Annotated in this window: 59 protein-coding genes and 2 pseudogenes (1 of these 61 only partly in view); 25 read left to right on the top strand and 36 right to left on the bottom strand. The window is 46.9% G+C overall.

Translation table 11 applies throughout. From position 1 onward, the window contains the following. The 6 genes in view from B3157_RS09575 to B3157_RS09550 are tightly spaced (at most 49 nt apart) and all read right to left on the bottom strand, a layout consistent with a single transcriptional unit that may run on beyond the window. Positions 1-277, bottom strand: partial view of an SDR family NAD(P)-dependent oxidoreductase gene (locus B3157_RS09575; protein WP_214061490.1) — the 5' end (the start) only. It extends 485 nt beyond the left edge of the window; the window shows 277 of its 762 coding nt (coding positions 1-277); its start codon is at positions 275-277; the stop codon falls past the left edge of the window. Positions 278-283: 6 nt separating this feature from the next. Beyond that, on the bottom strand, positions 284-1,096 hold the full coding sequence (locus B3157_RS09570; RefSeq protein WP_214061491.1) for a nucleoside phosphorylase: 813 nt from the start codon (positions 1,094-1,096) through the stop codon (positions 284-286). 4 nt (positions 1,097-1,100) lie between these two features. Continuing rightward, positions 1,101-1,943: a carbohydrate ABC transporter permease gene (locus tag B3157_RS09565; protein ID WP_214061492.1), complete on the bottom strand. Its 843-nt coding sequence runs from the start codon at positions 1,941-1,943 to the stop codon at positions 1,101-1,103. Between the two features lie 9 nt (positions 1,944-1,952). Beyond that, the gene (locus tag B3157_RS09560; protein WP_102818970.1) at positions 1,953-2,819 is read right to left on the bottom strand and encodes a carbohydrate ABC transporter permease; all 867 of its coding nucleotides are present in this window, start codon (positions 2,817-2,819) and stop codon (positions 1,953-1,955) included. A 49-nt stretch (positions 2,820-2,868) separates the two neighbouring features. Next, the gene (locus B3157_RS09555) at positions 2,869-4,116 is read right to left on the bottom strand and encodes an ABC transporter substrate-binding protein (RefSeq protein ID WP_103134491.1); all 1,248 of its coding nucleotides are present in this window, start codon (positions 4,114-4,116) and stop codon (positions 2,869-2,871) included. Between the two features lie 29 nt (positions 4,117-4,145). Beyond that, positions 4,146-4,886, bottom strand: a complete 741-nt coding sequence (locus tag B3157_RS09550) for a GntR family transcriptional regulator (protein ID WP_214061493.1) — start codon at positions 4,884-4,886, stop codon at positions 4,146-4,148. A 684-nt stretch (positions 4,887-5,570) separates the two neighbouring features. On the opposite strand from B3157_RS09550, the gene B3157_RS09545 reads away from it, so the two are divergent. The 3 genes from B3157_RS09545 (at position 5,571) to B3157_RS09535 (ending at position 9,223) form a co-directional block, all read left to right on the top strand. Beyond that, positions 5,571-7,199, top strand: a complete 1,629-nt coding sequence (locus B3157_RS09545) for an ABC transporter substrate-binding protein (protein ID WP_214061494.1) — start codon at positions 5,571-5,573, stop codon at positions 7,197-7,199. 472 nt (positions 7,200-7,671) lie between these two features. Next, complete coding sequence (locus B3157_RS09540) at positions 7,672-8,592, top strand: hypothetical protein (RefSeq protein ID WP_102818974.1); 921 nt, start codon at positions 7,672-7,674, stop codon at positions 8,590-8,592. Between the two features lie 22 nt (positions 8,593-8,614). After that, positions 8,615-9,223, top strand: a complete 609-nt coding sequence (locus tag B3157_RS09535; protein WP_102818975.1) for a bifunctional 4-hydroxy-2-oxoglutarate aldolase/2-dehydro-3-deoxy-phosphogluconate aldolase — start codon at positions 8,615-8,617, stop codon at positions 9,221-9,223. Here the strand turns inward: B3157_RS09535 and B3157_RS09530 are convergent. The 14 genes from B3157_RS09530 to B3157_RS09465 form a co-directional block, all read right to left on the bottom strand. Next, positions 9,216-10,637 carry a rhamnulokinase gene (locus B3157_RS09530; RefSeq protein ID WP_292590253.1) on the bottom strand — a complete coding sequence of 474 codons (1,422 nt, stop codon included), beginning with the start codon at positions 10,635-10,637 and terminating at the stop codon, positions 9,216-9,218. The genes B3157_RS09535 and B3157_RS09530 overlap by 8 nt on opposite strands. Continuing rightward, positions 10,634-11,623 carry a carbohydrate kinase family protein gene (locus B3157_RS09525; protein WP_292590251.1) on the bottom strand — a complete coding sequence of 330 codons (990 nt, stop codon included), beginning with the start codon at positions 11,621-11,623 and terminating at the stop codon, positions 10,634-10,636. Before B3157_RS09525 ends, B3157_RS09530 begins: the two co-directional genes overlap by 4 nt. After that, complete coding sequence (locus B3157_RS09520) at positions 11,620-12,267, bottom strand: transaldolase family protein (RefSeq protein ID WP_102818978.1); 648 nt, start codon at positions 12,265-12,267, stop codon at positions 11,620-11,622. The genes B3157_RS09525 and B3157_RS09520 overlap by 4 nt, the downstream gene beginning before the upstream one ends. Positions 12,268-12,311: 44 nt before the next feature. Next, a complete protein-coding gene (locus B3157_RS09515) occupies positions 12,312-13,730 on the bottom strand; it encodes an L-fucose/L-arabinose isomerase family protein (protein WP_292590249.1) in 1,419 nt (472 codons plus the stop codon). Between the two features lie 40 nt (positions 13,731-13,770). Beyond that, positions 13,771-14,799 (bottom strand): LacI family DNA-binding transcriptional regulator, encoded by a 1,029-nt coding sequence (locus B3157_RS09510; protein ID WP_292590247.1) that lies wholly within the window; start codon positions 14,797-14,799, stop codon positions 13,771-13,773. Positions 14,800-14,914: 115 nt separating this feature from the next. After that, positions 14,915-15,814 carry an ROK family protein gene (locus tag B3157_RS09505; protein ID WP_214061498.1) on the bottom strand — a complete coding sequence of 300 codons (900 nt, stop codon included), beginning with the start codon at positions 15,812-15,814 and terminating at the stop codon, positions 14,915-14,917. Continuing rightward, complete coding sequence (locus tag B3157_RS09500; RefSeq protein ID WP_214061499.1) at positions 15,801-16,427, bottom strand: bifunctional 4-hydroxy-2-oxoglutarate aldolase/2-dehydro-3-deoxy-phosphogluconate aldolase; 627 nt, start codon at positions 16,425-16,427, stop codon at positions 15,801-15,803. The genes B3157_RS09505 and B3157_RS09500 overlap by 14 nt, the downstream gene beginning before the upstream one ends. A 186-nt stretch (positions 16,428-16,613) precedes the next feature. Beyond that, the gene (locus B3157_RS09495; RefSeq protein ID WP_214061500.1) at positions 16,614-17,384 is read right to left on the bottom strand and encodes a protease inhibitor I42 family protein; all 771 of its coding nucleotides are present in this window, start codon (positions 17,382-17,384) and stop codon (positions 16,614-16,616) included. Positions 17,385-17,440: 56 nt separating this feature from the next. Further along, the gene (gene msrA / locus B3157_RS09490) at positions 17,441-18,142 is read right to left on the bottom strand and encodes a peptide-methionine (S)-S-oxide reductase MsrA (RefSeq protein ID WP_292590244.1); all 702 of its coding nucleotides are present in this window, start codon (positions 18,140-18,142) and stop codon (positions 17,441-17,443) included. A gap of 311 nt (positions 18,143-18,453) precedes the next feature. Next, a complete protein-coding gene (gene heR, locus B3157_RS09485; protein ID WP_292590242.1) occupies positions 18,454-19,011 on the bottom strand; it encodes a heliorhodopsin HeR in 558 nt (185 codons plus the stop codon). A gap of 25 nt (positions 19,012-19,036) precedes the next feature. Continuing rightward, on the bottom strand, positions 19,037-19,231 hold the full coding sequence (locus B3157_RS09480) for a hypothetical protein (RefSeq protein WP_258394257.1): 195 nt from the start codon (positions 19,229-19,231) through the stop codon (positions 19,037-19,039). A 499-nt stretch (positions 19,232-19,730) separates the two neighbouring features. Further along, positions 19,731-20,339 carry a bifunctional nicotinamidase/pyrazinamidase gene (gene pncA / locus B3157_RS09475; protein ID WP_214061502.1) on the bottom strand — a complete coding sequence of 203 codons (609 nt, stop codon included), beginning with the start codon at positions 20,337-20,339 and terminating at the stop codon, positions 19,731-19,733. A gap of 5 nt (positions 20,340-20,344) precedes the next feature. Next, positions 20,345-21,373 (bottom strand): glycoside hydrolase family 10 protein, encoded by a 1,029-nt coding sequence (locus tag B3157_RS09470; protein WP_214061503.1) that lies wholly within the window; start codon positions 21,371-21,373, stop codon positions 20,345-20,347. Between the two features lie 43 nt (positions 21,374-21,416). Beyond that, positions 21,417-22,268: a DUF4438 domain-containing protein gene (locus B3157_RS09465; protein ID WP_099830855.1), complete on the bottom strand. Its 852-nt coding sequence runs from the start codon at positions 22,266-22,268 to the stop codon at positions 21,417-21,419. 107 nt (positions 22,269-22,375) lie between these two features. On the opposite strand from B3157_RS09465, the gene ylqF reads away from it, so the two are divergent. Then, on the top strand, positions 22,376-23,212 hold the full coding sequence (ylqF, locus tag B3157_RS09460; RefSeq protein WP_214061504.1) for a ribosome biogenesis GTPase YlqF: 837 nt from the start codon (positions 22,376-22,378) through the stop codon (positions 23,210-23,212). Here the strand turns inward: ylqF and B3157_RS09455 are convergent. Beyond that, positions 23,182-24,417 carry a radical SAM protein gene (locus B3157_RS09455; RefSeq protein WP_292590238.1) on the bottom strand — a complete coding sequence of 412 codons (1,236 nt, stop codon included), beginning with the start codon at positions 24,415-24,417 and terminating at the stop codon, positions 23,182-23,184. The two genes, ylqF and B3157_RS09455, sit on opposite strands and share 31 nt — an antisense overlap. 93 nt (positions 24,418-24,510) lie before the next feature. Between B3157_RS09455 and B3157_RS09450 the strand changes: the two genes are divergently transcribed. Next, positions 24,511-25,857 carry an FAD-dependent oxidoreductase gene (locus tag B3157_RS09450; RefSeq protein ID WP_214061506.1) on the top strand — a complete coding sequence of 449 codons (1,347 nt, stop codon included), beginning with the start codon at positions 24,511-24,513 and terminating at the stop codon, positions 25,855-25,857. Between the two features lie 59 nt (positions 25,858-25,916). Here B3157_RS09450 and gpmA read toward each other — a convergent pair whose 3' ends face one another. The 3 genes from gpmA to B3157_RS09435 form a co-directional block, all read right to left on the bottom strand. Continuing rightward, positions 25,917-26,663 carry a 2,3-diphosphoglycerate-dependent phosphoglycerate mutase gene (gene gpmA / locus B3157_RS09445; protein ID WP_099829553.1) on the bottom strand — a complete coding sequence of 249 codons (747 nt, stop codon included), beginning with the start codon at positions 26,661-26,663 and terminating at the stop codon, positions 25,917-25,919. A gap of 88 nt (positions 26,664-26,751) precedes the next feature. Then, the gene (locus tag B3157_RS09440; protein ID WP_214061507.1) at positions 26,752-27,573 is read right to left on the bottom strand and encodes an aminoglycoside N(3)-acetyltransferase; all 822 of its coding nucleotides are present in this window, start codon (positions 27,571-27,573) and stop codon (positions 26,752-26,754) included. Between the two features lie 35 nt (positions 27,574-27,608). Further along, positions 27,609-27,998: a hypothetical protein gene (locus tag B3157_RS09435; protein ID WP_292590237.1), complete on the bottom strand. Its 390-nt coding sequence runs from the start codon at positions 27,996-27,998 to the stop codon at positions 27,609-27,611. A gap of 279 nt (positions 27,999-28,277) precedes the next feature. Here B3157_RS09435 and B3157_RS09430 point away from each other — a divergent pair, with 279 nt between their 5' ends. From B3157_RS09430 to B3157_RS09375, 13 genes and pseudogenes are all read left to right on the top strand, one after another. Next, entirely contained in the window at positions 28,278-28,904 is a 627-nt protein-coding gene (locus B3157_RS09430) for an NAD(P)-dependent oxidoreductase (RefSeq protein ID WP_103134528.1), read from the top strand. A gap of 45 nt (positions 28,905-28,949) precedes the next feature. Next, the gene (locus B3157_RS12905) at positions 28,950-29,063 is read left to right on the top strand and encodes a TMEM175 family protein (protein WP_180977934.1); all 114 of its coding nucleotides are present in this window, start codon (positions 28,950-28,952) and stop codon (positions 29,061-29,063) included. Positions 29,064-29,068: 5 nt separating this feature from the next. Then, positions 29,069-29,461: pseudogene (locus tag B3157_RS09425) on the top strand (TMEM175 family protein); the annotation flags it as partial. Between the two features lie 124 nt (positions 29,462-29,585). Beyond that, on the top strand, positions 29,586-29,933 hold the full coding sequence (locus B3157_RS09420) for a DUF4345 family protein (protein WP_243392279.1): 348 nt from the start codon (positions 29,586-29,588) through the stop codon (positions 29,931-29,933). An 86-nt stretch (positions 29,934-30,019) separates the two neighbouring features. Further along, a complete protein-coding gene (locus B3157_RS09415) occupies positions 30,020-30,736 on the top strand; it encodes an N-acetyltransferase (protein WP_103134529.1) in 717 nt (238 codons plus the stop codon). A 355-nt stretch (positions 30,737-31,091) separates the two neighbouring features. Then, complete coding sequence (aroF, locus tag B3157_RS09410) at positions 31,092-32,108, top strand: 3-deoxy-7-phosphoheptulonate synthase (RefSeq protein ID WP_102819067.1); 1,017 nt, start codon at positions 31,092-31,094, stop codon at positions 32,106-32,108. Positions 32,109-32,125: 17 nt separating this feature from the next. After that, positions 32,126-33,388 carry a 3-phosphoshikimate 1-carboxyvinyltransferase gene (gene aroA, locus B3157_RS09405; protein ID WP_292590236.1) on the top strand — a complete coding sequence of 421 codons (1,263 nt, stop codon included), beginning with the start codon at positions 32,126-32,128 and terminating at the stop codon, positions 33,386-33,388. Beyond that, a complete protein-coding gene (locus B3157_RS09400) occupies positions 33,385-34,167 on the top strand; it encodes a shikimate dehydrogenase family protein (protein WP_214061512.1) in 783 nt (260 codons plus the stop codon). Before aroA ends, B3157_RS09400 begins: the two co-directional genes overlap by 4 nt. Beyond that, positions 34,164-35,291 (top strand): chorismate synthase, encoded by a 1,128-nt coding sequence (aroC, locus tag B3157_RS09395; RefSeq protein ID WP_292590235.1) that lies wholly within the window; start codon positions 34,164-34,166, stop codon positions 35,289-35,291. The genes B3157_RS09400 and aroC overlap by 4 nt, the downstream gene beginning before the upstream one ends. Continuing rightward, a complete protein-coding gene (aroB, locus tag B3157_RS09390) occupies positions 35,239-36,726 on the top strand; it encodes a bifunctional shikimate kinase AroK/3-dehydroquinate synthase AroB (protein ID WP_292590234.1) in 1,488 nt (495 codons plus the stop codon). Before aroC ends, aroB begins: the two co-directional genes overlap by 53 nt. Continuing rightward, positions 36,723-37,175: a type II 3-dehydroquinate dehydratase gene (aroQ, locus tag B3157_RS09385; protein ID WP_214061544.1), complete on the top strand. Its 453-nt coding sequence runs from the start codon at positions 36,723-36,725 to the stop codon at positions 37,173-37,175. The genes aroB and aroQ overlap by 4 nt, the downstream gene beginning before the upstream one ends. Next, positions 37,172-37,531: a chorismate mutase gene (gene aroH / locus B3157_RS09380; RefSeq protein WP_214061543.1), complete on the top strand. Its 360-nt coding sequence runs from the start codon at positions 37,172-37,174 to the stop codon at positions 37,529-37,531. Before aroQ ends, aroH begins: the two co-directional genes overlap by 4 nt. Then, entirely contained in the window at positions 37,528-38,292 is a 765-nt protein-coding gene (locus B3157_RS09375; protein ID WP_214061542.1) for a prephenate dehydrogenase, read from the top strand. Before aroH ends, B3157_RS09375 begins: the two co-directional genes overlap by 4 nt. 99 nt (positions 38,293-38,391) lie before the next feature. On the opposite strand, the gene B3157_RS09370 is transcribed toward B3157_RS09375, so the two are convergent. The 4 genes from B3157_RS09370 to B3157_RS09355 form a co-directional block, all read right to left on the bottom strand. After that, the gene (locus tag B3157_RS09370; protein ID WP_292590233.1) at positions 38,392-38,826 is read right to left on the bottom strand and encodes a hypothetical protein; all 435 of its coding nucleotides are present in this window, start codon (positions 38,824-38,826) and stop codon (positions 38,392-38,394) included. Positions 38,827-39,032: 206 nt separating this feature from the next. Further along, a complete protein-coding gene (locus B3157_RS09365; protein WP_292590232.1) occupies positions 39,033-39,161 on the bottom strand; it encodes a hypothetical protein in 129 nt (42 codons plus the stop codon). Between the two features lie 11 nt (positions 39,162-39,172). Then, positions 39,173-39,802 (bottom strand): hypothetical protein, encoded by a 630-nt coding sequence (locus B3157_RS09360; protein WP_258001892.1) that lies wholly within the window; start codon positions 39,800-39,802, stop codon positions 39,173-39,175. Between the two features lie 62 nt (positions 39,803-39,864). After that, positions 39,865-40,662 carry a hypothetical protein gene (locus tag B3157_RS09355; protein ID WP_292590231.1) on the bottom strand — a complete coding sequence of 266 codons (798 nt, stop codon included), beginning with the start codon at positions 40,660-40,662 and terminating at the stop codon, positions 39,865-39,867. Between the two features lie 117 nt (positions 40,663-40,779). Here B3157_RS09355 and B3157_RS09350 point away from each other — a divergent pair, with 117 nt between their 5' ends. Continuing rightward, on the top strand, positions 40,780-41,433 hold the full coding sequence (locus tag B3157_RS09350; protein ID WP_214060857.1) for a YggS family pyridoxal phosphate-dependent enzyme: 654 nt from the start codon (positions 40,780-40,782) through the stop codon (positions 41,431-41,433). A 114-nt stretch (positions 41,434-41,547) separates the two neighbouring features. On the opposite strand, the gene B3157_RS09345 is transcribed toward B3157_RS09350, so the two are convergent. The 4 genes from B3157_RS09345 to B3157_RS09330 all read right to left on the bottom strand — a co-directional run bounded on the left by B3157_RS09345 (position 41,548) and on the right by B3157_RS09330 (position 46,231). Further along, positions 41,548-43,707 (bottom strand): Tex family protein, encoded by a 2,160-nt coding sequence (locus B3157_RS09345; RefSeq protein ID WP_292590230.1) that lies wholly within the window; start codon positions 43,705-43,707, stop codon positions 41,548-41,550. Continuing rightward, on the bottom strand, positions 43,700-44,644 hold the full coding sequence (locus tag B3157_RS09340) for a pyruvate kinase (RefSeq protein WP_099829571.1): 945 nt from the start codon (positions 44,642-44,644) through the stop codon (positions 43,700-43,702). Before B3157_RS09340 ends, B3157_RS09345 begins: the two co-directional genes overlap by 8 nt. Before the next feature lie 167 nt (positions 44,645-44,811). Beyond that, positions 44,812-45,714, bottom strand: a complete 903-nt coding sequence (locus B3157_RS09335) for an HD-GYP domain-containing protein (protein WP_214060859.1) — start codon at positions 45,712-45,714, stop codon at positions 44,812-44,814. A 139-nt stretch (positions 45,715-45,853) separates the two neighbouring features. Further along, entirely contained in the window at positions 45,854-46,231 is a 378-nt protein-coding gene (locus B3157_RS09330) for a hypothetical protein (RefSeq protein WP_214060860.1), read from the bottom strand. A gap of 176 nt (positions 46,232-46,407) precedes the next feature. Here B3157_RS09330 and B3157_RS09325 point away from each other — a divergent pair, with 176 nt between their 5' ends. Together B3157_RS09325 and B3157_RS09320 are read left to right on the top strand one after the other, a co-directional pair. Continuing rightward, the gene (locus B3157_RS09325) at positions 46,408-47,028 is read left to right on the top strand and encodes a cyclase family protein (RefSeq protein ID WP_214060861.1); all 621 of its coding nucleotides are present in this window, start codon (positions 46,408-46,410) and stop codon (positions 47,026-47,028) included. A gap of 14 nt (positions 47,029-47,042) precedes the next feature. After that, positions 47,043-47,975, top strand: a complete 933-nt coding sequence (locus B3157_RS09320; RefSeq protein WP_214060862.1) for an MBL fold metallo-hydrolase — start codon at positions 47,043-47,045, stop codon at positions 47,973-47,975. A 360-nt stretch (positions 47,976-48,335) separates the two neighbouring features. Here the strand turns inward: B3157_RS09320 and dctP are convergent, their stop codons facing one another. Then, positions 48,336-49,811: a TRAP transporter substrate-binding protein DctP gene (gene dctP, locus B3157_RS09315; RefSeq protein ID WP_214060863.1), complete on the bottom strand. Its 1,476-nt coding sequence runs from the start codon at positions 49,809-49,811 to the stop codon at positions 48,336-48,338. Between the two features lie 266 nt (positions 49,812-50,077). Here dctP and B3157_RS09310 point away from each other — a divergent pair, with 266 nt between their 5' ends. After that, a complete protein-coding gene (locus B3157_RS09310) occupies positions 50,078-51,469 on the top strand; it encodes an MATE family efflux transporter (protein WP_292590229.1) in 1,392 nt (463 codons plus the stop codon). Here B3157_RS09310 and B3157_RS09305 read toward each other — a convergent pair. Both B3157_RS09305 and B3157_RS09300 read right to left on the bottom strand, forming a co-directional pair. Beyond that, the gene (locus B3157_RS09305; RefSeq protein ID WP_214059987.1) at positions 51,466-52,371 is read right to left on the bottom strand and encodes an isoaspartyl peptidase/L-asparaginase family protein; all 906 of its coding nucleotides are present in this window, start codon (positions 52,369-52,371) and stop codon (positions 51,466-51,468) included. The genes B3157_RS09310 and B3157_RS09305 overlap by 4 nt on opposite strands. A gap of 158 nt (positions 52,372-52,529) precedes the next feature. Then, positions 52,530-53,396 carry a MurR/RpiR family transcriptional regulator gene (locus B3157_RS09300; protein ID WP_214059986.1) on the bottom strand — a complete coding sequence of 289 codons (867 nt, stop codon included), beginning with the start codon at positions 53,394-53,396 and terminating at the stop codon, positions 52,530-52,532. A 283-nt stretch (positions 53,397-53,679) separates the two neighbouring features. On the opposite strand from B3157_RS09300, the gene B3157_RS09295 reads away from it, so the two are divergent. The 3 genes from B3157_RS09295 to B3157_RS09285 are packed head-to-tail and all read left to right on the top strand — an operon-like array spanning position 53,680 to position 56,934. Then, positions 53,680-54,660, top strand: a complete 981-nt coding sequence (locus B3157_RS09295) for an ABC transporter substrate-binding protein (RefSeq protein ID WP_214059985.1) — start codon at positions 53,680-53,682, stop codon at positions 54,658-54,660. A gap of 59 nt (positions 54,661-54,719) precedes the next feature. Beyond that, on the top strand, positions 54,720-56,414 hold the full coding sequence (locus B3157_RS09290; protein WP_214078931.1) for an ABC transporter permease: 1,695 nt from the start codon (positions 54,720-54,722) through the stop codon (positions 56,412-56,414). A gap of 4 nt (positions 56,415-56,418) precedes the next feature. Further along, positions 56,419-56,934 (top strand): ABC transporter ATP-binding protein, encoded by a 516-nt coding sequence (locus tag B3157_RS09285; protein WP_292590228.1) that lies wholly within the window; start codon positions 56,419-56,421, stop codon positions 56,932-56,934. Positions 56,935-56,983: 49 nt separating this feature from the next. On the opposite strand, the pseudogene B3157_RS09280 reads toward B3157_RS09285, so the two are convergent. Continuing rightward, positions 56,984-57,261, bottom strand: a pseudogene (locus B3157_RS09280) (IS1634 family transposase); the annotation flags it as partial.

Raw genomic sequence — 57,261 nt, 5'->3', positions numbered from 1 at the left:
CGGGGCAGTTAAGAAGAATGTCTACCTTCCATGTATTCTCTTCAATCAGATTGGAGATCTCGTCCACATCTTTTTGATTGTCTATGTTTGCGCATATCGTCGAGCAGAATCCTCTTTTCGTTTGCTCGAGCTCTTCCTTAAGCGTTTCAAGCTTATCTTCGTCTCTATCCAGTATAATGACCTTCGCGCCCTCGTTTACAAAGGCTCTGGCGGCCGAGCCTCCGACTCTCCCGGCCCCGAAAATCAGTGCCGTTTTTCCTGTCAGTCTCTCACTCACAGTTCTTCACCCCTGATCGGCAATCGGGGGGAGAGTGAAGTCCTTTCCCCGCCTGATTGAGATTTCGTGCCAGTTGTTGTACTTCAAAGCCCCCTCGCATGCTGCCCTAATCGCATTCTCATTTGAAGGATGCGGGTCCGGCCTCTCCCCTTTCGGTATGTTCGATCCGGCAGTGCAGATAGTCACGGCCTTGATCTTCAGGAGAGAAGAAAGAACGTATAAAGTCGCCGCTTCCATATCGAGCTGAAGAGCACCGGCGGCGATCCATTCTTCCAGCTTTCCGTATATCATAGATGGGAAGTTTTCTCTCAGAAGAGCGGGCTTCGTTGCATAGAAGGAATCCAGTGAAAGCCCCATGCCTACGTGGTAGTTTACACCGGAATCATCGCAGGCAGAAACCAGTGCCATGAGCAGTAGATAATCCGCCACAGCCGGGAAATTCTCCGGGATGAAGAGGTTTGAAGTTCCGGAGTATCTTATGCAGCTTGAAATAACCATAAGATCGCCGGGCTTCACATCAGGCGCCAATCCTCCGGAGGTTCCAACGCGAATTATCGTATTCACTCCAAGTTTGTTGAGTTCAACTACGGCGATCTCAGTCGAAGGGCCTCCGATTCCGCTTGAACATACTGTGATCGGCAGTTCCTTGTATTTGCCGGTAATCGTTGTGTAATCCCTGTTGTTTCCAACCTCTTCGACATCGCTCAAGTACTCTCCTATCTCATAGACTCTAGCCGGATCGCCCGGTAGAAGAGCTGTCTCCGGGAGAGAGCTGGCAGAAATCTGCAAGTGATTCTTTGCCTTTTTTGAAGTGTCCATATAATCATCCTTTCAATCCAGTTCCGCTTATCCCCCGAACGAAATACTTCTGGAGGAAGAGGAAGAGAATGACCGGCGGAAGGCTTCCGGCGATGGCCGAGCTGAATAAGTTCGCCCAGCTGGTGTTTTCTGTTGATCTGTGTGCCGCTATGGCTACCTGCACAACTTCGAATCTGCTTGAATGGGTTGCTACAAGAGGCCAGAACAATGAGTTCCACTGGAACATGAATACCATAACAATCACGGTCACTATTGCCGGTACGCTCAATGGAATAGCTATCTTCCAGTAGATCCTGAACCAGGAGGCACCGTCAATCCTTGCCGCTTCCATTATCTCTGAAGGCACTTCGGAGAAGAACTGCCTGAACAGGAAGATGGCGAGGCCGTTGGCGACACCGGGAAGGATCAGGGCCCAGTAAGTGTTGTCTATCCGCAGCTGCTTAATGAGGATATAGAGGGGTATGACAATCGATTCGAAGGGAACCATGAAGGTTATCAGGACTATTGTGAAAAGGGCCGCCTTGCCCCTGAACTCGAATTTAGCGAGCGCGAATCCTGCCATTGAGGCCACAAGAATTGTTAGGAGAATCGTTGAGACTGAGACGAGAAGACTGTTCATAAGGGCCCTGCCAAAGTTCAGGTTTACGAATATGTGAACAAAGTTCTCTAACGTAGGATTAGTAGGAACGAAAGTTCTCCAGGTGAGGGGGTTTGCATATTCATAGAGTGGGCTGGCCGGCCTCAACGCAGATGCGATTACCCATATAAGCGGGATTAGGAAGAAGAGGCTTATTATGCCTAGAATGGCGAATAGAACTAGAGTTTTCCACGGACTTCTTTTCTTCATGATTCCACCTCAATACTCGAATCGAGCCCTGGTGAATCGCAGCTCGAAAAAACTGAATAGAAGGATAATACCAAGCAAGATCGTGGTAATGGCCGAGGCCCTTCCCATGTCGAGATTGACGAAGGCGCTCTTGTAGGATTCGTACATGAGAAGGTTGGTCGAACCCATGGGGCCACCCTTGGTTATTATATATACCGGCGCGAAGCTCAGGAAGTTGAAAGCGGTATTTGCAACGAGAACGAACGATATGGTTCTCGTTAGCAATGGGAGAGTTATCCTGAACGTCTTCCTGAATGTAGAAGCTCCGTCGATGTCAGCCGCTTCGTACAATGTCTCCGGAATGTTCTGCAGTCCAGCAAGAAAGTACATCATCCAGTAACCGGAACTTCTCCATACGTTCAGCAGGACAAGCCCCCAAAGAGCCTGATTCGGAGAGGCGAAGAAGGGCTGGGGTTTGAAGCCAAACATGGTTAAGAAGCTGTTGGCCAGTCCGTTGTAGGGATCAAGCATAACCATCCAGATCACCGAAACGACCGCGAATGAAATCGCCGCAGGCAAGAAGAAAACTGTTCTGAAAAACTTGGTGAAGAAATGGCTTGAGTTAAGAAGCAGCGCCATTAATAACGATGTCAGCACGATCAGCGGGTTGACAACTATCGAGTAGATTAGGGTAACGGAAAACGATTTCCAAAAAACGGGATCGTACTTGAAGAGATATTCGTAGTTTTCGAATCCCACGAATGACTTTACCCCTGTGAAACTAGTCGTGGTGAGGCTCTCAATAACTGAAACGCCAATAGGCCAGATTTTGAAAACGACTAAGAACGCGAGCGCGGGGAGAACGAAAAGCCACGCCACTTTATTGTTTCGAAACATCAGCACACCATCCGAAATACCCTAAGGTCAAGTACGATCCCAAAATCGATTATCTGTATCTTCTAAGCTCTCTATCTATTCTTGCCGCGACTTCCTCAAGCGTGCTTCTCGGATCGGCACCATAATGAATTGAGTTGAATGCCTCTCTGAGCATGAGCTCATACTGAGAATAACCCGGTGTTCGCGGCCTCGGAACTGCCGTTGTCTCCATCTCAGCAATAAACAGCTGCCACATGGGGTTGTCGAATACCTGGGGGAGTGCTTCGTAAACATCGGATCTAGCAGGCGCTATTCCGTTTAGATTGTGCCATGTAATCACGGCGTCTTTACCAGTTATGAACTTCGTGAAAGCAAGGGCGGCATCGAGCTTCTTCGTCTTAGAGTTGATTCCGACATGCCAGCTGCCCGTAGGAGTTACCGCAACTCCGCCATCGAAGTATGGGAAGGGGGAGAGTCCGTAATCTAGATCGGGATATTGGAGCATTCTTCTTATGTTCCACTCATTCCCCAGCATCATTGCTGCTCTTCCGGTTCCGAAATACTCTCGTGAGATAGCCGAGTCACTTAGACCTTGAGGGCTTACCTTCCATTCATTAAACAGCTTCCAGTAGAACGTCGAGCCTTCCACAAAAGCATCTGAAGTGATGTATCCCTGTGAGACAAAACCATCGTCAGAGAGTACTGATGCACCGAGAGACTGAACCATAGGGAAGATAAGATAGGGTCTGTCTATCTGCTCAATTACCAGGCCCCAGATATCTGTTATGCCGTCTCCGTTCGTGTCCTTCGTAAGCTGCTTGGCAATTTCAGCAACCTCTTCCCACGTCAGCCTCTCTTCAAGACTCTCCGGAGGAAAGGGGATACCATATTCTTCAAAGATGGCCTTGTTATAGAAGAGACCTGCGGAAGAAGTTCCGTAAGGTACGGAGTAGAATGTTCCATGATAACTGCCCTCTTCTATGGAGGCATCGAACCAGGCTGCCATCTCTTCTTCGGAAAAGTGCTCGTCGAGAGGGAGAAGATAACCTCTTGCCGCGTAAGAAGCGGTATTGGGTCCGTCTACGATGTAAACGTCGGGAGTACCGTCTCCGGCGGCCAAACGGACTTCAATTGTCTGAAACAGCTGGCCAAAAGGAACGAGCTGAATGTCCACATCGATTCCCGGATTCTCGGCTTTGAACTCGTTGATCACCTGCATAACCTGATCTTGCGGCCATCCCATCCACAGAACTTCGAGCGTAGTAGCCGAAAGAACGACACCCAGTAAGAGAACGATTGCAAGTACGAGCTTCCTCATTTCGCCATACCTCCTGTTGAGCTAATGTATTAACGTCTTCTGATGAGCTTGAAAGTGAACGTTCCTGATGGCAAATAACTCTTCGAGTACAGAACCTTTCTATCTTGAACGTCGTAATGAATTTGCTCAAGCAAGAGCACCGAAGTGCCTACGTCGATCCTCAGCTTTCTTGACAATCCTTCGTCGGACTTGAAAGGAATGAGATCACACTCCGCATATCTTATGTCGATATTATAGTGTTTTCCAAGACCCTCAAAGACGGAACCCTGAATTCTCTCCGGATCTATTTGAGAAACGAATGATCTCGGAATTACGTCAACACAAACAGCAACCGGAATCTCGGAAGCGTACTTCACAGTCTCAAGAAGATATACTATGCTCCCTTCCTCCAGTTCAAGAAGCTCGCCGGCCCTTCCATCGCACACACACTCTTCGAACTGTATGACCTCGCTTCTTGCAGAATGGCCCTGAGATTCAATGAAACTTGCTATGCTTGAAAGCCTTTCTATACCACCCTTGATGATCGGGTATCTGTCTGTAACAAAAGTGCCGATCCCGTGCCTTTTGAGGAGGAGACCATCCTTCTGAAGAAGACCAATCGCCTCCCTTAGAGAGTTTCTGCTCACACCGAGCTTTCTTGCCAGGTCAGGTTCAGAAGGAAGCTTCTCGCCAGCCTTCAACTCTCCGCTCAGTATAAGGTTTCTCATTTCGCTATGGATCTTTCCCGAAAGAGAAGTATGAATATGATGGTTAAGATCGATATCCTTCATCTACACCGCCTCTCTTGTGATGTAGGATGTCCTACAAGTAGAATATACACTATTCATCGTCAAAAGCAAAAACTGCAGAAACCTTCTGGTTTAGGGTAACCGTCAAAGAGCTGCCGTCCGAAGAGCCGATATTCGCTGATCGCTGGGAAGACAAGGACCCGTCGTCCGTCAACGGTCCACCGTCCTCCGGAATCGTCGTCTTAGTCAAAAAACCACGAGACGATGAGAGAGAACGAGACGGATGAGATTAGATCCAGGTTGAGTGCTCAAGCGAGGATTTAAAGAGTGGTTCATCGTTCCGAGCTGCGCCCAGGTTCTTGGTTAAGAACCATGAGATGATTAGAGAGCGCGAGAAAGCGGGAGTTAATAGTGTTGTTCGCAATCGAGAACGAAGAGCAGATCCCATTATGTAATGCTCATTTTAGCTCAAGTTTTTTGACCTTAACCAAGAACGAAGAACAGGTACTCGCTCTGGAACTAAGAATAGATACTTGCTCTGGAGTCTCTCTTTGGCTATTTGTACTCTTACCAACAACGAACAATCCACCACCAACTATTTTTCAAGGTTCTTTCCCCAACGTCAACTGCTGGCACGTTCTTCAGAAGCCCCTGCCTGTTCCGAACAAAACTGAATTCTCTTCATCTAATATAATGGAGGTAATACACAAGTTTCTGGAGGTTGCGGTGAGGAGACTTATTCTGGCTATTCTCATACTCGTGTTAGTTTCAAGTTCTTTCACAGCGGTTCTGAAAGTAAGAGAGACAGGTGATGAGTTCACTTACGCTGAGGTTGCCGGGGGTACGATATACCTCCCTGTGGATACTACTTTCAGCTTCTTGCCTGGGTTTGAGCTTTCAGAAGGGGATTTTTGGGTAACGTTTGCGATTCAGGATCCGCTATTCAGATTGGCAAGCGGTGACGAGTTGAGCCCCTCTCTCGTAGAGAAGTTCGAATGGAGAGACTCGAACACGCGACTGTTTATCGAGTTGAGGAGAGACATTTTCTGGTATGACGGCACTCCTATAACCACTGCAGACATAGAGTATTCGGTTAGAGCGTGGCGCAATACCGATAGTTCTCCGTTATTTCAAACACTTAACGATCCTAGATATGAAGGGCTGACGATAATAGACAGCAAATCGGCGGTTTTCAGTTTCACTTCGGCATATCCTGAATTCATAAACTCCCTGAGGACGGGGATTCTTGCAAAACATGTTTATCAAGACAAGCTAGGAATTGCGCCCGAAAACCTCAAGACAAGTCATGAGATGGACAAGCCTCCTCTAGAAGCATCTTCGGGTCCGTTTCTTCTTGATCAGAAGAGTGTGAAGGGCAACATTGTTCTCAAGAGGAATCCGAACTGGCACGGAGGACATGCCGACAACCTGTTCCCTCTCGTTTTCGATAATTGGCCTGAAAAGAGTCTCCTTGATGAGATCAGGCTAGTTGAAGTGGCGGAACCTTCAGACAGGATCGAGATGTTCGAAAGGGGTGAGCTCCATCTGCTTTTCAACGGACCTGAGGAGAACGAAACACTTATAAGGCTATCTTCATCAGAAACCTTCAATTCGGGAAGCTTTCCGGACGGTACTTATCATGTTGTTTTGATAAACCACAGGAACGAATTGCTTGCGGAGAAGGCGGTAAGACAGGCCATGAAGATGTCTCTAAACTATGAATCACTTCTCGAAGCTATTCCAAATTCCATGAAGACGTTCATTCCTATCGATCCAAGGACAGCACTCTTCAAGACACTGGAGGCTCAGATAGTGGATCTCCCATACGATCCGGAAAGGGCGAAGAGTCTTCTTGCAAATTCTGGCTATCCTAATGGCATTACTTTGAAGATTAAAGTCTATCATGGAGTTGAGACGAGATTGCTTGAGGAACTAAGAAGAAGCTGGGATAGAATAGGGGTGAAGCTTGAAGTCGAAAAGCTTGATTGGGGCACCCTTCTTCGCGACATCAACGGCGCGGATTACGAGCTGGCCTACCTTCGAGTTCAGGCTTTCGAGTACCCTGAAATTGCTCCCTGGACCAATGAATACGAACATGATTTGAGTACGGGATGGGAAGTCGGTTATCTGAACCAGCAGATTTTTAGGATTTTGAGAAGAGCCGCTATAGAACCTGATTGGGCAAGTCGGACTCCTTATTATCTGGGCGCGTACAGGATCTGGACAAATGATGTTCCGGTGTTGATTCTGGCCCACAGTCTTTCTTATGTGTTCTGGAACAGTGAGCTTGAAGGTCCCGTTCCAGGGAGAGGAGAGCTGTACGAGAATCTCGCCGAGTGGTTTTTGAAAAGGTGAACTTGGTTGACTTGATTGATCATAGCCGACTGACAGATTGGTGACCCGCCACTCTTGCGCGAATATGAGAGGGATAATGCAGAGAGAGTTAGGATCCTCCGGCGAATGTATAGAGAGCACGGAGAATGAGTGAGATGAGGACACGGTCAGCAAGAAGTGAGATTGGGTGCGACTACAACCGTGACTTTCTTGTTTTCAAACCGGGCGGCCCATCTAGAGCCTTTAGCTTGGGCAGGTGCAGCGATTGCATCAGACACTCACTTTGGCGGTGATCTGTCATCAAGAGAAGGCATTGAAAGCTCGACGTTTTGGTATTAATCAGTGATTCGGCAATTTGGTCGACCACAAGCAGTCACCATTTCTCTGGAGAAGAAATCTGTTTTGGTCAGCCCTTTGGGAGCAAGCTTCGAGATCGTGAAAGTTTTGGGAGTTCACAGTCGGCAACGATGAAGACATAAAGGGGGTATTCGAGATGCTCTATCTTGAAAAGGAACCTTTGAGAAGAGCCCAGTACTTTATTCTCGAGAGTGGAAGAGAATTGGAAAGAAGGCTCTTTGCTTACCATTTCATGGATGGCCCGGCAAATGATGTTGTCGAGGAAATCGCCGGTTATCAAAATTTGGATGGAGGTTTTGGAAACGGAATAGAACCGGATTTTAGACTACCAGCTTCATCTCCAATGGCGACAAGTATAGCACTTCAATATTTGCGAGATTTCGATGAGGTACCTCTCGCAAAGGGGATTATCTCAAAGTCAATTGAATACCTTGACAACACATATGTTCCCGAACGGAAGGGATGGTTTGCAGTTCCGAAAGCCGTCAACGACCATCCGCACGCTCCGTGGTGGGAGTACGACGAAGAAAAGGGAATGTGCGCGATTGATGCGAATTGGGGAAACCCGACCGCTGAATTAATTGGGTATCTGCACAGATACAGGGAGTACACAAGTCTAGATACAGACATGCTCATCCTAAAGGCGATCGAGTATCTTGAAAGCAAAGACGAGTTCGGTTCCTTTCACGAAGTTTTCTGTTTTGTGAGACTCTATAGACAGCTTGAAGAAGAAACGGCTGCCAAGCTCATGCCAAAGCTGTCTGAAGCCGTATGTTCTCTTGTGAGCAAGGATGAAGAAGAATGGAGGACGGAGTATGTGGCGAAACCTCTTGACTTCGTGTCCTCCCCTGACGAGTTTTTCTGCATCGATCAGAATCTGATTGAAGAAAATATCGAGTACTATATCAGGGAGTTTCAGACGCATGGAAAAGTCAAGCCCGCCTGGTCCAAGAGCTTCTATGACGGAGAAATGGCCAAGTCATGGGATGAATGGGTTGCTATAATTACGTTGAGGGCGCTAACTGTTCTCAAGTCTTTTGGAAGAATCGTTCTTTGAAAACTATGAATGGAGGGTTGGAGTGAAGAATATCATTCTGCAAGAGAAGATAATGGCTGTTATAAGAAGCGATAGTGTCGATAGATGTGTAGAGATAGGAAGGAGCTGCTTTAAAGGTGGCATAAAGATCCTTGAGATTACATTCACGGTTCCAGACGCACCGAAGGCTATATCGATTCTCTCTGAAGAGATAAAGGGGGCTTACGTTGGAGCTGGAACGGTTATCACTGACGAACAGTTTAACATAGCGGTTAAGAGCGGCGCAAAATACGTGGTAAGTCCCCACTTGTCCGAAGAGCTTGCAATACAGTCAAGGGCTCTCGAGACGCTTTACCTTCCGGGGATAATGACGCCTACTGAGTATGTCAAGGCCACAGGGCTCGGCTGTTCTATGGTTAAAGTCTTCCCCGGCGACGTCCTTTCCCCATCTTTCGTTAAGTCTCTGAAAGGACCGTTCCCCGACGCTCTCTGCGTAGTGTCCGGAGGGGTCAGTCTAGACAATATCGACAAATGGTTTAAGGCAGGCACGGCCGCTGTTGGTATAGGATCCGATCTGACTAAGGGGACTCCGGAAGAGATAGAGGAGAAGGCAAGACAGTACGTCGCCAAAGTCAAGAGTTTCTTTAGATGAAGTCTCGCATTTTTGGAGTGTATTCTTGAAAGTTGAATGAGCGTTGAATAAGATCGTGAGCCTGCGATAGGTCACTTAGTTCTCCAAGGCCCAGCATCTGCACTATGATGTTACCTGTGGCAGTCCCTTCTGCCGGTCCTGCAACTACCGGAAGCCCTGTGTAGTCTGACACCAGCTGACAGAGAAGTCTGTTGCGAATGCCGCCGCCCACCATTCTGATATTCCGTATTGACCGGCCGGTTATTGACTGCAATTGTTTTCTCGTCTGCTCCGTCTGGTAAGCAATTCCTTCGATCGCGGCTCTCACGATCTCCCCCTTGTTTTGCAAAGAGATCCCGAGACTCTTGGTTTCGGAGAGTATAGCCTTCTCCATGTTTTTTGGTTTCTTGAAGGCTTTGGATTCGATATCGATCTTTCTCTCATAGCTTCTGGCGGTCTGCGCCATCTCGGTCAATGCATAGTGATCGAGATTAGGGTCCGATTTCCTCCACTCTCTGAGTAGTTCCTGAACCAACCAGAGACCGGTCAGATTCTTGAGCAGGCGGTACTTCCTTCCGTAGCAGCCCTCGTTGGCAAGGTTGTTTTCAATAACATATTCTTCTCTGGAAGGTTTGTCGATCAACACCCCTTCCAGGCACCAGGTTCCGGCGCTGACGAACATCGAATCATCTGAAAGATCCATGGACGAAACGGCCGATGCCGTGTCGTGGCTTGCGGGGAGAATGACCTTCATGCCCTTTATATCGAGCTCTTTCGAGATTGAGGGAAGCAGTTCTCCGGCGATTTCGCCAGGATCAACAATAGGAGTCATTATCTCAGGTAGATCGAAAAATCTCATCAGCTCTTCGCTCCAGTCATGCCGATCGGGGTCGAAGAGTTGTGTAGTAGTGGCGAAAGTGAACTCTGTCAGCTTCTCCCCTGTAAGGAAGTAGGTAAGCAGTGAGGGCATCGGGAGAAGGGTATCTGCCTTCTTCAGGTGACGGCTGTTTTTGCGTTTGAGAGATATAAGCTGATAGAGAGTGTTGAATGGCTGAAACTGTGTTGGGGCTCTGTCGAAGATCCATCGCTTGCCGGCCTTCTTTATTGCGTAATCCATGGAATCGTCCTTGAACATGTCCCTGTAGTGTCTCGGGTCACCTTGAATCGAGCCGGAACTGTCGATCAGCCCGAAATCCACTCCCCAGGTGTCGATTCCTACGCTGCGAATCTCAATTCCCAGAACTGAAGCAGCCTTAATGCTGTCCACTACATTCCTGTAAAGCGAAATGAGGTTCCAGTGAGTCGAACCGGCAACATGAATTGGCTCGTTTGAAAAGCGATGTACTTCTTCCAGAACCAGCCTGTTTCGATCGTACTTTCCGACGAAGGCCTTGCCGCTGGAGGCACCGATGTCTATAGCGAGGAATCCGATCAACGATCTACACCCCGTTCCATAAGGAACTGGTTCACTTCGCTTTCGGTTGGCATCGAGCTTGCTCCGCCATATCTTGTTGCGACGATCGCAGCCTCTGCGTTGGCAAAAGTCAGAATGCTTCCCAGAGCTTCTTCGGTAAGATTATGCAGTTCTTTATGGTCCATATTGTAGAGCCTCGAGATTACTGCGGCCATGAATGAATCTCCACAACCGGTGGTCTCGGCCACTCTTACTTTGAACCCCTCTCTCCTTACAGAAGTCCTTCCGCGATAAACAATAGATCCCCTGCTGCCTAGGGTAAGGAAGACGAGCGTGTCCGGTCTGACTTCCAGTCGGGATAGGGCCTTATCCAGACTGTCGCTGTCACATATATATAGCAGGTCGTCGTCGCTGAGCTTGAGAATATCGACTCTGGAGATGATTTCTTTGACTATGGCCCTGAATGAATCGTGTTCTTCTATTGCGCTTCTTCGAATGTTGGGGTCGAATGAAGTCTTGACTCCTCCTGAACTGAACCTTTCAAACAGTTCCATATAAGTGGATGCCGACGGTTCTTCAAGGAGAACTATCGCGCCAAAATGGAAAAGAGAAAAGTTCAGAGGGTCGATCTCTCTTATTTCTTCTGATTTGAGCGATAAATGGGCGGCGTGGTCCCAGTAGAAGCGAAATTCAGGTTTGCCTTCGCCATCCAGCGCAGCAAATGCTATCGGAGTCTTTGTGCCTCTTTCTCGTACGATGTAGCCCGTGGACATTCCGAGAGACTTCAAATACTCGAGTAGTGCGTTACCAAATTCATCCATCCCGATCTTCGCAAGAAATTCCATAGGAACTCCAAGCCTATGAAGGCCGGCAGAGATGTTGAAAGGGGCGCCACCCGGTTTCTTCTCGAACAGGGTGGTGCCTTCCAGGCCCTTCATCGGTTCTCTAGAGATGAAATCGAAGAGGATCTCTCCAGAGCACAGAACCGGCTTAGGCCAATCCTTCATAACTTGAAGTCTCCCTCGAATCTATCGAGATCATCTGCAGGAAAGCTTCCCTTTATGTATTCTTTCGCAATTTCTATTGGGAGAGTGAGATCGTGGACCCCGAGAGAAAGAAGCTTGTTTGCGCTATCGATATCCTTAATGCTTGCCGCTATTATTCGAGGGGCATTTGAGTGCCAGTCTCCGATCTCAAGCATTTCGGTGATCCTCTCCTCCGGATCGATTCCAGCCTTCTTCATTCTGTCGAAGTACACGGCCACATACTCGACTTCCATGCTGAGCGCGGCATAATACTGCTCTACCGTGTAAACTGCCGTTGCACAAACACCGACACCAATCTCGTCAAGCTCAGGAACAAATGACGACGCCTTTTCCGGGTCCCAAGGAAGCTTTACGGTGAAGAATTCGGGGTCGAAATCACTCTTCTTGATGAACTCCTTCACTTTCTGTATCCAGTTTGTCGATGATATGCTGCCTTGAACAAAGTGACGCTCTCCCGGGACCTTCGAGAGAAACTTCATTGCGTCCATTAGGCCCCATCCTGGTCTGTCGCGTTTCAGGATAGTCGGGTTAGTTGTTATTCCTGCAAAAACAGGTTGCTTAACGAGCTCAACGCTCTTTTCACAAATACCGTCAATGTATAACATTATTAGGCTCCTTTCTTAAGAAACTATATGTCTTGAAATGCAGTTTACTCTGCAAGAATCTGGTAATCAATACCCTTTATATCACAGAACTGTACCAGTTCCTCTACAAAATCGCCGTAGACACCGTGAGTGTGGTTGCACGGGTAGTATCTCAGGAAGGTTTCCATGTCCGTATCCAGCTTCACATAGGCATGCGGCCACTCGATCTGGACCTTCTCCGACAGCTTCTTTTCTTCGGCTTCAGAGAGTTTAACGAACTCTCCCGGTACTATTGTCATGATGTACTCGCCGTTCTGTCTTGCAAGCCTGGCAAGGGTAACTCGCCCAGGTGCCGCGAAGTGCTTTACGGCTGCTCCTCCGGCAGGGAAGTAGAAGTCTTCTGGATACAATTCTACGTTTTTGAGATTAACTTCGGGATTCATCGATTTGCCGGCAAAAAAAGTCGCGTGAGTGCCCGAGTTACATAGATCTAGCAGGTTTTCTTCCTCGAAGTAATGCCTCACGTCTGCAAATAGAACAGGAGTCTGAGCAATATGCTTGAAGATCTCCATTGTCAGAGCTCCATCCATATCCGTTTCGGTGGCCGCAACGATTGTCTCCTTTGAACCGTGCCAGTCGTATGGATCGTTGAGGAAGGCCTCTACTATATCCATGGTAGCATAGTTGTTTGTCATCTCGGGCTGGCCTTTGAAGCCCACAAAGTCAAGTTCGTACTCCTCGATAATGCTTAAAGCAGCTTCGTAGAGTGCAATCTGTTTTTCGAGTTTTTCGGGAGTAAGCTGTTTCCCGTCATACTTAACTGTCGCCAGTCTTTCCAGCCATTCTCTTGCCTTTTTCGTGACGTCTTTCGGCACTTTCTCCGCTCTCACTACGAGCTCATACTGGTCAATCTGCTCGACATCGACGCCGAACTCCTTCATCCACTGATCACCGTTCGCGGTGGCGGTGTACATTCCCATAGGGCGGCCGCCGAACATACCATACCTCTCGCCCTTAAGTCTTGCCGCTGCCGACGCAGCTCTCAAAAAGTGCATGACTCTCTCGATTACATCTGAATCTTCGGGGTTTCCCCACACCCTTTCCGGCATTATTCCAACCTGTTCCAGTGCGCCGGCGGCCGCCAGCTGCCCGACCATTCCCGGATACGCCGGGTTGATCTGTCCATAGGTGAGGAAAGGACCTGGTGCATAAAGCGAGGCCATCACGGAAAGATGCGGCCAGCACCAGATGGCGTAGTTGAATATCGTGGCCTCAACCTCGGCCTTCATCAGTTCCTTGCCGGCCTTCTTCGCGAGCGAAGGCTTCCAGACTATATCGGAGGCTGTGACAACTTCCACTTCACCCGTTGCTTCAAGGGCCTTAACCAGCCTGTCTTGAAACCCCTTGTTCATTTCGATCAGATCGTTGTGAACAAAATCGCGCCCGTCGGAAAAAGTGATCACTCCAACCTTTCTCTTTTTCATTAAGCATTCCTCCTCTTTTCAATGTTTTCTTCGAGCTTATCTATATGAGCTTTGACACAGATTTTCTTTGAAGCAGTTCCGCCTTCAGCACAACTTTCGATTTCTCACCTCTTGTTCCGTCTATTTCGCTCAGCATTATCGTGGCGGCAATCCTTCCGATGTCGAGAACCGGCTGTCTGATCGTCGTCAAGGGAGGATCGATTAGTTCGTTCATGGAATGGTCATCGAAGCCAACGATTGACAGATCACCGGGGATTCTGAGATGTAGCTGCCTGACTGTATCGACAAGCACTTGATTGAGAAACTGGTTTGTGGATATGATCGCATCCGGTCTCTTGTCCGATTTCAGAACAGATTCCAGTGACAGCGAAGCCCTTTCCGCGTCCACTGCATTTTCGATAATCCAGTCTTTGTTTATCTCAATGTCCAGCATCTTGCAAGCATCCAAAAAGCCCATGCGTCTCTCTTCTATTGTATAGATTCCCTTTTTGTGAAGGACTATTCCGAGCTTGCTGTGACCGTTTTCCTTTAGATGCAACACTCCCTGAAGTATCGCCTGTCGGTTATCGAGGGTTACCGAACTTATCCTCTCCATTCCCTCAAGAATTCTATCGTAGAAGACGACAGGAATGTTTCTCCTGACTGCCTCTCCGTAGAGTTTTGAGTTGTTCCTTCCGTCTTCTCCTTGACAGGGCGAGGAAAGTATCCCCTCGACACCGTGTTCGAGAAGCCATTTTATGTAAACTCTCTCCTTCTCGAAATCCTCGCCGATATCGCAAACTATGAATTTGTAGCCTCTGGGAAAGAGAACGGTCTCGATTCCGCTCATGAAATCCAGAAAGAATGGATTCCTGATATCCGACACAATGAGGCCCACCGTTTGGGTCTTTCTTGTCTTCAGGGATTTTGCGGAGGAATTGGGAATGTAGTTCAATCTTTCGGCTGCGTCAACTATCTCCTTCCTTAGAGAAGGACTCACTCCCGGTTCATCGGAAAGCGCTCTAGATACAGACGACGGCGATATGTTCAATTCATTTGCTATGTCCTTTATCGTTATCTTCTTAATCAATGAAAATCGCAACCTTTCGCAAACGTTTGCGTTCCTTTTCATTATACTATATGGCATCAACGGCTTGAGGTGAAGAGAGAGATGAACTAGATGAAGGTAGCCTGGAAGGAAAAAGTCAGTGAGTCTTCAGCTTTCTTGACAGCAAAAGAGTTCCTAAGATGGTAGGGCTTGGTTCTGCAACGGAGAGCTCAACTTCAAAATTCTTTCCGTGGATTTGATAATGGTTATCTCTTATTGTTCTTTCTATGGAGCTGAAGTAGAAGGGGTTCTTGCCGAGGTTTCCCCCTATAACGAGCAGCTCGGGGTCGAAAGAGTCTATCAGGTTACACAGAAATCTTCCTAACGTTCTTGAAGCTCTGGTCACCAATTCACTGAAGAATCTCTCATTCATCTTTGCCCGATCGATAATCTCCTTCGTCTTTATTTCTCTATTGAGTGAATCTTTGACGATCTTTTCAAGGCCTTTTCCTCCCGAAAGCGCTTGTAAGCAACCATGGCGTCCGCAAGTGCAGAGAGGACCATTCGGGTCAACTACAGTGTGGCCAATTTCGCCAGCTACGCCATTTGCTCCGCGGAAGATATCGCCTCCGAAGACTATTCCCATTCCGATCCCTGTGCTGACCGTCACATAAATAAGCGAATGAATGTCTTTCCTGATAGCCCACTCTCCAAAGGCCGCGGCGTTGCAGTCATTCTCGATTACACCTTCAGTACCGAGAAAGGGAATTAGTCTCTCAAAAAGTTTGAGATTCTTCCATCCCAGATTTGGAGACCAGACAAGTGTTCCTGTATCGGGATCAACTGCACCGGCTGTGCACAAACCCCATCTACTGATCTGACCGCTCCCCGTAAGTCCTTCACACACGCTTCTGAGACGGGCCAAGAAATCATCTGCTCCACATTCCGGGAATGTAGGAAACTCCTTACTCGCAAGAGGTTCCTGAGAGCCCTCTATGAAAGCGGAAACGAGAGTCTTTGTTCCGCCGATATCTATTGCCAGTTCAATTGATTCCATCTATTGCCTTCCGAATTCTTCTGATCCTATTCAGAACCTCCGATTCCTTTCCTTCTTCGAACAGCTTCTTGCTTGCTATGAAGGAGCCAACTCCGAGCGCAGAGGCCCCTGACTCAATGTACTGAGCAGCATTTTCTGCGGTCACTCCCCCGAAGGGCATGAATTTGACATAGGGGAAAGGTCCCCTATATGCTTTGAGCAACTGTAGACCTATCGGATCACCTGGAAATAGCTTCAGAAAGTCAAAACCTTCATTTAGAGCGGTCTGAACATCGCTTGATGTGTAGACGCCGGGTATATACAACATCCCATCTCTTTTCGAGAGCCTGGCGATTTCTTCGCTGAATCCCGGACTGAGTACGAAATCTGCGTTCGATCGTAGGGCTTTCGAATACGATGACTCGTTGTAGACTGTGCCGGCCCCTATGTGCAATACTCCTTCAAGTGACTTCTTCAGTTCAAAGAGTAATTCAGACGACGACTCATCGGAGAAACTCACTTCTACGATGGTGAAACCGTTCTCCAGCAGCATTTCGCACAGAGTCTTCGATTGCTGAAGAGTGAGCCCTCTAATGACTGTAAGGAGCTTTTCGTTCAAGAGTTTTCTAAGCAAGCCAGTTCCCCTCCAAAATGATGAATTCACTGAAACCTATGACTCTCAATGTAAAGGGCGGCCAAAGTGTTCTCCGTTTTTCTGGCCGCTCTGATGAGTACTGTTCTGAAACAATGTCTTCTTGAAGCTATCTTATCATCTTCAAGGGGACTCTTCTTGGTTAGCTCTTTATGTCACTTCCATATACTACTCAACAGATACACCTGCAAATGCGACCATGGGATCTTCGTTGCTTTCCCACGGCCGGGAGTAGGTGAACTCTATCAAAGATATTCCCTTGCGTATTCCTTCAAAATCAAAGAATACGGTCGTCGGTGAACCCACAGTCTGTACTGAGTTCGGAAAGCCTTGAATAGAGCCTGAACTGCTCGAGTCACTTGCAACGGTCTTCCCAATGTACCTCAAGGCGGATCCATCGGTTTTCGGAGTCCACGAGAATCCGGTCGACGGGTTTTCCTGGAGAGAGATTCTGGTAAGTCTACCCACCTCCACCGATCCTGATGAACTGCTCAACACCATTGTGTACTGAGGAACACACTCGTTTAGAGTTGTATCCTCGACTTCAACGTTATATACGCGGATATCTACGGCGCTTTCCTGCCCTTCCCATTCTCTGAAGAGTTTGAAGATGATTGCAGAGCTTCCAATAGATTCAGGGGTGAAGAACCATGTAATTGCTGAGCTGGCTCCGGGTGATGTTTCTTCGGGTTGACTTCCGGAGACTTCCTTAGAATAAAGTGAAAAAGCTTCATTATCTGATAGGTAGTAGTGCCAGGTGTACCCGGAGCTTGTATTCTCATCCAGGTCGATCTTGAGACGTTGTTCGTAACTGACCTTGTTTACAATGACCGGAATCGCCAACTCTTTTTCAGACGCTCCTAGCAGAGCATTTGCAGGTAAGAACACGAGAACGAGCATTATAACTGTAATGACTTTATGATTTCTTCTAGAAGACATACACACCTCCGATTTCTGTTTTGTCTTTTGCGAAGCTCGCGATCTGAATGGCAGCCCTACTCTAGCATTCTCGAGACCTTCTGCAGATTCCCTTCTTGCAGACCATAGCTGATGTACTCGGCCCTCATAAGATCCCTATCGCCTTTGCCTGCTAGAAGAGAGTTAAGTCTCGCTGCCACAGTTGAACTATCCAACTCGAATATGTCTCCGTAGAACCCAAGTAGATCGTTGAGCAGTCCCCGGTCTCGCTGAAGATAGAACTTCAAATGGTAGTCTTCTGCCCGGTAGAACTCTACGATTTGAGATATCTCTGTAGCTGACTTCATATCACGTTCGCTTTCCTTCAAAGCAATGAACTCTTCGGCCACGTCCCTTTGATCGGCATTATGATAGAGAATAATTGACATGTACTGTCTCTTGTAGTCTATGTAGGCGTTATGTGAGCTCCAGAAAACCTCCAGCAAGGCCTCGTAAGTGATCTCTGACGGGTCAAACTCGATCTGAACAACCTCCGTATGATCGCCCAGCGAAAAATAGCTTGGGTTCTCTTTTGTACCGCCGGCGTATCCGACGCTAGTTTTGTAGATTCCTCTTGTTCCTCCAAAGGCAGCCTCGGAGCCCCAGAAACACCCAAGGCCAAATGTTGCTTTCTCAAGGGTTGAGGGAACATCGATATCGATCGCAGGTTTTTCACTATTGGCCATAGGAAACACTCCTAACAATGAGAATATCATTATAGTTGAAAGGAACTGCTTCATACATACCTCCACTTTATTCTAGACAATATAAATCGGATATAAGACTATTTGGAATGATTATAAGTTCATTTGTCGAAGTGATTTTGAAGGTTTGAGAAGAAGCTTACATGGGTTAGAACGATCCTCCATTTTGAAGATGACCTATGGAATTCAAGATTTATTAAGTGTCCTCCGCAACAGCAGCTAAGATACCCCCGCTCTCCATTGAAATGAGGAGCGGTGATTGTGATGTAAGTGAGTCTTTGCAACGATTCCCGTTTCCTTTGCAGACTTTCATAGTCGCGAAAACAATACAGCGTCAATCCCGACTCTTAAGCGAATAACAGAGTCCCAACTCCTCTTTCACTGAAAGAGAGGGTTTGTTTAAACGTGTGGTGCCTTTCTTTGTTCAAGGTAATCAAACCGGCCGAAGAGTCCCAGCGGAAAGGCTGCCAGGCCAAAACGCTCTTCGCAACTAGACTTAGCAGAACATATACCGTCTCGCCAAAGAGATAATTCTTCCAGGGTCCGATCTTCTTGTATTGCAGAAACATATTTATCGCAAAGCTGTTGAAGAAGACAAGGAATGTTATGAGAACGGCGTACACGAAAGAGGGGAATTCCACATTCGCCTTTCCCAGCGAAGTAAACAAGTATATGAATACGGCCAAGCATGTTACCGCTCCGGCTATACAACCATATATGAAGGCCGTCCAATTTGTTTTCTCTGTTGTCTGATTGTGAAGTTCCATCATGAGTTCGAAGAGGTTCATAAGGGCGTTCACGGTGAAGAGAAGCATAAGGCTCACGATATCCAGCATTCCCGAGAACATGGCTATTGCAAAGATCATTACCGAGGAGCTAAAAGAATACTCATACCATCTCGGCATAGTTGATGCCCTTTGCAAGATTCCTCTAATACCATTTGAACCCGAAAGCGGAGACGGTGAAGTGGGCTATTGCAGACATGAACAGAAAACTGGCAATGAAAGGCCCCATTCTCAAATCAAGGAAGTTTTCCGTGGCCGGAACGAGGCGCATAATCTCCCTGTCAAATGCCAGATAGTTTCTGGTTATTGTTAGAGCTGAGTCGTTGCTGATAATATGCATTACGATTCCTTGAACCAGATGCAGAAAACCCATGACGATGTTGTAGAACCTTAGCTTACCGTGACTCCTGCCATACTCTCATTTCTTTTTCGTCACTTACAAATACTAGCATCTACAAGCCTCTGTCCAATGCTTTTCGGAGACTGGATCGGCGCCAGGACGCAATGCCCGGAGAAACGTCTGGAAACGCTAAGCGCCGAAGAATATCGGTGGACGCAAGCCTGCCTTCGGCAGGAGGCGAGGCCGACTGCGTCGGGAAATGATGCCCGGAGGAAAGTTCGGGGAAGTGATGCTGCTGCGCAGGAAGCAAAAAAAAAGAGCCGCTGAACGCTGTGAAGAGTCGTCCTTANNAAGCCCAGATCCTGAACAGGAGCGCTTCAGGATGACAGAATAGGTTCGTTCTGATCCGAGGGCGTAATTTTCTTCTTGGGGACTGGTCAAGCTCTTGTTCTTTGCTCCTGACCAACCCCCAACCTCCGACCCCCAACGACAGGCCAAATCATCTCTCAATCAGTTCTACTCCCGCTCTTCTGAATTCCTCTATAGTTCTCTGAACATCGCCTATGTTTGCTTCTACACCTTTTGTTCCATTTATTATTACGTTTATCTTGAAGCCGGCCAGGAGAGCATCGTGAACGGTGTATTTGAGGCAGTAGTCCAGAGCTAGTCCGCAGATATCAAGCTCTTCAATTCCGAGTGCTCTTAGTAGCCCATCTGTTCCCAGTTCCGTTCCGTCGTTTTCTCTGAAGATCGAGTAGCTGTCAACATGGGGATGGGTTCCCTTTCTGATTATGTAGTCAAACCGGTTGGTCTCAATGTTGGTGTGAAATGCCGCCCCGTGGGTTCCCTGCTGGCAGTGGACGGGCCACAAGACGGGGCCAATTCCTTTTTTATTATCGAATGGTGTAAAGGGCTCTTTCCCATGGTTGACCGCAAAGCTCATATGATTGGAGGGGTGCCAGTCCTGCCCCGCAACTATCGCCTTATACACAGAGTCTCTCATAGCTCTGTTTATCGCTTCGTTTATCTGGCTTGCGCCGCTCACTGGCAGTGAACCTGTTTCGTAAAAGTCGTTCTGAACATCAACAACTATTAATGCCTTGCGCATCTTCATCACCTCACTTCTTCCTGGAGTGCCTGAAGTCTTCCGCATAGTTCATCGTCGACTGAACTCAGTGCAAACAGAGTTACTTCGTCCGGTTCGAGTTCCCTTACTTGCTTTATGAGTTCTATAAACTCATCCCATCTGGAGGCATAGTTGAATGCACCCAGTCCGATTCTGATATTGTTCAGGGAGCCGTGAAGACTGCGGATGTTTTTCACCCTTGAGATTACTTCCTCTGGCTCTTTGCCATATGCCATGACAACTGCCGCATCAATAAGGCCGTTTTCCAGCCACTCAAGCCAGGGTTGAAGACGCTCATGTACGGCTCTCTCCGAATAATCATCATAGACTGCGCAGGATAGCTTTTTGCCCTTGCTTCGAACTGTTTCGGAGATCATCGAGACCTGTCTTGTCACCGCGTCGATTCTGAAGCGATCGAAGCTATCCGTGCCATTCGACAAGCCTTCTTCGTTCAGCCAATCTCTATACTCGGCCAATGCAATCGGGTTGAATCCAAAACTCCTGAAGGGGTACCTTATGAAATCAAGATGAACCTCTTCTATATCGTAATTTGAGATTTCCGAAGCAATCTCCTCTGTGAACTCTCTCACGCCTGCTACACCAGGATCGACGTAAGGGCCGAAGACTTCTTCGAGGTTGCTGGACGAATAGTCGAGCATTGAAGTGCCGTTTTCGTCAACGGTAATCCATTCAGGATGTCTGTTCACTATGTGTACTGCCGATAAAGGTCTTCGCCTTTCGAAACCCCAAACCAGGTTGACATTCATCCAGGCCGAAATGTGAAAAGTCTTTCCCGAAGCTTCGGCAATAGCCTTCCTAAGAGCATCGAACGGCTGCACCAATTCCTCTGCAGGCGGAAGCAATGCTGAAGAGTAATAAGAGTCACCTCGACCAACAACCTGAATGTAAGCTCTACCTGCGTTTATCCGATCGAGCCGATCGATCATTCTGCTCAGTGATTCGGGGGAAATAAGCTCTTTGCTTGTCACCCATACTCCCGGTTCAAGTCTGTTCATCTTTCTCCTCCTGCCGGCTAATCAGCAAGTTTCCGCCTGAACCCTAGATGAAGTCAATCACATTGGATTTGTCGCTTATTTCGGGGATTATTATGCCCTTGCCGTCCGCCATTACTACCGTTACACCGGGGCCGTGACCGGTAATTATACAGTCTCCGTGCACAACTACTCCGATAGTAACGGAGCCCTCCATATAACCTCCAAGTCCGAAAGAATCGTTGTGATTTTCGAGGGCTACGAAATCGCCTATTCTAAGCCTGTCGAGACCGACTTTCTTTATGAGTGCCCTGTCATTTGTGATGATGTCGTAGTCGCCACCGGAAGGATCTCCCGATCCTGAGCCGGAACCCATGAGATAACCGGGTACTATTGCCCTTACTGGGAAGTAGATCTTCCCATCTCCTTCTCCAACTGGTATCCTGTCTAAAAGCTCAGGATCGATATTGTATACCCTGATTGAGGGATAATCTTCAAGCACTAATCCCTGACCGAATCCGACAACCTGTATCTTGTCTCCGATCGCCATCCTCTTCTTTATGTCTTCTTTGAAGTGAATCAAGACATGATTTATGCCGCCATGCTTGCCTATGACTATTCCCTTCTCCCCCTTTGCGTCTCCGCTGATTAAAGTGGCCGAATTTCCGATACAGGAATAACCGACATATGCTGAGTTCTTGTCAGCTTCGGAGTTCTTTGTCGAGACATCCGGCTCAACATGGTCGCCAACCATCTTGAAAGCACTGTCTCCAAGAGCAAAATTATAGGTAATGCCTCCCGTACCCGGGAAAAGTCTTGGAGTCCCATCGACTTCAAGTCTGAAAGGGCTTCTCCTTAGTGGATGTGCAACTTCGCCAGAGACAGAGATCTTCACTACAAAAGCTTTGTTTGTCTTCAATGTCTTCTCCTCCATTTGGTGTTCTTGTTAGCATATAGTACATATACATTATATCAACTGAAGAACGTCGGTCGAAGCGTGATATAATCCACGCTGGAGGTAATCATATGTATTATCCGGGCCATATCCAGAAAGCGAAAAGACAGATCCAGAATTACATGAAGTCCGTAGACGGAGTTGTCGAGCTGCTTGATGCTAGGATTCCTCTCACGAGCAGGGCCTATGAAGCAGAACGGTTGTTTCAGAACAAACAGCGTATTGTCGTTCTGAACAAGTCTGACCTGGCCGATACTGAGATCACTTCCATGTGGAAAGAGCATTTCAGAGCACAGGGAAGCGGAGTTGTAGAGGCTTCACTAAGATCAACAGACGCGAGGAATTTCATAATCAGAGAAATCGTACCTCTATTAAAAAGCAGGTTCTACGAGAAGAGGTTCATGGTCGTCGGAATGCCAAACGTTGGAAAGTCTACCTTTATCAACAGACTCAAAGGCAAGAAATCACTGGCTGTAGGAAATAGACCGGGGATAACGCGTGGAGTACAATGGATAAATGTCTCTAAAAGCATTTCCGTTCTCGACACGCCGGGAATTCTATACTCTGAACTTCGCTCTCGGCAAGTAACGACGAAACTCCTAGCGGTAGGTTCCCTACCGTACGAGAAGTTTGATCCGCTTGATGCTTTCGAAATGGTGCTTTCCTTAATTGTCGAAAGATACGGGGAGGTTCCCCTTGAGGATTACCTTGGTGAGAAATTCGCCAATGGAGAAGAGTTTGTCGAGAAGTTCTGCAGAAGAAGAAACTATCTTGCCAAACAGGGAGCGCTCGACACAACCAGAGGAGCCCACACTTTTCTCAGAGAGGTCGCGGCCGGGAAGGCAGGAAGGTTTTCCTTCGAAGATCCCAAAAGCTTTTACAGTACTGATTCGCCCGAAACAGAGTGATCTCTCGCTCTGCTTCTCAAATCGGCCCATATTTGATCAATAAAACTGTAGGTCAGCCACTCTTCGATGATGTGGAGTTCCCTTGTGCCCAATCTGGTTGGTTTGATGATGTCACTCTCTCTTTTGAGATACCCTCTTGTTATTGTCGAGTAAAGGAGAAATCTCATCCTCAATGGAAGTCTTCCAAAGTGTTCTTCAACACTGCCGAGATCGAGGTGGCCACCGTAAAGCGCCCAGAAAGAGTAATAGAGAATCGCCGAAAACTTATTCATTTTGATCGTCTTACTGACCGGAAGCTTCCCGGAATCGACAAAGGAGAAGTATTCATCGAGAGAAAAGGTATTAGTTCGAAAATCCATTCCGTTGAAGGAAGAGGCGCTCGTGCCAATTCCCATAAAGAACTCACGTGAAACAGAGCTGTACTTTCTCTTTTCTCCCCTCTTTTTGAAGGTCCAGAGAGAATCTCTAACATAACCATTTGTGAGAGCGACGTTTTCCAGCTCTTCCAGTATCTCGAGTTCCTTCTCAGGATCGTTCTTAGTGTTTTTGTAGGCCGTGTCTGCAAAACGCATCATTGGATAAACTGATACCTGTTCCGGGCCGTAAGAAATAGCCGTCTCAAGATCCTCAACGATTCTTCCCCGGTCAAGTTGGTAATCGAAGATCAAGTCTACGTCTACAAAATCAAAGCCCGCCGAAGTAGTCTCGGCTATCGAATTATGCGAAACGCTGGAATCCTGTCTCCTTCGCCCCATAGAGTTCAAAGTGAAATCGTCGAAGGATTGTATCCCCAGACTGACGAAGTTAACACCAGTCTCTCTTATTTCTTCAAGCCTCTTGATGGAAACATCTGCCGGGTGGATTTCAAGAGCGATTTCGCCATTCGCCATTTCCCTGAAATGAGAGACGACTCCCCTTAGAAGGTTCAGGTCATAGGAAGGTGTTCCGCCTCCTATGTATATGGAACTGAATTGTGCGATTTTTTGGAGATCGGATTCGCGCTTCAAAGTCGTTAGGTATTTGTTTGTCAGTTTAGAGTCGTATTTGATTTTGTTGTAGGGGCAAAAGCTGCAAAACTCCGGGCAAAATGGTATGTGTATATACAGCCCTGGGGATGAATTAAAGCTCAGTGGGCCAGCACCATCCGCGTCCTCTATTATAAACAGCCTTTTGCCAAGTTCCATAACTCTTTCGGTAAGACTCATTTTTTGCCCTCCCGCCGCTCCATTCTAGTACGTAAAGTGTGGTAATATAATATATGTTTTGAGCATATATCTTATTCTATTTGGAGGTGTTACATGAAAAAGGACATAGTGATAGTGGGAGGAGGTCCCGCCGGTATAGTCACGGCGACAACGGCAAAGAAGACATATCCTGACAAGAGTGTAGTGGTAATTAGAAAGGAAAGGGAAGGAGTCGTCCCATGTGGAATTCCATACATATTCCATACTCTTCCGACTGTAGAGGCCAATACCATGCCGATAAAAGGTGCGCAGGATCTGGGAATCGATTTCATTTTTGATGAAGTCGTGGAAATCAGTACTGATTCCAAGAAGGTCAATCTCTCCGGTGGGGAGTCTATCGAATATGAGAAATTGGTTATTGCCACGGGTTCGCAGCCCATATTACCTCCAATAAAGGGCAATGAGCTTTCAGGTGTATTTACTATAGCCAAGGATAAAGAGTATCTGAAGACTGTATATGCTGCTGCAAAATCGGCGAAGCAAGTCGTAGTCGTTGGTGGAGGTTTCATAGGAGTGGAAGTTTCGGACGAGATCCTCTCCGATGGCAAGGAAGTCTACCTTGTCGAGGCCGTTGACCAGATACTCATGGCAGCCTTTGACAGGGAATTTGGAGCCATGGTAAGTGAAAGACTCGAGAAGAAAGGCATGAAGCTACGCACCGGGATGAAGGTCTGTGAGATAAAAGGAGAAGACAAGGTATCCGGAGTTCTACTTGACAACGGCGAAGAGATCGAAGCAGATATGGTGATACTTGCAATAGGTTACAGACCGAACGTGAAGCTTCTGGAAAATATCCGCGTTCACAGGGGTATAACCGGTGGAATATGGGCCGATGAATACATGAGAACCAGTGTTGACGATGTCTTTGCCGCCGGTGACTGCGTCGAACACAAGTGCTTCTTCACCAGAAAACCAAGTAGATTAATGCTGGCATCTACCGCGGCTTTTGAAGCGAGAGTTGCAGGTTCAAACCTTTTCAGCCTCAAGATGGTTAGGGAGAATCACGGAAATCTTGGAGTGTTCTCTACTTCAGTGGCCGATTTAACGGTCGCCGCCGCGGGACTCACGGAGTGTACGGCAAAGATGGAGAACTTTGATTACGTGGTTGGCGTTGCAAAGGGAATAGATAGACATCCCGGTTCGCTTCCCGACAAGTCGGAAATTTTCGTCAAGATGATCTTCTCCAAGGAGAGCGGAATTCTTCTTGGCGCGCAGATGGCGGGCGGAAAGAGTGTTGGAGAGATGGTCAATATTATCGGTCTCGGTCTACAGAAAGGAATAACCGTGAACGATTTCCTCACGATGCAGATCGGTTCCCATCCACTGCTTACTGCCGCCCCTACTACCTATCCGTTGACTCTTGCAGCTGAAAACGCTCTAATGAGCTTGAGAAAGGAATAAGAAACACTACAAATAGAAGAAGCTACCCAGAGGGTAGCTTCTTTTTATGTTGAGTGATGTTACTTTGCTTTCCCCTGATTCGCAACTGCCTGCTGTGCCTTTGCGATTTCTTCCGGATCACCCAGATAATAATGCTTTATTGGTTTTAGATCGTCATTAAGTTCGTAAACTAGAGGTATTCCAGTTGGAATGTTCAATCCTACGATCTCGTCGTCGGGAATATTGTCCAGATATTTGACCAGTGCCCGAAGGCTGTTTCCGTGGGCTACAATCAGCACTTTCTTTCCAGACTTTATCTCCGAGGATATCTCATTCTTCCATAGTGGCAGGAATCGCGCCACCGTGTCTTTGAGGCACTCCGTTCTGGGGAGCTCGTCATCCGAGAGAGTCTTGTACTTGGGGTCATGTCCCGGGAATCTTTCATCGCTCTCTTCAAGTGCAGGCGGTCTGATGTCGTAGCTTCTCCTCCAGATCTTCACCTGTTCTTCGCCATGCTTGGCTGCGGTTTCGGCTTTGTTCAAACCCTGAAGGGCGCCGTAGTGCCTCTCGTTAAGTCTCCAGTCTCTAATCACCGGAATCCACATGAGATCCATCTCATCCATTATGTACCATAACGTTCTTATCGCTCTCTTAAGAACGGAAGTGTATGCTAGATCGAAGTCGTATCCTTCGGCTTTCAATATCTCGCCAGCTTTCTTCGCTTCCTCACGGCCCTTTTCGGAAAGGTCAACATCGGTCCAGCCAGTGAAGCGGTTCTCTTTGTTCCAGGTGCTTTCTCCGTGTCTTACAAGTACGAGTTTGGTCATATTACTCCTCCTTCCACATATCTTCTACATTATAAACTATTCCTCAAATTGGGGCAGATCGGTCTTTCTTTCGAAATAGTCTGTAGTCTTACTTTCTGTTCTTTGTCATCCATTCAACTGCGAAATCAACCAGTTCTACTTGAGGGAGAAGAGTTGATTCGGCGTACCCGATCATTCCCTTGTTTACCTTTGAGGGGAAATCTCTCTCGAAGTCGCTTCCTATGATATAAAAGTCGTCTGAATCAAGGTCGAAATCGTTGAACTCTTTCCAGACTCTCCTTCCGTTTTCCATAATCGGGGCTCCATCTTTGCACTTCTTTCTGGAGGGAAAGTCGGCCCGGTATTCTGCCAGATGCAATGAACTGTTGTTCGAATGACCGACACCCATAAGCAGTATGTGAGCATTCAGGTCGTATAGTCTGGCAAGGGGCGATCCTTCACCCATGCCGAACTCCAGTTCGTGGCTATCTACAATGTAAGAGACCTTCTTTCCCCTGGCGGCAAATGAGACCTGAGGATGGTCGCTTCTCACAACACCTTTCATCTTTCTGAAAGTCTCTGAAATGACTCCCATCCCTCTTGTCGGAGTCTCCGCTCTGTTGAAGGGAGGCATTGTTCTTCTGATCGTGTCAAACCAGGTCGCCGGAACAGGAGGATTCGACCAGTTTGAGGGCTCGCTGAGATCTCCCGAATGAGCAGGCATTACTAGTGTTCCTTCCTCATCAAGTACTGCTTCAAGCGCCCTAATCACTGTAATGGCTCCTCCGCATACCCAGCCTAGACTGCTTAGTGAAGAGTGAACTAGCAGTACCATTCCTTTCCTTACTCCGAGATGCTTGAGATCAGAAATCATCCTCTTCGTAGTTAGAGGCCCGTTCTTGCTAAGAGCAATTGCATCAGCTTCACTCATGTTTGACTCCTCAATGATCCTACTTGATAGAAGAATCATTCGGCGATTAACCAGTAGACTTCTACTTCAGCAAGACGTCTGTCTGCAGAGGGATCTTCGAAGACAACTTTGAGAGAGTACTCCCCTTCTTCTTCGAAGGTCATTTCATTTCTTGTCTTTTGCCAGTCTTCTGCAAACCGCTGGATTTCCTCTTCGCCTTTTTCCAGTAAGAGATACACGTTATTGTTCTTCAACACTTTTATGTTCAGTCTCACTCTCAGTTGCTGGCCAGGTTGAATAATGAACTTGGCAAAGGTTTCACCGGAGTCTCTGGCATACAGGGTTGTGCTCTCAAAGCCGGAGGATCCTGCAAGGAACAGTGTGAGAACGACTAGCCCGAGTATCCCGGCAAATGTCAGATAGCGTCCCGCGACAACAAGTCTCAAAGTAAATACCTCCGTAAGAGTTTTTGTAAGTAGATTATAACCGAATCCAGTGCTGGCGTCGATCTTAAGCCAGTAATAGAATAGTTCGAACAAGACAGTAATGCAGAAAACGAGGCCGATTCAGGTAGATGTATAATTGAGATGGGACATTCATCCGACAACTTGTCGATATGGAGTCTGGTTTCATGTGATCTAGTATGAAATCACTATCTTGATTTGGATTTAGGCGTGAGAGACTATATTATTGTGATATAGAACGGTGAAAGGGGGTAAACCGCCTTGAAGATAATTATCTTTGGTGGCACCGGAAGAGTAGGGAGGGTCATACTTGATAGGGCCTTGAACGATAATCACATAGTCACAATATTTGTTGGCAACGTCTCGAAATTGACTGTTAGAAAGGAAAACCTCAGGATTTTCCAGGGCGATGTCTTCAATAGCCAGAGCGTGAGAGATGCAATAAGAGGGCAAGATGCGATTGTCAGCGCTTTAGGCCCGGATAATTCGGGAAGCGTGAACGATACTCTGGCAGTCGCTATGAGAAACATAGTGAATGCCGCCAGGGATACCGAAGTGAGTAAGCTCGTTACGATCGCGAACTCGGGTATTCTTCAGCTATCGCCGAGAGAACTCAGGCTTGATTCCCCCAACTATCCGCAATATCTCAAGAAATCTTCAAGAGAATTCATGGATGCGTTCGAAATTCTCAAGGCTTCGGAGCTTGATTGGGTCGTTGTGTGCCCGCCATTTATGTCCTTTTCAGAAGGCAACCAGAGTTACAGAGTTTCGGCCGACTTCCTTCCAGAAAACGGAGAGAAGATTTCGATTCAGGACGTTGCCGAGTTTGCTTACAAGCAATTGTTCACGTCCGAATACACTCAGAAGAGAGTTGGCATTGCCTACTAACCTCGAAAGAACTCGAAAGGTGAAGTTCCCGATCCTGAAATACGTGTGAATAGACTGGAGGCACTTACGAATGGTGTGTTTGCCATCGCAATGACTGTTCTCGTGCTTTCTCTCGGGGTCCCGGTAAAGGATAAGATTGCAGATCAGGGCGCTCAGTAAGGCACGTATTGAGCAAGAACTACGACTTTCTGAGTTACTTCATCTCCTTTTTCGTGATCGGATCGATCTGGATCTCCACAGTTGGAAGGACAGATATTTTGAAGAAGACTGATTACCGGCATCTTTGGTTGAACTTACTCAGTCTCTTCTTCGTTACAACAGTACCTTTCACTACCGCACTTCTTGGGGATTATGGTGAATTTGAGTTTGCAGAGCTGCTGTTTCATCTGAAAATCCCGATTCTTGAGATTATCGCACTTGTTCAATGGCATTATCTGATGAAAAACACCGGTCTGATTCGCAATGAGGTCCTGGAGAGCCTTGATATGCATTACTACAGAAAGATCTATGTTTCAGCGTATTCATCCCGCTTTTTGGAATCGCGATTTTCATTCTGACACCCATATGGAGCAACCTTGTATATCTCATCATATTTCTCAGGGTGCTCTTTATACTCAGGTAATACTTAATTATGGTTTTGATTGCTAGAATATATCTATAATCTAGGGGGCGATCGAGATATTGTTCACTATCATTCGTTTTGTTGTTGCTGTTCTTACGGCAGTCACCGGTGTATATATAGTGTTGAAACCGGAATCCTACGCCAAGCTGGCCGAGTTTTCGGCCGGTAATGCCAGAGGAAAAACGGAAGTGAAGGCTATCATGGGGGGCACGTTTATAGGGCTTGGGGTTGCTCCGATAGTTCTCTTGGGTGCGCAGATTTCATTCCTTTTTCTGGGGATTGTTTATCTGTTTATCGCCGCAACGCGTATAATGTCCATATTTGTGGATAAGTCTTTGACGTTCACTAATCTGATTACTCTTCTCGTTGAAATAGCATTTGGTCTAATTATGGTACTCCCTATTTGAAAGAAAAGAAACCGACTTAGGTCGGTTTTTTTATACGAGGTACTTCTACCCCTGAGAAGATCATGAAAGAAATGGAGGAAAGGGAATTGAGAGAGGAAGATCTTAAGAAGGCAATAGAGGAAGCATGGGCAAAACGCCTTCAGCTCCCGGTCGATAGATTTGTCTCGAAAGAGCGGTTTCTCATGGCAGATGAGGCCAAGAAAGGGAAGGGCGAGCTCAGTCATCTGAGTTTTGAAAAGCGAACGGTAATTCTTTATGACCCCGAGCTCGAAACAGTTGTAAAATCTGCTCTTGAAGAAGAGGATAGAGAGAAGTTGGCTCTTGCGAAGTTGCTTCACGAGTCTTTTTCTCTTTGGAAAAAGACATCCATCAAGTACCTTAACCCTTCGAATTACGTTCCTTACGACCCACCAATGGATTTCGTTGTCAGAAGACTAAATCAGGGCGACAGGACTGCTTTCTATCGGTTCAGAAACCAGTGTACAAGGGAGGATCTCGCCGAAGGGTTTGTCGAGCTCGACCACGTAGTTGTTTTTGGAGCCTTTTATGAAGAGGAGATCGTGGCGGTCTCAAGCATTATTGAATGGGATAGCATTGCAGATATTGGCATAATAACTATGCCTGATTTCAGAGAGCTTGGCCTGGGAAAGGCAATCGGTTCAAGGGCAAGCGAGTGGGCAATCGTGAATAAGAAACTGATTCAGTACAGACATGACGTATTGAACTACGGATCGCTGAAAGTTTCTCGTGCTCTGGGATTCAGAGAGTATATACTCGAGCAAGAATACACCTATATTGGATGATCACCTTATCGGAAGAGAAATGCATCTGTTTCTTCAAGTCAAGAATGTATCTCTCTGAGATTGTAACTAGTGCGTAAGAATCAATTCAGTTTGTCGAGCGATTTTTGTCTCTTTTGATTTGACATGGTGAGCCACAAAAGTGTAGAATCCTTTCATAAATAGCGGGGAGATGAATTGATGATAGACTTCAGATTTTCCTGGATAAATGCATATTATTATTATAACAACAGAAGCATTTGCTTGTGAGTGATAACTCCGGGTAAGTGCTTCTTGCATTTACTCCGGATGAAAGAAAAGAAAGGGTCTCCAATCCGGAGACCCTTTTCTTTTTCAGACAGGAAGGCGGGGTGGTGAAATGGTAGTCGTTCTTAAGAGAGGTACTGGTGAAGAGGAGATTAAGCAAGTAGAGTCTCTTTCAGAGAGTCTGAATCTGAGCTGTCATGTTTCCATGGGGATGGAGAGAGTAGTGATCGGTGTCATCGGTGACGACCGTTATATGTCAGTTGAACGATTTGAGGCTCTTGAGTGCGTCGAACAAGTTGTTCGAGTTCTCAAGCCGTTTAAGCTTGTTTCCAGGGAGTTTCACAGCGAAGATATCTCTGTAGACATTGGCAATGTCTCGATAGGAGGAGGGAAGTTCGTAGTGATGGCCGGTCCGTGCGCGGTCGAGGATAGGCCTATGATAGAAGAGATCGCCGCCTTCCTTTCTGAAATGGGAGTGAAAGTGATTAGAGGAGGGGCTTTCAAGCCAAGAACCTCTCCATACTCTTTTCAAGGTCTTGGAGAAGTAGGTCTGAGATATTTGAGAGAAGCTGCGGATCGGTATGGCCTCAAGACGGTGACCGAGGTAACTGGCGAAGGGACACTTGAGGCCGTCTATGAAATGAGTGACATACTGCAAATTGGGGCAAGAAATTCACAGAACTTCCAGCTTATTCAGAAGGTTGCCGAAAAGGGAAAGCCTATTCTTCTGAAGAAGGGCTTCATGAATACGGTTGAAGAACTTCTTCTTTCTGCGGAGTATATTGCCTCCAAGGGAAACATGTCGATAATACTTTGTGAAAGGGGAATCAGAACCTTTGAGACGGCCACGAGGAACACGCTTGATATTTCTGCCGTGCCGCTAATCAAACTTCAATCTCCACTTCCGATTATCGTTGATCCAAGCCACGCAGCAGGGAGGAGAGACTTGATAATACCACTTTCAAGAGCTGCTCTGGCGGCCGGAGCTAACGGTATCGAAGTTGAAATTCATCCCAGGCCGGAGATGGCTCTTTCCGACAGCAAGCAAAGCCTAAGCTTTGGCGAATTTGAGAAACTAATGGATAGCCTTGGAGCGCTGGCCGATTCTGCTGAGCTCCTGCTTACATGATTGGCAGGGAGGACAAAATGAGATTGCTGCCTTCAAAGAAAGTTGCCGGTGAAATAGCCGTGCCTCCTGATAAATCAATCTCCCATAGGGCACTAATGATGTGTTCGATGTGCAGTGGCGTAAGTGTCGTCCATAACCTGCTTGAAAGCGAGGATACTCTAAGGACTTTCAGGATTATCAGCGAACTTGGAGGAGGTTTCAACGGAGATTTCGACAGACTTGAAATATCTCAGGCGTCGTGGAAAGAGTCGTCTGAGCCGCTTTATTGCGGGAATTCCGGAACTACTGCAAGACTGATGGCCGGAGTTCTTGCGGGCAAGAGAGGAACTCACATCCTTTTCGGCGATGAATCCCTATCGGTGAGACCCATGAGGAGAGTAATCGCCCCGCTGAAAGAGATGGGGGCAAGGATATCGGCGAGGCAAGAAGATTCGCTTCTTCCAATGTGCATAGCCGGCGGAGAACTGAATGGGTACGATCATTCTCTTTCAGTGGCAAGTGCTCAGGTAAAGAGCGCGATCTTGCTGGCAGGCATTCAAGCAGAAGGAGTCACAACTGTTACGGAGCCTCACTGCAGCAGAGATCACACAGAGAGGTTGCTTCAATCCATGGGCGCCAGAATAAGTGTGAATGAGAAGAGGGTTGAAGTGGAAAGGAGCGAGCTTCTACCGGTTCGATTTTCGATACCCGGGGACATCTCTTCGGCCGCCTTTCTGATAGCTCTGGCGGTTCTTCATGAAAACGGCAAGCTGACGATTCGAAATGTCGGATTGAATGGAGGGAGGACTGGATTCCTAAGACTTCTCATAAGTATGGGTGCAGACATCGAGCTGGAGGTTGAAGAGAGCTCTCCAGAACCAGTGGGCACAATCGTGGCCAGGCCTTCCCGACTCAGAGGTGTGGAAGTTGGAAGCGCTTTGATTCCTTCAATGATAGATGAGCTTCCGCTGATAGCGCTTGCAGGAGCTTTTGCAGAGGGCACAACGACTGTCAGAGGGGCCGGGGAGTTGAGAAAGAAAGAGTCGGACAGGATATCCGTTACCGTTCAAAACTTCAGAAGAATTGGCGTAGAGATACATGAATATGAAGATGGTTTTAGCATTGAAGGCCCTCAAAGAATAATGGGAGGCAAGGTTGATTCCTATGGGGATCACAGAATCGCGATGCTTTTTTCAATAGCGGGTTTGCTGAGCGAGGAAGGAGTAGAGATAACCAACACAGAAGCGGTTGGTGTGTCCTTCCCCGGGTTCTTCCAGACGCTCGAGGAGGTCTGTCGATGAGGTTATGCATAATAGGACATCCAATTTCGCACAGCATGTCACCAACCATATACAGCCGTTTTTTCGAGGCCATGAACATCGATGCAACCTACGAAGCAGTTGACATCGACCCCAATGAGTTTTCCACGAAGATAGTCTCGATCATTCAGCACTTCGATGGGTTCAACGTTACGATTCCCTTCAAAGAGAGAATTGTTCCGCACATTGTCTGTCAAGTAGAACCTCCGCTCCTTGCAGTGAACTGCATCTTCCAAGGAAGGGGGTACAACACCGACTGGATTGGTTTTGGAAAGCCTCTGCAGAGGAGACCGATAGAGGAGCCGGTAATGATTATCGGAGCCGGGGGAGCGGCGAGAGCCGTGATTTTCTATTTGAAAAGGGTAGGCGTGAAGAACATACAAATAGTCAATAGAACACTTTCAACGGCAGAGAAAATCAAAGAAGAGTTCGAAGTATCCGGGAATCTGGAAGTCAACGTCTTTCCCTTGGAAGCCATAAGAGAAGTTGCAGCAAAGAGCAAGAGCATAGTAAACGCCTCTTCTCTGGGAATGAATGGAGAGGATACGGGGATCACTGCTCAAGAGCTTTCCGGTAAGAGCCTCGTATACGATCTCATCTACTGGAAGACGCCCTTGATCGAGTCTTCCCGCCGCTGTGAAGTGAAAACTGTTCTTGACGGAAGGCACATGTTGCTTCATCAGGCAATGGAGAACCTCAGAATTTGGGGAGTGCCTTCAGGCGAAAGCTTCGAAAAAACGTTTTGGGAAGTGATGAAGTGAAGTTCACAGTTGTCGGAGACTCTCATGGTAGCGGGGTTTTTGGACTCATTGAAGAACTGCCCTCAGGTGTTTCTCTTTCGATCGATAACATAAACCAGCAGCTCCTACGCAGACAGACGGGCTACGGTCGGGGGGAAAGGATGGAACGCGAGCAGGATAAAGCAGTAGTCAGGTCTGGTCTGTGGAGGGGAGTTACGACTGGAGCCCCGCTCTTAATTGAGATCCCTAATAAGGTTTCCAGTGCAGAGAAGAGTGTGAGAAGTATCCCGAGACCCGGCCATTCAGATTATGCTGCCTGGACAAGATACAAACTGAATGATCTCGCGGTTTATGCAGAGAGAAGCAGTGCGAGATGGACAGCAGCTGCAACGGCTGTTGGATCGGTTGCATCGCAGATTCTTCATGAATTGGGCATCACTTTGTGCAGTTCAGTAATAGCTATCGGGAATGTAAGTTGCGGACTGCCCTCAGAGAGCGGCTGGATTTCAAGAAGAGATGCGTCTCCGGTATTCTGCCACGACAAGGAAGCTTCTCAAAAAATGGTCGAAGAGATAGAGGATTCAATCAAAGCGGGAGATACACTCGGCGGGAGATTTGTGGTTATCGCCGATGGAGTTCCGACGGGAACCGGAGGATACGGGACTCTCTTTGAAAGGCTTGATTCGAGGATCGGCGAGTACTTTATGGCGATTCCTTCTGTCAAAGGAGTCTTCATTGGAAATCCGGACGTGAGACTTAGGGGTAGTGCGTATCACGACAAACTGTTCGTTGAGAAAGGCATGATCGTGAGGAAGTCAAACAATGCCGGTGGTATTGAGGGTGGAATATCGAATGGCGAGCAGATCGTCGTTGAGGCAAGCGTAAAGCCGATTCCTTCGTTGAGAAAGGGAATTTCTTCTGTTGACCTGAGCAAAATGAATGAAACGGCAGCTCCTTATGTGCGCGCCGATACGACGGCAGTTCCAGCGGCTTCGGTAGTAGGCGAGTCGATGCTTGCGCTCTTGTTGCTTGAAGCGATTCTTGAGAGGTTTGGAAACGGGGATTTTCGCTCGATAAAAAGGAGGGTGACGGATGAGAGTCTTCCTTATTGGAATGATGGGCTCGGGGAAAAGCACTATAGGTAGAATTCTATCTTCAGTTCTAGACAAGGAATTCATAGATATGGATTTAGAGATCGAGAGAGCTAGAGGAACTAGCATAAGTGAGATTTTTGAGAAAGAAGGCGAGGAAGAATTCAGAAGACTGGAAAAGAACCTTCTGAAGAAACTCGTCCACAGGGACGAGATTGTGGTATCGACTGGAGGAGGTATCATACTGGACAAGGAAAACCGCCAGATCTTGAAGGGAGAGAATGCCGTCTATCTTAGGCTTCCTCCGGCCGATCTTTACAGGAGAGTCACTGTCAATGGAAGACCACTGCTCAAGGAAGGTAAGGAGAGTATCTTCAGGATTTGGGAAGAGCGAAGGGAGCTATACGAGCAGTTTCCGTCTGTTGAAACTTCCAGTCAGTCCCGGTGGGAAACCGTTGCCGCGATATCCATGAAGATAGCTTCCGGAGAAAGCAAAGTGCTCAATAGCAGCTCACATCCAGTGTCCATATCACCTGGAGGATTCAAGTCAATAGGTAGAATGCCGAACGCGGTGGTGTCTAGAAGAGTTGAAAGGATCTTTTCCGAGTGGATCCCTTCTTCGGCTCTATCCATTGACGACGGTGAAGAAGCAAAGGGATTTCACACTCTCTTTCAAGTCTATGAGTACCTCATGGATCGAGGGCTTTCGAGAAGCGATGTCTTGGTTGGCGCGGGGGGAGGAACGGTGACGGATCTAGTGGGATTCGCTTCCTCCACATTCAAACGCGGTATCCCCTTAGTTCAGTATCCGACGACTCTGCTTGCACAAGTAGATGCTTCTATTGGTGGGAAGAATGGTCTGAACTTCAAAGGGTGCAAGAACGTTGTCGGTAACTTCTACATGCCTTCTGAGACAATAATCGATCCGGTTGTAACGCTTTCGATGGACGAAGGACGGTTCGAGGAGGGCCTCGTTGAGGCCTTCAAGATATTCCTTATAACTGGTCAGTACTATGAGAAGTTCAAGAAGCTGTGCGGTAAATTGAAGGAAAGAAATCTTGCCGCGCTGAGTGAGATGCTGGAAGAAGCGGTGAAGCAAAAGGATAGGATAGTCTCGATGGACATTCGTGAAACAGGATTAAGGAAGGTCCTGAATCTTGGTCACACACTAGGACATCTCTACGAGCCATTATCGGGAGTATCACACGGTATGGCCGTGGCCTGGGGGCTGGAACGGGAGATGCATTATTTCGCGGGGCTGGGTGTTATAGATGAACTGTTGTACAGAGATGTCTCGGATACGCTCTCAGAGATCGTTGGCCTCGATTTTCCGCAACTGCCTGTCGAGGAGGCTCTTAGGCTGCTTAGAAACGACAAGAAAGCAGTTGACTCTGAGAGTGCGGAGATAGAGATTCCTGTGGTCAAGAGACCCGGGGAGTTCGAGTTCTTGAAAGTAAGACTGGATGATTTGCTGGCGGTGGTTGTATGAAGATACTCGTATTGAATGGACCAAACCTTAATATGCTCGGCTCGAGGGAGAAGAGTATCTACGGCGGTTTCACCTACGACGAACTGCGCGAGGCAATAGAAAGGAAATGCCTAGAGAAAGGGGTGGTGGCCGATCTCTTCCAGTCTAACCACGAAGGAGATCTAGTCGATAGAATCCAGCGTATAGACTATGATGCAGTCGTAATAAATGCAGGTGCTCTAACTCATTACAGCTACTCGCTTAGAGATGCTCTTGAGCTTTTCAAGGGTCTAAAGATCGAAGTGCATATTTCAAACATCTTCGCTAGAGAAGAGTTCAGAAGCCGCTCAGTGATTTCCCCCGTATGCAAAGGCACAATCGCGGGACTTGGACTGCAGGGATACCTGCTGGCCATAGAATATGCGGTTTCAAATCTACACTCGTCTTCGGATCGGGAGGCGGTTGAATGAAGGCTATTAGGGGTGCAACATCTATAGAGTCAGATAATCCCGAAGAGATCGGAAGTTGTGTTATAGAACTAATGGAGGAGATTTTCAGAAGGAACGAGATCGGTGAACTGCACTCCGTGATATTTACCGTTACAAGCGATATAACTTCGTACAATCCGGCGACTGCCTTCAGGAAGGCATTTAACCAGAGTGATGTCGCGTTGCTGTGCCTCTATGAAGCCTCTTTCGAGAATTCGGGTGGTGGGATAATCAGGGTGCTGATTCACTGCGAGTCAAAGACGAAGAATTTCGTATATTTGCGTCGGGCGAGGAACTTGCGCCCAGATCAGGTGGAGATTGGTGACTCGAACAAATGAAAATACAGATTATCGGCGCCGGTTCGATTGGGGGTTCGATCGCGATAAGGCTCTCGAAGTGCGGCCACGAAGTTACGGTTTTTGATGAAAGTGTATGCACAACCGAGGCTCTGAAAAGAAAGCATCGAGACATTTCGATATCCCTCAAAATCTGTGAGAGTGCGGATCTAACAATCTTGGCTGTTCCCATGGGTTCAGAAGCTCAACTGCTACAATCAGTTGCCTTCGAAGAGACCGTATTAGATGTTGCAAGCGTTATGCAGCCCTTCCAGTTGATCGCCAGAAAGAGAAAAATCAGGTTCATTAGCGGTCATCCGATGGCTGGTAACGAACACAAGGGTCCGGCCGGTTGGGACGAGTCGATGTTCGATGGCCGCGTCTTTCTGCTTTCTCCCGGGGAGTTTGCTTCCGCAGAGGATCTGAAACGTGTTTTAGAGATTATAGGTGATCTGCGTTCGTCTCCGGAATACCTCTCGCCGGAGAGACACGATTTAATCGTAAGCAGGGTGAGCCAGGCAGCCTACTTTCTCTCTAGAGCTCTACTTAATCTCGGCAGTGATTTCGAGAAGTACACCGGACCGGGCTACGCTTCAACATCCAGACTGGGAAGACAGAACAGGGATATGGTCATCGACATGGCTAGATTCAACGGAAAGAATATCGCTTCCTCGCTTGAGGAAGCGGAAATCTATCTGCGCAAGATCAGGGTCGCGATCGAAAATGAAGATCTGAACGAACTTGAAGAACTGATTTCCGAGTGACTTATCATATGTTGAAAAGAGAACTCGACTCTGCCTATCCGCTTGAATTAACCAGGTCTATATCGAAGGGCTTGGAGGAGATCCCACTGTCGGCAAAAGTCACAAATCTTTCGCCAAAAGCACAAAGTTGTCTATTCCGGAGAGCATAACAACAGATCGAGCTACCGTGCCTAGATTACTGAATCCGTTTTCTACAAAAAAGCTTGCCGGCCCGTTCAGGAATGGACTTACTTCACCGGATAATACCTCTACGCGACTGAACCCGAGCTTTCTGCACTCCTCCAGGACAGACTCGATCAATTCCCCGCGATAGTCGTATCTGGAGTCAGGAGAACTGTAGACGCAGGTAATGAAGGCTGTGGACTGGTCCTTTGAGATTGGGTAAGGGGAATTGAGCGAGGGAATAACTTCAACCAGAGCGACTGGTTTTCCTTCAGCAAACGAAACGAAGCCGAAGACGACTCCATTTCTCCTGGAACGCTCGTACCAGTCGATTTTGCTCTCTGTACCGTCGCCGGTTCCATTGGCGCACACAAGACATGCGTGCCTCAAAGACTCTTTCGAAAGGTGTTCTATACCATCGCTGTTTCCGGGGGGGTTCGTTTCGCTTGCTCGAACGGAGCCACGATTTTCCGACCCGTCAGTACGTCAACTTTGAAACTGGACGAGACCGGCCCCGCAATCTCCGGATCTCCGTGAATAACCGAGAAAGGAAAGAAAATACGGATGTCGACGCTTTCCTACATTAGATTGCATTCGATGAAGTCAAGATCTAGAACCGCCGCGGCCTTTCTAGCTTGCTGCAGTGCTGATGCTTTCCAGGGGCACTGGTTGCCGAAGTAATAGACTCTAAGTGCTCTGTCGGTCATTGACAACCTCGCTATTTCTTCACCAGCGTGTAGACAGTGTTTCCCATTGTCTCATCCTTGAGTATGTAGAAGCCAGCGTTTCTTAACCACTGATCGTACCAGCTCTTCAGGGGCTTGAAATTATATCTTCCTTCTTCATCTAGAAACTCGCCGACAACTACAGGGAGTCCGCTTTTCTTAAGAATGTCGTGCCGCTTCTTGGCCTCTTCTTCTTCACTGATTCCCGTTACGATTAGACCCACACCGCTGGTCTTAACTGACCTGGCGATTCTTAGAAGGGTCTTTGACCATAACTCGGGATGGAGTCTTTGAAGCATCCCAGAAGCGATGAATCCATCAAAGATACCGAGGAAGTTGAAATCGGAAAGGCTCACATTCATAACCCGGATTCCCATTGACTGCCTGACCGCTTGGTTACAGGAAACCCCCACGACTCTAAGTTTCATATCTCTTAGGAGAGGCCAAAAATCTGCAGAGCGGCAGCCGAAGTCTGCGACTATGTTCGACTCTTCGAGAAAACCTACCATCCGTAATACGAAATCCTGCAGTTTTCCTTTGTCTATCTCAATGTCAATAGAAGGTTGCTCTAGCACTCTAGCTCTATGTTGTTCAAGCCAATCTCGTCTTTGCAATCTACTCACCTACTATTAGAGATTGTATCGGAGTATGGAGGATAATCAAACAAAAGTCCTGACTCTAGTTGTCAGAAATGGTAATTCATCTTCACTGCTTCAGTCTTCGACTCTCCAAATCTATAGGCTATTTCTGCTACAAAAGTGAGCGATGCGTCTCTATCGGCCTCGTAGTAGACTGTTTTTGCTAATTCCTGCGAATTATTGTCTAATGGTAGGAAGAGAGTCTCTCTCGAATCCTCTCCTCCAACAACCTTTATCACCGCTTCAGAAATTCTAAGTTCTTCATCTCTACAATACTGTGTGTACAGATCAATTGAGTAGTGGATCTTGTCTGTTTCAAGAAGCCATGAGTGTCCAAGCAATTGATAGTGCTGAATGTTGTATAGATCGAGAGAAATGGCAATTTTTTTGCTCAATGTCTCTTTGTCGCCATCTCTTACTCTAACCTGACAGTAATAGGTCTCTTCAGGCAACAGCTCGATCAAGGCAGTGAAGACACCGTTCTCCGATTTGAGTCCATAAGAACGTACCTCTGCATCTTCATCGATTACATTCAGAAATAGTTTACTTCCTTCTGTGAATTCAGAAAGAGTTACAGAGGCCTTAAGTACAACTTTTTCAAGAGAAGTTGTAGGTCTGGTGAAGTGCACCGACTTGATAATGTCGTCGGATTTCTCGATTTGGTTTCGAATATCGTTAACAACGGAATCAAGAGATGCAACTCTCGATCTGAGAGTAAAAAGGTCGGTGCGAACTTTCGAAATCTCTTCCAAGAGCTTGTTTGACTTAAAAACGGTTGTTGCGAGATTAACGATTGCAGCCACCGAAATCAATACAACCAATAACCAGGCGATGCCCCTACTCATAACATCCTTTCCTACTAAGTATTCACCCCGGCAATTTGAATAATATCACGATTTTCGTCTTCGCTCAAACACAATGGAATTCGATGCAATATAATTTACTAAGAGGGAGGTCTGAAGATGATTGTTGATAACGTGAAAAGACTGAGAAGAGAAGTACCTGATTATGTGACCATCGTAGCCGCATCGAAAACGAGGACTGCTTCAGAGATTCTAGAGCTTCTGGATAGCGGTTTGAGGGATGTCGGTGAGAACTACGTTCAGGAGGCTCAAGAGAAATTTGAGGTGATCGGCAGCAAAGCCAGATGGCACTGTATAGGTCACCTGCAGCGAAACAAAGTCAAGAAGGCCGTTGAGATATTTGACCTGATCCAGACTGTGGATTCCCTGAAACTGGCCGAGGAAATAGATAAGCGATGCGCTTTCATAAACAGGAGAATGCCGATAATGATAGAAGTTAACAGCGGCAGGGAGGAAAAAAAGGCCGGGGTCTTTCCCGAGAATGTCTTTGAACTTATTGAATCGATTTCATCCCTCGAGAATATTTCTGTAGTCGGTCTGATGACTATGGGGCCGTTAACCGATGATCAGGAAGAAATCAGACCTTACTTAAGACTAACTAGAGAGTTGTTTGAAGAGATCTCCATGCAGAAGATCGAGAGAGTTCAGATGCGTTACCTTTCTATGGGGATGTCCGGCTCATACAAGGTTGCGATTGAGGAAGGATCCAATATGGTGAGACTTGGCACGATAATCTTCGGCGAAAGACAGTAGGACGAGCGCTCCGCAAGGGTACCGAGTAAGCATACTCGGTCGATCTTCGAACAGTTGCTTAGGGTCAAGAGTCCCTATATCGATTGAGTTGTGTCCAACGATTTCACGAATTGCCTAACTTCGAGATTCGTTGCTGCCGGAAAGCAACTCCAATCCAATCCTCATTCTCTTGGTGTCAACTTCAAGCACTCTAACTTTCACGATCTGGCCGACGCTCAAGACTTCAAGTGGATCCCTAACTCTTCTTCCCATCTTGCTTTTGTGAATCAGACCGTCCTGTTTGACTCCAATGTCTACGAAGGCGCCGAAATCTACGACGTTGCGGACGGTTCCTTCAAGTTCCATGTCTTTAGACAGGTCTTCCATCGAAAGCACGTCGGTCCTCAGAATCGGTTTCTCCAGCTCCTCTCTTGGGTCTAAACCGGGCTTTTTCAGCATCCCTATTACTTCTCTCACAGTGATCTGGTTAAAACTGTTTTCCCTTGCCAGAGCTTCGGGATCGATTTGATCAAGCAATTCAGTAATCTCATCTTTTCTGTCGAAGAGCTCTTCCGGGAGCAACTCTACGCTTTCAAGGATGAATCTGGCGATCTCGTAGCTCTCTGGATGGACAGAGGTTCCGTCAAGAGCTTCGGATCCATTGATTATTCTGCAGAATCCCGCCGCCTGCTCGAAGGCCTTTGGACCCAGACCGGAGACTTCCAGGAGCTCCTTCCTGTTCTTGAAAGAACCGTTCTCCGCCCTGTATTTGACGATATTCAGAGCGGCCCGTGAGTTCAGACCGGAAATGTATTTCAATAAGTGCTCCGATGCAGTGTTGAGATTGACTCCTACAAGATTGACAACGGACTCGACCTCTCTGTCGAGGGTCCTCTTCAGTTCTGACTGATTTACATCGTGCTGATACATACCTACTCCAATAGCTTCAGGCGAAATCTTCACATATTCGGCGAGGGGATCTTGAACTCTTCGGGCGATCGATATAGCCCCCCTTGTTGTTACGTCCTCATCCGGGAATTCCTCAATTGCGACTTTTGAAGCCGAATAGACAGATGCGCCCGACTCGGTGACTATCATATACTTGACAGGAAGATTGTGTTCTCTAATCAGCCTGCTCACGAAGAGTTCGGTTTCCCTTGACCCCGTGCCATTACCTATAGATATAAGCTCGACATTCAACGTGTTTATCGCCTGAACAACTTTCATCGATGAACCGACGTAGTCATTCTTTGGAGGGGTGGGAAAGATCACGTCATGATAAAGAAGGGAACCGTCCTTTCCGATGACTGCAAGCTTGCACCCGGTCCTATAACCGGGGTCAACACCCATTACCACCTTCTCGCCGAGAGGAGGCTGAAGAAACAGGTCTCTCAGATTTCTGGCAAATACATGGATTGCCCTGCTTTCTGCTTCTTCTCTTATCAGATTTCTCACTTCTCTTTCTATCGAGGGCATGAGAAGTCTGGAGAAGGAATCGACCGAAGCCTCAATCAACTCTTCATAGTAGGCGAGATAGTCTCTCCATCCCAAGAGATCTCTCAAAGTTGGAAGGATATCGTACGGGAGCTCCAGTTTCAGCGAAATAATCTCCTCACGCTCTCCTCTGAAAAGAGCGAGAATTTGATGGGCTACCAGTCTTGATATTGGCTGAGAGAAGTCGTAGTAATCTCTGTAGACTTCACGCTCATCCTCCTTTTCCGTTCGGGAGCTCTTGATTATCCCCTTCTCCTTAAGTAGACTTCTTAGCTTTTCTCTTACTGCCACTTCCTGAGAGAATTCTTCGGCAAGTATATCTCTGGCTCCTTCGAGTGCATCTTCGAGCTTGAGGATTTCCTGTTCTGCATTTATGAAAGTGAAGACAAAAACCTCATCTTTGATTCTCGAAGATTTAAGGAAATCCGCTAGAGGCTGGAGCCCTTTCTCCCTTGCCTTGTCGGCTCTGGTCTTCTTCTTTGATTTGAAGGGAAGATAGAGGTCCTCAACTAACTGAAGATTCTTTGCTCCTTTGATGCTTGCTTCCAGCTCATCAGTAAGCTTGCCTTTTTCCTCGATTATCCTAAGAACCTCATCTTTTCTGGAACTCAGTTTTTTCGAATACTCGAGAGCATCGGAAATCTCTCTTAACTGTATCTCATTTAACTCTCCAGTCTTTTCCTTTCTGTATCTAGCGATAAATGGAATCGTCTTCCCTTCTTCGAGCAGTTCGACTGCGTTTTCTACTTTCCATCTTGGTAAAGCCAGCGAGTTGGCGATGTCCAATATTATCTCATTCATCCGAAGTAACCTCCAGAACGGTCTTAATTGTCTCAATAGGGAAGGAACCGTAAGCAGTTTCATTCGAGAGGACGACACCTGAAAACCCCTTTCTCTGAACGTCCTTTAAGTGGCACAGTTCACTCCTCGTAGCGAAAGGGTGTTCTACCATGTGCTCCAGAACCTCCCCTGCCATCAGAACCGGCTTGTAAAGATCATTAATATTTGCCGAAAAATAGTCATAGAAGTCTACAAGCCCTCTCGGCCCCAGCTGCGCTCCGAGATCTCCACGGCATAACCAGAGCTCGTCGCTTGAAGCGGAGATTTCCTCGATTTTCGAGAAGGGTAGCTCCCTTTCGATCTTCGATGCCACAGCTCTTCCGGAAAGATCCTTCAGTTCGATTACTTCACTTGGACTTGAGACGAATGAAAGAGCGTATCTTATGAAGTCATATTTCTTAGTAGTCAGCACAATTTCTATGTCTCTCGATGAAAGCTCGATCTGATTTATGGGGTGCGGCGAGATGTTCATTCCTTTGGAAGGTCTTATTGTTCCTCCTCTCAGGACCATAGCTCTTGCGCAATCGGCTTCCGTCTTTAGCACCTGGAGTTCTATTCTGCCATCTTCTATGGAGACTTTAATCCCCGGGGAGAGATATGACAAAGATCTCGGGTCTATCAGTATACCCCTGAGTTCCGAACATTTACTACCCAGAATCACCTGTTCTCCGGCCTTTAGTTCGATTACCCGCTGGCTGCGCGATAGTCTAAGCTTTGCTCCCTGGAGATCAATATACAATGGAAGCGAGCAGTTTTCCTCGTAGTAAGACACGAACTTCTGGAGGTCCTCAAGAGTCACATGTGATGAGTTTATTCTTATCGCCGAAGCCCCGGCCATCTCTACAGACTTGAGGAGTTTCCTGTCACTTATAGTAACAACGATCGAAAACGCTCCCATACTGATCACCTCTACTGAATTATATCAGTAACACCATTTGAGGCCTCTGCCTTTTGAGGAAGATGAAGCTACCGAATCTTTAATATGGCTCTTTCTTACATCAGGTAGGTGGGAAATTGAGGTAGTTATCGGCTAATACGGGATCGTTCAATACGCAAGATATTAGACTAAACAAGTCCTTCCCGAATGCAGCTCTCAAGAGCGCTCACAACCTCGGGATCATATTGGGTGCCCGCCTGGGACTTCAGTTCCTCAAGAGCACCCTTGCAGCTCATTGCATCTCTGTACGGTCTTCGCGACGTCATTGCGTCAAATGAGTCGGCTACAGCTACTATTCTGGCCTCCAGCGATATTTCATCTCCCTTCAATCCGTCGGGATATCCGGAGCCATTTACGCGTTCGTGATGATGTCTGATGATGTCGTGAGTATCTTCTAGAAAGCTGTTTTTTACCATCTGACAGCCAAACACCGGGTGAAGCTTAATTCTCTCGAACTCCTCTTTGGTTAATCTTGAGGGTTTCTTCAGTATCGAGTCCTCGATTTCGATCTTTCCGATGTCGTGGAAAAGGGCTCCCATCGCTATGTTCTCTTGCTTCTCGGGAGGGACGCCTAGCTTTCTTGCTATGGCAAGCGATACATCTCTGACTCTTTTCCCATGTCCGTGGGTGTATGAGTCCTTTATCTCAACTTGAGAAAGAATACTCTTCATCACCGAGATATTCTTGCTGATGTGCTTGAACAAAGGTCTTGAAGAAATATGCAGAAGCTTGACATCCGTTTGGGGTTTCAGCTCAACTGGAGCCTTAAGATTGTGGGCGTAGAAGTAGTCGCCATGGCCAAGATGAACTTCTTCATCGGAGGAGTTGCAGGAAATCTTTCCTTCGATCACATAATAGAATTCAAGAAGATCTCCACCCGCAAAGGTATCCAGAAAAGTGACGACTCCCGACTTGAGTTCATAAACTGAAATCTCTACTCCGTCGCCGTGAGCCAGAAGAGACAGAGAAGAGTTTTTTTGGACAACCGTTTCGATCGCTTCGTTAGATTTGCAGACTTTGAACCCTTCCATTCATTCCCCCAAAAAGAGCATCACAATAAAAACTATAATCTAGTACAGTGTATCACAAAAGACGCATAGTTTGCCTAAAACGAAAAAATGCCGTAGATGACTACGGCATCTAAAGCTCACTTTAACTCGCATGACTTGATTAGTCGTCGATAATCAGTATCGGATCTATTAGAAAGACCTTGTAGCCGAGCTTCACCGGTACATAGTAACAGATGGCTTTGCAACCAAGCTCTTCGATTCTCGCTATCGCATCCTGAGAAATTCTCAGAGCCTTACTGGCGAGTTCATTGCCTAGATTGTCTATTAGGGTTTCATATGCGTTTTGTGACATCCCTCTTTCAGTATAATGCACCGTGAATTTCTCGGACTTCTCTACCGCCACTTCAATCAGCGACTCAATCTGTTCGTTTGCAGTGTTGGCTATCTCTTGTGCTAGATCAACCGAGGTAGCGATATCCGCAACGGCAAAAACCGAAACAAGAAGAAGCAACAGCATTAAGGCAATTCCTTTTCTCATTGGTGTCCCTCCTCTCAATGTTTTCGAACGTATTAATCATATCATATAATCTATCGATTTCAAATATTCCGATATGCTCAGCATTACTCTCTCGACATCCCCACCTGATTCTTGATCTGCAACCGGCCTGAGATGTGATATTCTCATACTAGCATGTAGTTCGAGAGGTGAGGACTGTGGAGAAATTCTTCGATCTTTCAAGAGCAATTGAACACGGCCAGGCTGTCTATCCAGGCGATGAAGAGACTGAGTTGATCAGATCCAGGCATCTGGCAAAAGATGGGTTCAACAATCACAGGCTGAGAATAAGTATGCACTCGGGAACGCACATTGACGGACCCATGCATTTGACAGAGTCTTACACATATATTGACGAGATTGATATCGGCAGCTTCATCGGAAAAGGTATTTTACTGGACGTGAGGGGCGAAACGGAGATAAGAATGAAGTCGGAGTATGAAAAAGAAGTACCTCTGGAGGCGATAGTCTTGTTCTGGACGGGCCGTGACGTGTTTTTTGGAAGTGAGGATTATTTCGTCAACAACCCCTATCTGACGATGGAGCTCGCCGAGTTTCTGGTTAAGCGGAGAACCCGGCTTGTTGGTTTCGATTCATCCTCTCCTGACAGGTATCCCTTCGATATTCACAGAATTCTATTCAATGGAGGCTGTTTGATCGCAGAAAACCTCACGGGGTTTGAAAGAATCGCGAACTATGAGCATATCAAAGTCTTTGCGATTCCCCTTAAGATCCATGCCGACTCCTCTGTAGCGCGAGTCTTTGCGGTTGCAGAATAAAGGAGGGTAGAGCTTTGAAGATCCAGCAGATTGGCAGCAGGGGAGTTTTGTTTACCTTTCAGGACGGAGACTCCCCGATGACTGGAGAGACATCCGTTTACTTGATAGAAGGCAGATATCGATTCTATTTGTGTGACACGTTTCTGGGGAACAGATCCATGAGTGTTGTCAAGAACTACATCCAGGAGACTCCCAGAAAGGATCTTGTAATCTTCAACTCACATTCGGATTATGACCACATCTGGGGAAACGGAGCATTCGAAGGGTGCGAAATCGTGGCTCATGAATTTGCTAGGAGAAGAATGGAAGAGAGATGGGATTACGATTTCGAAAATCTAGAGAGATTTCAAGACGGAGAAGTTTTGAAAAGACTTCCCGGCATTACCTTCAGCGATAGACTAGTCTTTGAAGATGACGACATAGAGTTTCGTTATATGCCCGGGCATACGCTGTGTTCTTCAATATGTCTGGATAGAAGAGAGTCGGTGGTCTTCTTGGGAGATCTTGTGGAAGATCCTCTGCCACTTACTCTTTGGAACGATCTGATCACGTTCATGGAGAGTTTGAAGACTATACTTGAATCGTCATGTCAGACAGTTATTTCCGGACACTCTGGCATCGTCGCTGGGAATCTTATAAGAAGCAATCTAGAGTATCTGAAGGCTCTTTTCCTTGGTGAAGAAATAGACGTTGAAGAAGGCGAAGAGACACATTTGTTCAACACGAAGTATCTCGACTTTCTGCATTATGAAGATATCGCAAGAAAAATGCTTGGCGAGAAGTTTGACTTCGTGCAGTTCAAGAGAGAGTTTTGGCAGATGCTTGGAGTGGAAAGGGAATCTTTGAAATTTGAATCGAGATTGATCCGACAGACTCCTTCTGAAAGACTTGAAGAGATCTGGCCCCAATATGAAGAACTGTTGAATAGCAGGAAAGCTTTGGAATGAAAGAGAGTAGAATACTTAGCAGCATATGAATTCGATGGAGGTGAGAATGTTTGGATTTTCGATTATTCCTTATAATTATTAGGTATCACGGCGGTTGTGGGACTGATTATGTACTTCACGATTGCAAGGTGAAACGAGAGCAAAGGTTAATAAACCAGTAGTGATCTTATATCCCGGACAAGCGAACGCTTTCATGATCTCTTTTCCATGACTGGAATCTTTCGGATGTCTTTGCTTGGTCGTATTAAATTACTGCCCCTCAAACGTTCAAAACGAGTGAAGGGCAGCTTGATCAGATAGTAAAACTACTCTAGAGAGGTATCTCGAATCTGCAGAGTATCCTCTTCATTGATTGCTGAGTTACATCCCTTCCGAGGCTGCATGTATTCGGACGTATGTATCTTCACCCCACACGGCAGAGAAACGATTCTGGGAATAGTAGGTTGCCGCCTGTTGTAGCAACCCGGCCTTACATGGTACCAAGACCTGGACACCGTATTTCTGGGCGAGTTCTCCGATTATCTTGGCTTCACGTGCAAGAACTTCCGTTTCCATGTATGATCTCGCTATGTGCAGCGCCTCCAGAATCCAGTTCTTCTGCTTGTCGTTCAGCATCCTCCATGTAGCCTCGCTAATTACCGGGTTGATCGATTCTATCTGATGTCCGGTGAGTATTACGGTCTTTATCGAATCGATGCATTCTTCAGCTGTAATGCATTCAAGAAGCATCTCAGCACCCTGAACCGCACCACAGCTCATTGCTTCCTTTAAAGTGTTCTGACCCATATAGACGGGAGTTGCACCAAGAGCTTTGCAGGCGTCATATGATCCGGGGTAACAGCTTGAGCAGAGTTTCAGCCCCGCAAGTGCTGAAGACTCTTCCATACTTCCTATGGTTTGGTTCAGAAAGAGCTGATGGCTTCCACAATACCAGTTATCGAGGACTCTTATTCCCGTGGCAGCAACTCTGTCGAAAATCTCTGCCATGATTTCACTATCCGTTGCCCTGTCCATGTGTTCCAGGTCCCCAAAGAGATAAGCGGCTGTGAAAATCGAGAGTTCGGGCAGAAACAGAGAGTCAGATATCGTGCACAGGTTACAATCAAATGCCATCAATTCCGTTCCGTTGATTACACCGGAAAGAAGTTCTTTGGAACTACGGTTATTAGTATGAAAGATCCTGACGTAGATGTCTCCTTTGCTGAGAGTGTTTACGGTGCTTGCGAAGACCTTCATCGCCTTAACTTTCACATCATCCAAGGGAGCGGAGGTAAAGGCGCTTATGAATACGCTGTACTCCTCTTCTTCCTCACATTCACTGTAGAAGCCGTCGACTGCTTCTACGGGTTCAGATTCTTCCTTAGATGAAGAGGCAGAAGATGCAAAATAGTAGAATGAGGGATCCCCCTCTTCCTCCCCTTCTCTGTAGAATCCTCTTGCGGCCATATTCTCCAGAGTGATTGGGTCTGTGTCATATCCTTCGTACTTCAAAGAAGAGACCGAAGATGCGAAATAGTAGAATGAGGGATCTTCGTATTCTTCGCCTTCTCTGTAGAAACCTCTGACCTCCATGTTTTCTAAAGTGAGTGACTCTAGATTGTCTGCATTATCTTTGACAGAGGGGACATTCACCACGAAAACGTAGGATTCGTTGACTTCTTCCTCCAGGTAGAACCCTCTCGCCTCCATGTTTTCTTTTTTCAGGGAATCTTCTTCGACTGTCTCTTCAACATTAGGTTCGTACATCTCGTCTATCGGTTCTTCGGAAAAAACGGATACACTAAGCAGTATTATTGAGACTAAGAGAAAACCTGATATTAGCTTCATTCTTCTCATGTAATCTCCTCCTCGGGCCAATGAGGCCTCTTATCGGTTCGATCGCTCTATGTAAGGACGATATATGCCTATCGGTCTTTTCCTATCGCAACGAGAGTATATACCCCTAATAGGCAACAGAAAGGGTACATTTGTAAGTTAAGGAGAACACTTGACAAGAAACCCGGCAAACAGGATTCGTTAGCTATACGTTCCTTGCATGCCTGCCAACTGGACTCGATTAGTGTATTATGATAGCAGGTCGTCTCTGAAATGGAGGGTTTTGCTTGAGATTCAGAAGTTCCCAAGAACGAGCGAGAGCAATGGGGACGATGAAGATCCCTTCGCTTCTCATAGGTCTTTCGATTCCTTCAATAATTGCAATGTTGACAAATGCTATCTACAATCTAGCCGATACTTTCTTCATTGGGCGGATAGGCACAAGCGCCGTAGGCGCAGTTGCTGTCGCTTTTCCGATATTCAATCTGATTGGAGCCGTTGGTCTGACTTATGGCGTGGGAGCGGCTTCGTATGTCTCGCGTTTGCTCGGTGCAGGAGATAAGCAACAGGCCGATAAAGCGGCATCTACGGCTCTATTTACGAGTCTGGCGACCGGGATAGTCTTTACATTGCTTGGATTGATATTCTTGGACCCGCTCCTGACTGCTTTTGGCGCAACTGAGACAATAATGGAATATGCTAGGGAATACACAATGATAATCATTATGGGATCGATCTTCACCATGATGAATATGACCATGAACAACCTAGTTAGAGCGGAGGGTAACGCCAAGAGATTCATGGTTGCCATGGTATCGGGAGCTCTACTGAATGTCGCTCTCGATCCGGTTTTCATATTTGGCCTTGGAATGGGAATAACTGGAGCGGCCGTCGCAACTGTAATCTCTCAGTCTGTTTCGACGATGATAATCCTCGAGTACTTCGTTCGTAAGAAGAGTTACACAAACCTATCTATCAGGCTATATCGGTTCTCGCTCCACATATACTCCGAGATCTTCAAGATCGGATTGCCAACCTTTTTGAGGCAGTCTCTGTCGAGCTTCTCTGTTGCTCTTCTTAACAATGCTGCAGGGACTTACGGAGATCACGCCGTTGCGGCCGTCGGAATAACAATGAGGGTTCTTATGTTGGGTATGATGGTTCTATTCGGATACGGTCAAGCATTTCAACCGGTTGCTGGCTATAATTACGGCGCAAAGAAGGTTTCGAGAGTTTTCGAAGCTCTGAGATTTTCGGTGATCGTGACAACGGTCTTTGCAACGGTTTTTGCCATAATCGGGTTGACAATACCTGGTTCGATTATCAGCATCTTCAGTAATGACCCCGAAGTCATCGATGTGGGTTCCAGGGCCTTTAGGGCGGTAAACATTTTCTTTCCCACATCCGGCTTCGTGATAACCTTCACAGTTTTGTTCCAGGCACTTGGAAAAGGTTTCGCGGCTGGCTTGCTTTCGATGTCGAAGCAGGGGTTCTTCTTGATTCCCGCAGTGATTGTCTTGCCAAGGTTTTTCGGACTCAACGGAGTGATTTATTCTCAAACAGTTGCAGATTTCTTTACACTTTTCATTGCGGCTATTCTTGCATTCATGATCGTTAGAAAACTCAAGTCGCAGAGTAGAGAGCTTCCCGTGGAAGAACAGGGGGCTAGTTACACCTAGAAGATTACAGGTGAATTCCCTTCTCTTATGAAGGCCCAAGACATATCTTTGGCAGTGTGACCAATTCCGATGTTCCCATATCTGTCGATCGCTATGAGTCCACATTCACAGTTGAAGTATCTGGCTCTCTCGAGAGCGATGTCTACGGATTTTTGAGCGGGGTATTGTTCCATGAAGAAGGCGACCAGCCTGCTCAGTGTGAGCTTCATGATCTTTTCTCCATGACCCGTTGCGGAGACTGCACCGAATGAGTCCGCATAGGTTCCTGCTCCCAAAATGGGGCTATCTCCCACTCTACCGAAACTTTTCATCATCATTCCGCCCGTGGATGTTCCGGCGACCATTCTTCCGTGGTCGTCTAGTGCGACCGCACCGCAGGTAGAGTGATATTTCTCGGCTTGTTTTGCCAGCTTGACGCTCTTTCCAAATCTAGTCTTCTCGCCTCTGGCGATTTTTTCAAGTTCTTCTTTCCACTGAAGGTGTCTTTTCGGAACGATCAGTTCATCTTCCCTAGGAAACCCTAGAACTGTAACGAATTCCTCCAGTTCGGCTCCGGCAAGCAAAACATGATCGGTTTGCTCCATGACGGCCCGTGCCACCGTTATGGGATGGAGAATTCTCTTAAGTCCGGAAATCGCCCCCGCATTTAGGTTGTTGTCCATTATCGCAGCATCCATTTCTATATCGCCGCGATAAGTAAGTGCCGATCCCCTGCCACAGTTAAAGGTGGGATCTTCTTCCATCACGGACACGGCGGTAACAACGGCTTCTTCTGCGTTGTTCATCTTCTGAAGAGTTGAGAATCCTTGCTTGACAGCCTCTTCAACTCCTCTTCTGTGTTCATCGGCGTCTATTACGCTACTAAAGCTTCCGGTACCGCCGTGTACAATGATGGCCTTCATGCAAACACCTCGTTTCAGGCAATAGAATCTTCCTTGATGAAAACAAGAACACTCCTCTTTAAAAAGCAATTCAGATGCCGCGGTGGGCTAAGTCAATTCCCCTCTTCGATTCCGTTTTTCTTTTCACAAATTAGAGCCTTCACAAACAAGCGATGAAACTACTTGCTCTTTCCTTCAGTACTTATTGCCTTGTAACCTCTCTCCTCTACCTCAAACAACCTTCTCATCTCCTCCATGCCGGTCTTCTTCTCGCTTAGAATGATGAAGTTCCCTATCATTTCCGCTACTGCAACGGGTCCGACGAAGGAATTGCCAAACAGAAGTGAGTTGTTCTCGCACAAAATCGACGAATAGGCTTTTGAATAGACCGGACAGTCAATGGAATCTGTAACGAGCAGAGTTCTTGCGGTTCTTTCACGTGCAAAGTCGATCATGTATTCCACTTCTTTTGAGTATGGAGGAAAGGTCATAACTATCAGAGCGTCATTTCTTTCCATAAGCTTTATTTTGAAGGAAAAGTCGGAGACCGATCCCGACAACAACCAGGTCGGCTTCCGCTGGAGAACGGAGATTGTGTACCGCATCAACGAAACCACGTGTCTTGTAGCGCCAAAGCCCCCGAAATAGATGTTCCTGGCTGTCCTTATAGTGTCCACCCATTTGTGAAGCTCTTCTTCTCTGATCCCGGACAGAGTGTTTTTGAGATTGTTGATCTCATTCTGTCTTAGCAATTTCAACTGGTTTTCCACCGGAGCCATGTCAAGTTCTGTCGTTGCGATCTTTTCATACGGAGATAGCCTTCTTCTAAGTTCGCGCTGGATAGCCTTTTTCAGTTCATTGAATCCCGAGAAACCGAGACGCCTAGAGAATCTGACTACAGATGCCTTGCTAGCGCAGGCCATAGAGCTGAGTTCTTCAATGGACATGAATCCCACTTGCGAGTATTCTTTGAGAATATAGGTTGCTATCCTTTTGTAAGCAGGCGATAAACCATCTTTTATTTTCGCTATTTCTTCGGATACCATTGTTATCAACCTTTCGGCAAGGAATTAGTTAATCACTTATTTTATGAAACTATCTTTTCATAATAATAGCATAGTGAAACTATATTTTCATAACTGTTTTCGCTGATTTTTGGAAAAAACTGAGATGATCGGTGAACTGTCAAAGCTTGATCTTGATGCTCAATTTCGTGAGAGATGATTTGGTAGATTTGATGTGATCAAGGTCTGTAGGAATTAGTTTGGAAACATTCTACTTAGCAGTTCATGATGATAGAATATAGCTACACTAATAGGAGGTGGATTTATGAAGCGAGTTCTTATCCTTACGATCTTTCTGATGTTAGTAGCAGCGGCCTTTTCAAACCTGGTGGTTTATTCCAGTGTGGATGAGGCAAATGCAAGGAAGATATTGAACGCATTTGTAGAGGAGACCGGAGTCAAGGTAGATTTCGTATTTCTTTCATCCGGGCCGGCGCTTGCACGAATCGAAGCAGAATCAAACAATCCACAGGCAGATGTTTGGTTTGGGGCTCCTTTGGAAAATCACATTATTGCAAAGGAAAGGGGGCTTACGCAGTCTTATAAGACACTGAGCGTGTACGGTGTATCTCCAGAATTCTATGATGTTGAGGGCTATTATCACCCGATTTACATGAATCCTCTTGGCGTTGGAGTGAACACTTCAGTTATTGAGCAGATCAAAGCTTCTGTACCGGAAACATGGGAAGATCTCCTTGATTCTTCATACAGGAGAATGATACAATATCCAAATCCACAGTCTTCAGGAACTGCATACAGTCTGATAACTGGTCTTGTGAAGGTTTACGGTGAAGACGGGGCTTTCGAGTATCTGAAAAATCTCGCTCCAAACATCCAGACCTACACACAGAGCGGAACTGGACCCTCCAAGGCCGTCGGCCCCGGTCAGGTTGCGCTTGGAATTCAGTTCACCCCTGCTTTCTTCCAGTTCATGGAACAGGGATATCCCGTCACCGTGGTTTTCCCTAAGGAGGGCGTACCATACGAAGTGGCATCCGTTTCGATTCTAAAGGGTGCCAGGAATCTCACCGATGCCCAGAAGTTAATTGACTGGGTTGTGTCAAAAGCCGGTCAGCAACAGGTGGTTGATCAAAAAACCTTCTTCTACCCGATCAGGCCAGATGTTGACTTTGGCAGTCTGCAGCCTCTTTCGACCATTAACCTTGTTTCAGTAGATCCATCCTGGGCTGCAGAAAACAAGACCAGACTTATCGAAAGATGGATTAACGAAGTGCTTCCATACTAACGATCACTTAGATTTGCTTTGAGGGGGAGAAATCCCCCTCTTTAATAGGAGGTCGTCCTGTGGCTATAAGGGGAGAAGAAGCAAAAAATAGGTTTCTGAATCTTCTTAGGGATCCAGTTCTGCTTTTGATAATAGTCCTGATATTCGCTGCCCTGGCAATATTCATTGTCTATCCCCTATTCAGGGTTTTCGCGGTCAGTATGACCGACAAGGAGGGCAGATTTGACCTGAGCGCGTACAGCCACGCCTTCTCGAATCGATACATGAGGCAGGGCTTCTTCAACAGCCTTTTGGTGGCTAGCCTTACGGCAATATTCGGAATGCTTGTCGGGTATCTGTTTGCTTACACTCTTAACAGAACGGATATTCCGCTGAAGGGCTTTTTCAGAACCGTTGCCGTTCTGCCGATAGTCTTTCCACCGTTTATTGGCGCACTTTCTATCATAATGCTATTCGGATTCAACGGGATCATTACCGCCGGGATATTCGGGATCAGGAATTTCCCGGTGTACGGTTTATGGGGTCTCATGATGGCCCAGGTGGTCTGCTTTTTTCCGGTTGCCTTCATCACATTGGACGGCGTTATAGGAACCATCAGTCCGACACTTGAGGATGCCGCCTTCAATCTCGGTGCAAATCGATGGCAGGCCTTCAGGAAAGTAATTCTTCCGATGTCGGTTCCGGGTATTGCCAGCACAATGCTCGTTCTATTCATAGAATCGCTCGCCGACTTTGGAAATCCTTTGATTCTTGCAGGCAGCAAATTTCCCGTGCTCTCAGTTCAGGCATACCTGCAAATAACCGGAATGTTTGATACTAGAGGGGGCGCTGCCCTCGCGGTCTGGTTGCTATTCCCTTCCATAGTGGCATTCGTAATCCAGAAGTACTGGGTAGGGAAGAAGAAGTACGTCACGGTTACAGGGAAACCGACGACTTCCGTCCTGAAAAGCGTCAGTAAACCGGTGAAATGGATTCTATTCTCCCTATGTATGTTAATTGCGGTCTTCACGCTGACTATTTATGCAACTATATTCTGGGGAGCTTTCGTTAAGGCGTGGGGGATGAACAACACCTTCACCCTCGAGAATTTCAGATACGTCTTTGATGTTGGACTGGAAGCAATCAAGGACACTCTCATTATTGCTTTCACATCCACACCGATATCTGCCGTTCTTGGCATGATAATCGCGTTTCTTCTGGTTCGTAAAGTCTTTCCCGGAAGAAGAGTCATGGAATTCACTTCAATGCTAAGTTTCGCAGTTCCGGGAACAGTAATCGGAATAGGTTATATTCTTGCATTCAACAAGCCTCCGTTGCTGCTGACTGGTACTTTGGCAATACTCGTTCTCAATTTCGTCTTCAGATATATACCCGTTGGAATACAGTCGGGTGTTGCTTTGCTCAACCAGGTAGATCCTGCGATCGAAGAGGCGGCATATACACTTGGAGCAGATAACAGGCAGGTTTTCACGAAAGTGACGCTGCCCCTTATTATGCCGGCCTTCTTCTCCGCTCTAGTCTTTGCCTTTGTAAGGGCGATGACTGCAATCAGCGCGGCGATATTTCTTGTTTCGGCCAGATGGAACCTGATAACAGTTCAGATACTGAGTCAGAGTGATTCCGGACGTCTATCGGAAGCATGTGCCTTTTCTGTGCTGTTGATCGGTATGATTATGAGCTTCATTCTTATATTGAAGATCTTCCTGAAGAACAAAATCAGTCTATCCAGCGGTGGAACGGCGGGACAGGGGTGATTACATGAGTCTGATTCTGAGAAATGTTAGAAAAGTCTTCACGAGTTATGGTACAGAAACAGTCGCCGTTGACGACTTCGATCAAGAAATCGGGAAGGGGCAGCTTGTGACACTCCTGGGTCCTTCGGGATGTGGAAAGACGACCACATTGAGAATCATTGCCGGGTTCGAAGTTCCGACAAATGGTCGAGTTTTGCTGGATGGGAAGGACGTCACAAACCTGCCTCCCAATAGGAGGAGCATTTCGATGGTCTTCCAGAGTTACGCTCTCTTCCCTCACCTAACTGTGGAGGAGAATATCGCTTTTGGTCTGAAGCTGAAGAGACTTGATAAGAAAACCATGAAGAAAAAGATACGGGAGATGACAGACCTGGTGGGTCTTAAGGGTCTTGAAAAGAGACGGCCCGATCAACTGTCCGGCGGTCAACAGCAGAGAGTTGCATTGGCGAGAAGCCTTGTTATGGAGCCGAGCGTTCTTCTTTTTCTCAACTTTGACAGCAACGAATCTGAAAGCAGCTAAACAAGGGGAAAAATGAAAAGAAAAACAGACGTACCACCACAGTGGTATATTATGCAATCTCTTTGAGTAGATCCGGGGGTCTTATTTTGAGTGCTTTGAAAGCGTCGTAAGCATTGCCCATCATTTCAGTCCTTGCAAGAAAGCGTTTGCCTTCTACCGTTAGCTCAACTGCCCTTATCTCTTTCAAGTCTTCAAGTATTTCTGCGTAAGAGAAAGTACTTCCAATCTCTTTCAGCTTTCTACATAAGGCAGTCTCCATTACAAGCGCAAGGAAACAGATCATTATGTGTCCCTTCACCCTCGCACTTATCATTCCTCTATCGGCTA

It is taken from the genome of Mesotoga sp. UBA5557 (assembly GCF_002425715.1).
Taxonomy (GTDB): domain Bacteria; phylum Thermotogota; class Thermotogae; order Petrotogales; family Kosmotogaceae; genus Mesotoga.
This window is presented reverse-complemented; position numbering and strand designations above follow the sequence as displayed.

Excerpts from the sequence above, each read along its gene's own strand:
- B3157_RS09495 (WP_214061500.1), bottom strand. The coding sequence starts at position 17,384 with ATGTCTTCTAGAAGAAATCATAAAGTCATTACAGTTATAATGCTCGTT.
- B3157_RS09570 (WP_214061491.1), bottom strand. The coding sequence starts at position 1,096 with ATGGACACTTCAAAAAAGGCAAAGAATCACTTGCAGATTTCTGCCAGC.
- B3157_RS09330 (WP_214060860.1), bottom strand. The coding sequence starts at position 46,231 with ATGAGAAAAGGAATTGCCTTAATGCTGTTGCTTCTTCTTGTTTCGGTT.
- B3157_RS09375 (WP_214061542.1), top strand. The coding sequence starts at position 37,528 with ATGAAAATACAGATTATCGGCGCCGGTTCGATTGGGGGTTCGATCGCG.
- B3157_RS09335 (WP_214060859.1), bottom strand. The coding sequence starts at position 45,714 with ATGGAAGGGTTCAAAGTCTGCAAATCTAACGAAGCGATCGAAACGGTT.
- B3157_RS09295 (WP_214059985.1), top strand. The coding sequence starts at position 53,680 with ATGAAGCGAGTTCTTATCCTTACGATCTTTCTGATGTTAGTAGCAGCG.
- B3157_RS09455 (WP_292590238.1), bottom strand. The coding sequence starts at position 24,417 with ATGAGTCTTACCGAAAGAGTTATGGAACTTGGCAAAAGGCTGTTTATA.
- B3157_RS09340 (WP_099829571.1), bottom strand. The coding sequence starts at position 44,644 with ATGGGAGCGTTTTCGATCGTTGTTACTATAAGTGACAGGAAACTCCTC.
- B3157_RS09350 (WP_214060857.1), top strand. The coding sequence starts at position 40,780 with ATGATTGTTGATAACGTGAAAAGACTGAGAAGAGAAGTACCTGATTAT.
- B3157_RS09480 (WP_258394257.1), bottom strand. The coding sequence starts at position 19,231 with ATGCATATTATCAGCAACGACTCAGCTCTAACAATAACCAGAAACTAT.
- B3157_RS09505 (WP_214061498.1), bottom strand. The coding sequence starts at position 15,814 with ATGGAATCAATTGAACTGGCAATAGATATCGGCGGAACAAAGACTCTC.
- B3157_RS09550 (WP_214061493.1), bottom strand. The coding sequence starts at position 4,886 with ATGAAGGATATCGATCTTAACCATCATATTCATACTTCTCTTTCGGGA.
- ylqF (WP_214061504.1), top strand. The coding sequence starts at position 22,376 with ATGTATTATCCGGGCCATATCCAGAAAGCGAAAAGACAGATCCAGAAT.
- B3157_RS09300 (WP_214059986.1), bottom strand. The coding sequence starts at position 53,396 with ATGGTATCCGAAGAAATAGCGAAAATAAAAGATGGTTTATCGCCTGCT.
- B3157_RS09345 (WP_292590230.1), bottom strand. The coding sequence starts at position 43,707 with ATGAATGAGATAATATTGGACATCGCCAACTCGCTGGCTTTACCAAGA.
- msrA (WP_292590244.1), bottom strand. The coding sequence starts at position 18,142 with ATGAAGCAGTTCCTTTCAACTATAATGATATTCTCATTGTTAGGAGTG.
- B3157_RS09450 (WP_214061506.1), top strand. The coding sequence starts at position 24,511 with ATGAAAAAGGACATAGTGATAGTGGGAGGAGGTCCCGCCGGTATAGTC.
- aroB (WP_292590234.1), top strand. The coding sequence starts at position 35,239 with ATGAGAGTCTTCCTTATTGGAATGATGGGCTCGGGGAAAAGCACTATA.
- B3157_RS09565 (WP_214061492.1), bottom strand. The coding sequence starts at position 1,943 with ATGAAGAAAAGAAGTCCGTGGAAAACTCTAGTTCTATTCGCCATTCTA.
- pncA (WP_214061502.1), bottom strand. The coding sequence starts at position 20,339 with ATGCGCAAGGCATTAATAGTTGTTGATGTTCAGAACGACTTTTACGAA.
- B3157_RS09355 (WP_292590231.1), bottom strand. The coding sequence starts at position 40,662 with ATGAGTAGGGGCATCGCCTGGTTATTGGTTGTATTGATTTCGGTGGCT.
- B3157_RS09365 (WP_292590232.1), bottom strand. The coding sequence starts at position 39,161 with ATGACCGACAGAGCACTTAGAGTCTATTACTTCGGCAACCAGTGCCCC.
- aroA (WP_292590236.1), top strand. The coding sequence starts at position 32,126 with ATGAGATTGCTGCCTTCAAAGAAAGTTGCCGGTGAAATAGCCGTGCCT.
- B3157_RS09555 (WP_103134491.1), bottom strand. The coding sequence starts at position 4,116 with ATGAGGAAGCTCGTACTTGCAATCGTTCTCTTACTGGGTGTCGTTCTT.
- dctP (WP_214060863.1), bottom strand. The coding sequence starts at position 49,811 with ATGAGAAGAATGAAGCTAATATCAGGTTTTCTCTTAGTCTCAATAATA.
- B3157_RS09560 (WP_102818970.1), bottom strand. The coding sequence starts at position 2,819 with ATGTTTCGAAACAATAAAGTGGCGTGGCTTTTCGTTCTCCCCGCGCTC.
- B3157_RS09470 (WP_214061503.1), bottom strand. The coding sequence starts at position 21,373 with ATGAACAGACTTGAACCGGGAGTATGGGTGACAAGCAAAGAGCTTATT.
- aroF (WP_102819067.1), top strand. The coding sequence starts at position 31,092 with ATGGTAGTCGTTCTTAAGAGAGGTACTGGTGAAGAGGAGATTAAGCAA.
- gpmA (WP_099829553.1), bottom strand. The coding sequence starts at position 26,663 with ATGACCAAACTCGTACTTGTAAGACACGGAGAAAGCACCTGGAACAAA.
- B3157_RS09440 (WP_214061507.1), bottom strand. The coding sequence starts at position 27,573 with ATGAGTGAAGCTGATGCAATTGCTCTTAGCAAGAACGGGCCTCTAACT.
- B3157_RS09400 (WP_214061512.1), top strand. The coding sequence starts at position 33,385 with ATGAGGTTATGCATAATAGGACATCCAATTTCGCACAGCATGTCACCA.
- B3157_RS09540 (WP_102818974.1), top strand. The coding sequence starts at position 7,672 with ATGCTCTATCTTGAAAAGGAACCTTTGAGAAGAGCCCAGTACTTTATT.
- B3157_RS09525 (WP_292590251.1), bottom strand. The coding sequence starts at position 11,623 with ATGAAGGATTGGCCTAAGCCGGTTCTGTGCTCTGGAGAGATCCTCTTC.
- B3157_RS09520 (WP_102818978.1), bottom strand. The coding sequence starts at position 12,267 with ATGTTATACATTGACGGTATTTGTGAAAAGAGCGTTGAGCTCGTTAAG.
- aroH (WP_214061543.1), top strand. The coding sequence starts at position 37,172 with ATGAAGGCTATTAGGGGTGCAACATCTATAGAGTCAGATAATCCCGAA.
- B3157_RS09305 (WP_214059987.1), bottom strand. The coding sequence starts at position 52,371 with ATGAAGGCCATCATTGTACACGGCGGTACCGGAAGCTTTAGTAGCGTA.
- B3157_RS09285 (WP_292590228.1), top strand. The coding sequence starts at position 56,419 with ATGAGTCTGATTCTGAGAAATGTTAGAAAAGTCTTCACGAGTTATGGT.
- B3157_RS09515 (WP_292590249.1), bottom strand. The coding sequence starts at position 13,730 with ATGAAAAAGAGAAAGGTTGGAGTGATCACTTTTTCCGACGGGCGCGAT.
- aroQ (WP_214061544.1), top strand. The coding sequence starts at position 36,723 with ATGAAGATACTCGTATTGAATGGACCAAACCTTAATATGCTCGGCTCG.
- heR (WP_292590242.1), bottom strand. The coding sequence starts at position 19,011 with ATGCCGAGATGGTATGAGTATTCTTTTAGCTCCTCGGTAATGATCTTT.